71 protein-coding genes, 6 pseudogenes and 2 other annotated features (2 of these 79 cut by a window edge) are annotated in these 55,819 nt (G+C 34.3%); of the genes and pseudogenes, 12 read left to right on the top strand and 65 right to left on the bottom strand.

What is annotated here, in order from left to right:
- The 3 genes from GH754_RS19625 to GH754_RS06755 all read right to left on the bottom strand — a co-directional run.
- On the bottom strand, positions 1-174 hold the 5' portion of the coding sequence (locus GH754_RS19625; protein ID WP_228550170.1) for a hypothetical protein. The gene continues 66 nt to the left of window position 1, outside the view; only the first 174 of its 240 coding nucleotides appear in the window; its start codon is at positions 172-174; its stop codon lies off the left edge, out of view.
- 374 nt (positions 175-548) lie between these two features.
- Entirely contained in the window at positions 549-887 is a 339-nt protein-coding gene (locus GH754_RS06760) for an immunoglobulin-like domain-containing protein (protein ID WP_228550169.1), read from the bottom strand.
- Between the two features lie 213 nt (positions 888-1,100).
- Complete coding sequence (locus tag GH754_RS06755) at positions 1,101-1,655, bottom strand: hypothetical protein (RefSeq protein WP_153727957.1); 555 nt, start codon at positions 1,653-1,655, stop codon at positions 1,101-1,103.
- 184 nt (positions 1,656-1,839) lie between these two features.
- On the opposite strand from GH754_RS06755, the gene GH754_RS06750 reads away from it, so the two are divergent.
- Complete coding sequence (locus GH754_RS06750) at positions 1,840-2,817, top strand: DUF4352 domain-containing protein (RefSeq protein WP_153727956.1); 978 nt, start codon at positions 1,840-1,842, stop codon at positions 2,815-2,817.
- A 102-nt stretch (positions 2,818-2,919) separates the two neighbouring features.
- Here GH754_RS06750 and GH754_RS06745 read toward each other — a convergent pair whose 3' ends face one another.
- The gene (locus GH754_RS06745; protein ID WP_153727955.1) at positions 2,920-3,462 is read right to left on the bottom strand and encodes a hypothetical protein; all 543 of its coding nucleotides are present in this window, start codon (positions 3,460-3,462) and stop codon (positions 2,920-2,922) included.
- Positions 3,463-3,873: 411 nt separating this feature from the next.
- On the opposite strand from GH754_RS06745, the gene GH754_RS06740 reads away from it, so the two are divergent.
- Positions 3,874-4,188, top strand: coding sequence for a hypothetical protein (locus GH754_RS06740; protein WP_153727954.1), 315 nt, complete (start codon positions 3,874-3,876; stop codon positions 4,186-4,188).
- Between the two features lie 29 nt (positions 4,189-4,217).
- Here GH754_RS06740 and GH754_RS06735 read toward each other — a convergent pair whose 3' ends face one another.
- Together GH754_RS06735 and GH754_RS06730 are read right to left on the bottom strand one after the other, a co-directional pair.
- On the bottom strand, positions 4,218-4,721 hold the full coding sequence (locus GH754_RS06735) for a phosphoribosylanthranilate isomerase (RefSeq protein ID WP_153727953.1): 504 nt from the start codon (positions 4,719-4,721) through the stop codon (positions 4,218-4,220).
- Between the two features lie 27 nt (positions 4,722-4,748).
- Positions 4,749-5,363 (bottom strand): HAD family hydrolase, encoded by a 615-nt coding sequence (locus tag GH754_RS06730; RefSeq protein ID WP_153727952.1) that lies wholly within the window; start codon positions 5,361-5,363, stop codon positions 4,749-4,751.
- Between the two features lie 166 nt (positions 5,364-5,529).
- On the opposite strand from GH754_RS06730, the gene GH754_RS19615 reads away from it, so the two are divergent.
- Positions 5,530-5,802: a phospholipase gene (locus tag GH754_RS19615; protein WP_228550168.1), complete on the top strand. Its 273-nt coding sequence runs from the start codon at positions 5,530-5,532 to the stop codon at positions 5,800-5,802.
- A 2-nt stretch (positions 5,803-5,804) separates the two neighbouring features.
- On the opposite strand, the gene GH754_RS06725 is transcribed toward GH754_RS19615, so the two are convergent.
- Positions 5,805-6,212 carry an NUDIX hydrolase gene (locus GH754_RS06725; protein WP_153727951.1) on the bottom strand — a complete coding sequence of 136 codons (408 nt, stop codon included), beginning with the start codon at positions 6,210-6,212 and terminating at the stop codon, positions 5,805-5,807.
- A 296-nt stretch (positions 6,213-6,508) separates the two neighbouring features.
- On the opposite strand from GH754_RS06725, the gene GH754_RS06720 reads away from it, so the two are divergent.
- The 5 genes and pseudogenes from GH754_RS06720 (at position 6,509) to GH754_RS06700 (ending at position 8,305) form a co-directional block, all read left to right on the top strand.
- Positions 6,509-6,808 (top strand): helix-turn-helix domain-containing protein, encoded by a 300-nt coding sequence (locus GH754_RS06720; RefSeq protein ID WP_153727950.1) that lies wholly within the window; start codon positions 6,509-6,511, stop codon positions 6,806-6,808.
- Between the two features lie 116 nt (positions 6,809-6,924).
- Positions 6,925-7,305 (top strand): annotated as a pseudogene (locus GH754_RS06715) (DnaD domain-containing protein); the annotation flags it as partial.
- 295 nt (positions 7,306-7,600) lie between these two features.
- A complete protein-coding gene (locus tag GH754_RS06710; protein ID WP_153727948.1) occupies positions 7,601-7,819 on the top strand; it encodes a DUF1659 domain-containing protein in 219 nt (72 codons plus the stop codon).
- Between the two features lie 37 nt (positions 7,820-7,856).
- Positions 7,857-8,072, top strand: a complete 216-nt coding sequence (locus tag GH754_RS06705) for a DUF2922 domain-containing protein (protein WP_153727947.1) — start codon at positions 7,857-7,859, stop codon at positions 8,070-8,072.
- Between the two features lie 95 nt (positions 8,073-8,167).
- The gene (locus GH754_RS06700; RefSeq protein WP_153727946.1) at positions 8,168-8,305 is read left to right on the top strand and encodes a YvrJ family protein; all 138 of its coding nucleotides are present in this window, start codon (positions 8,168-8,170) and stop codon (positions 8,303-8,305) included.
- 53 nt (positions 8,306-8,358) lie between these two features.
- Here GH754_RS06700 and GH754_RS06695 read toward each other — a convergent pair whose 3' ends face one another.
- The 6 genes and pseudogenes from GH754_RS06695 to GH754_RS19945 form a co-directional block, all read right to left on the bottom strand.
- Complete coding sequence (locus tag GH754_RS06695) at positions 8,359-9,804, bottom strand: flavin monoamine oxidase family protein (protein ID WP_153728094.1); 1,446 nt, start codon at positions 9,802-9,804, stop codon at positions 8,359-8,361.
- Between the two features lie 292 nt (positions 9,805-10,096).
- On the bottom strand, positions 10,097-10,483 hold the full coding sequence (locus GH754_RS06690) for an NUDIX hydrolase (RefSeq protein WP_323741886.1): 387 nt from the start codon (positions 10,481-10,483) through the stop codon (positions 10,097-10,099).
- A 121-nt stretch (positions 10,484-10,604) separates the two neighbouring features.
- Positions 10,605-11,024: a GNAT family N-acetyltransferase gene (locus GH754_RS06685; protein WP_153727945.1), complete on the bottom strand. Its 420-nt coding sequence runs from the start codon at positions 11,022-11,024 to the stop codon at positions 10,605-10,607.
- A gap of 47 nt (positions 11,025-11,071) precedes the next feature.
- On the bottom strand, positions 11,072-11,692 hold the full coding sequence (locus GH754_RS06680; RefSeq protein WP_153727944.1) for a TetR/AcrR family transcriptional regulator: 621 nt from the start codon (positions 11,690-11,692) through the stop codon (positions 11,072-11,074).
- Positions 11,646-12,875 carry an MFS transporter gene (locus GH754_RS06675; RefSeq protein WP_228550186.1) on the bottom strand — a complete coding sequence of 410 codons (1,230 nt, stop codon included), beginning with the start codon at positions 12,873-12,875 and terminating at the stop codon, positions 11,646-11,648. The genes GH754_RS06680 and GH754_RS06675 overlap by 47 nt, the downstream gene beginning before the upstream one ends.
- Before the next feature lie 313 nt (positions 12,876-13,188).
- Positions 13,189-13,506 (bottom strand): annotated as a pseudogene (locus tag GH754_RS19945) (GNAT family N-acetyltransferase); the annotation flags it as partial.
- Positions 13,507-13,920: 414 nt separating this feature from the next.
- Here GH754_RS19945 and GH754_RS06665 point away from each other — a divergent pair.
- On the top strand, positions 13,921-14,784 hold the full coding sequence (locus GH754_RS06665; protein ID WP_323741885.1) for an AraC family transcriptional regulator: 864 nt from the start codon (positions 13,921-13,923) through the stop codon (positions 14,782-14,784).
- Positions 14,785-14,848: 64 nt separating this feature from the next.
- Here GH754_RS06665 and GH754_RS06660 read toward each other — a convergent pair whose 3' ends face one another.
- The 32 genes and pseudogenes from GH754_RS06660 to GH754_RS06510 all read right to left on the bottom strand — a co-directional run.
- A complete protein-coding gene (locus tag GH754_RS06660) occupies positions 14,849-15,190 on the bottom strand; it encodes a MazG nucleotide pyrophosphohydrolase domain-containing protein (RefSeq protein WP_153727941.1) in 342 nt (113 codons plus the stop codon).
- 18 nt (positions 15,191-15,208) lie between these two features.
- The gene (locus GH754_RS06655) at positions 15,209-15,619 is read right to left on the bottom strand and encodes an NUDIX hydrolase (protein ID WP_153727940.1); all 411 of its coding nucleotides are present in this window, start codon (positions 15,617-15,619) and stop codon (positions 15,209-15,211) included.
- Between the two features lie 12 nt (positions 15,620-15,631).
- A pseudogene (locus tag GH754_RS06650) lies at positions 15,632-16,042 on the bottom strand (GNAT family N-acetyltransferase); the annotation flags it as partial.
- A 94-nt stretch (positions 16,043-16,136) separates the two neighbouring features.
- Positions 16,137-16,628, bottom strand: a complete 492-nt coding sequence (locus GH754_RS06645) for a GNAT family N-acetyltransferase (protein WP_153727939.1) — start codon at positions 16,626-16,628, stop codon at positions 16,137-16,139.
- Positions 16,629-16,758: 130 nt separating this feature from the next.
- The gene (locus GH754_RS06640) at positions 16,759-17,184 is read right to left on the bottom strand and encodes a hypothetical protein (protein WP_153727938.1); all 426 of its coding nucleotides are present in this window, start codon (positions 17,182-17,184) and stop codon (positions 16,759-16,761) included.
- Between the two features lie 201 nt (positions 17,185-17,385).
- Positions 17,386-17,559: a hypothetical protein gene (locus GH754_RS19610; protein ID WP_228550166.1), complete on the bottom strand. Its 174-nt coding sequence runs from the start codon at positions 17,557-17,559 to the stop codon at positions 17,386-17,388.
- A 13-nt stretch (positions 17,560-17,572) separates the two neighbouring features.
- Complete coding sequence (locus tag GH754_RS19605) at positions 17,573-17,713, bottom strand: hypothetical protein (protein ID WP_228550165.1); 141 nt, start codon at positions 17,711-17,713, stop codon at positions 17,573-17,575.
- Positions 17,714-17,773: 60 nt separating this feature from the next.
- A complete protein-coding gene (locus GH754_RS06630) occupies positions 17,774-18,295 on the bottom strand; it encodes a hypothetical protein (protein ID WP_153727937.1) in 522 nt (173 codons plus the stop codon).
- A gap of 149 nt (positions 18,296-18,444) precedes the next feature.
- Positions 18,445-19,422 carry an HD domain-containing protein gene (locus GH754_RS06625; RefSeq protein WP_153727936.1) on the bottom strand — a complete coding sequence of 326 codons (978 nt, stop codon included), beginning with the start codon at positions 19,420-19,422 and terminating at the stop codon, positions 18,445-18,447.
- A gap of 578 nt (positions 19,423-20,000) precedes the next feature.
- On the bottom strand, positions 20,001-20,459 hold the full coding sequence (locus GH754_RS06620; protein ID WP_153727935.1) for a lipoprotein: 459 nt from the start codon (positions 20,457-20,459) through the stop codon (positions 20,001-20,003).
- 168 nt (positions 20,460-20,627) lie between these two features.
- Positions 20,628-21,098 carry a GNAT family N-acetyltransferase gene (locus tag GH754_RS06615; protein WP_153727934.1) on the bottom strand — a complete coding sequence of 157 codons (471 nt, stop codon included), beginning with the start codon at positions 21,096-21,098 and terminating at the stop codon, positions 20,628-20,630.
- A 321-nt stretch (positions 21,099-21,419) separates the two neighbouring features.
- Positions 21,420-21,677, bottom strand: a complete 258-nt coding sequence (locus GH754_RS06610; RefSeq protein WP_153727933.1) for a hypothetical protein — start codon at positions 21,675-21,677, stop codon at positions 21,420-21,422.
- Positions 21,678-21,867: 190 nt separating this feature from the next.
- Entirely contained in the window at positions 21,868-22,035 is a 168-nt protein-coding gene (locus GH754_RS06605; protein ID WP_153727932.1) for a hypothetical protein, read from the bottom strand.
- Between the two features lie 134 nt (positions 22,036-22,169).
- Positions 22,170-22,718, bottom strand: a complete 549-nt coding sequence (locus tag GH754_RS06600) for a GNAT family N-acetyltransferase (protein ID WP_323741898.1) — start codon at positions 22,716-22,718, stop codon at positions 22,170-22,172.
- A gap of 67 nt (positions 22,719-22,785) precedes the next feature.
- A pseudogene (locus GH754_RS06595) lies at positions 22,786-23,330 on the bottom strand (N-acetyltransferase family protein).
- A gap of 117 nt (positions 23,331-23,447) precedes the next feature.
- Positions 23,448-23,942, bottom strand: coding sequence for a hypothetical protein (locus tag GH754_RS06590; protein ID WP_153727931.1), 495 nt, complete (start codon positions 23,940-23,942; stop codon positions 23,448-23,450).
- 451 nt (positions 23,943-24,393) lie between these two features.
- Positions 24,394-24,843, bottom strand: coding sequence for a DUF4871 domain-containing protein (locus GH754_RS06585; RefSeq protein ID WP_153727930.1), 450 nt, complete (start codon positions 24,841-24,843; stop codon positions 24,394-24,396).
- Positions 24,844-25,014: 171 nt separating this feature from the next.
- On the bottom strand, positions 25,015-25,572 hold the full coding sequence (locus GH754_RS06580) for a 2'-5' RNA ligase family protein (protein WP_153727929.1): 558 nt from the start codon (positions 25,570-25,572) through the stop codon (positions 25,015-25,017).
- 134 nt (positions 25,573-25,706) lie between these two features.
- On the bottom strand, positions 25,707-26,168 hold the full coding sequence (locus GH754_RS06575) for a GNAT family N-acetyltransferase (RefSeq protein ID WP_153727928.1): 462 nt from the start codon (positions 26,166-26,168) through the stop codon (positions 25,707-25,709).
- A 67-nt stretch (positions 26,169-26,235) separates the two neighbouring features.
- Entirely contained in the window at positions 26,236-26,547 is a 312-nt protein-coding gene (locus tag GH754_RS06570) for a hypothetical protein (protein WP_228550163.1), read from the bottom strand.
- Between the two features lie 225 nt (positions 26,548-26,772).
- Positions 26,773-27,249, bottom strand: a complete 477-nt coding sequence (locus tag GH754_RS06565) for a GNAT family N-acetyltransferase (protein WP_153727927.1) — start codon at positions 27,247-27,249, stop codon at positions 26,773-26,775.
- 272 nt (positions 27,250-27,521) lie between these two features.
- Positions 27,522-27,623 (bottom strand): hypothetical protein, encoded by a 102-nt coding sequence (locus tag GH754_RS20090; protein ID WP_407690658.1) that lies wholly within the window; start codon positions 27,621-27,623, stop codon positions 27,522-27,524.
- Positions 27,614-27,793 (bottom strand): heme-degrading domain-containing protein, encoded by a 180-nt coding sequence (locus GH754_RS06555; protein ID WP_153727926.1) that lies wholly within the window; start codon positions 27,791-27,793, stop codon positions 27,614-27,616. The genes GH754_RS20090 and GH754_RS06555 overlap by 10 nt, the downstream gene beginning before the upstream one ends.
- Positions 27,794-28,001: 208 nt before the next feature.
- Entirely contained in the window at positions 28,002-28,553 is a 552-nt protein-coding gene (locus tag GH754_RS06550) for an alpha/beta hydrolase (RefSeq protein WP_153727925.1), read from the bottom strand.
- A gap of 99 nt (positions 28,554-28,652) precedes the next feature.
- The gene (locus GH754_RS06545) at positions 28,653-29,261 is read right to left on the bottom strand and encodes a class I SAM-dependent methyltransferase (RefSeq protein ID WP_153727924.1); all 609 of its coding nucleotides are present in this window, start codon (positions 29,259-29,261) and stop codon (positions 28,653-28,655) included.
- A 452-nt stretch (positions 29,262-29,713) separates the two neighbouring features.
- Positions 29,714-30,043: a 6-aminohexanoate hydrolase gene (locus GH754_RS06540; protein ID WP_153727923.1), complete on the bottom strand. Its 330-nt coding sequence runs from the start codon at positions 30,041-30,043 to the stop codon at positions 29,714-29,716.
- Entirely contained in the window at positions 30,040-30,273 is a 234-nt protein-coding gene (locus tag GH754_RS06535) for a helix-turn-helix transcriptional regulator (protein ID WP_323741883.1), read from the bottom strand. The genes GH754_RS06540 and GH754_RS06535 overlap by 4 nt, the downstream gene beginning before the upstream one ends.
- Before the next feature lie 535 nt (positions 30,274-30,808).
- Entirely contained in the window at positions 30,809-31,135 is a 327-nt protein-coding gene (locus GH754_RS06530; protein WP_153727921.1) for a hypothetical protein, read from the bottom strand.
- A gap of 222 nt (positions 31,136-31,357) precedes the next feature.
- Positions 31,358-31,747, bottom strand: a complete 390-nt coding sequence (locus GH754_RS06525; RefSeq protein ID WP_153727920.1) for a hypothetical protein — start codon at positions 31,745-31,747, stop codon at positions 31,358-31,360.
- A 625-nt stretch (positions 31,748-32,372) separates the two neighbouring features.
- Positions 32,373-32,672: an outer membrane protein assembly factor BamD gene (locus tag GH754_RS06520; RefSeq protein WP_153727919.1), complete on the bottom strand. Its 300-nt coding sequence runs from the start codon at positions 32,670-32,672 to the stop codon at positions 32,373-32,375.
- 543 nt (positions 32,673-33,215) lie between these two features.
- Positions 33,216-33,926, bottom strand: coding sequence for an aminoglycoside phosphotransferase family protein (locus GH754_RS06515; RefSeq protein ID WP_228550162.1), 711 nt, complete (start codon positions 33,924-33,926; stop codon positions 33,216-33,218).
- Between the two features lie 31 nt (positions 33,927-33,957).
- A pseudogene (locus GH754_RS06510) lies at positions 33,958-34,080 on the bottom strand (tRNA ligase subunit PheS family protein); the annotation flags it as partial.
- Between the two features lie 22 nt (positions 34,081-34,102).
- On the opposite strand from GH754_RS06510, the gene GH754_RS06505 reads away from it, so the two are divergent.
- Positions 34,103-34,255, top strand: coding sequence for a hypothetical protein (locus tag GH754_RS06505; protein WP_153727917.1), 153 nt, complete (start codon positions 34,103-34,105; stop codon positions 34,253-34,255).
- Here the strand turns inward: GH754_RS06505 and GH754_RS06500 are convergent.
- From GH754_RS06500 to GH754_RS06465, 8 genes and pseudogenes are all read right to left on the bottom strand, one after another.
- Positions 34,238-34,509 (bottom strand): annotated as a pseudogene (locus tag GH754_RS06500) (tRNA ligase subunit PheS family protein); the annotation flags it as partial. The gene GH754_RS06505 and the pseudogene GH754_RS06500 sit on opposite strands and share 18 nt — an antisense overlap.
- A 44-nt stretch (positions 34,510-34,553) precedes the next feature.
- Positions 34,554-34,783: a binding site (T-box leader), on the bottom strand.
- A 726-nt stretch (positions 34,784-35,509) separates the two neighbouring features.
- Entirely contained in the window at positions 35,510-36,121 is a 612-nt protein-coding gene (locus tag GH754_RS06495; RefSeq protein ID WP_153727916.1) for a hypothetical protein, read from the bottom strand.
- Positions 36,114-36,635: an RNA polymerase sigma factor gene (locus tag GH754_RS06490; RefSeq protein WP_153727915.1), complete on the bottom strand. Its 522-nt coding sequence runs from the start codon at positions 36,633-36,635 to the stop codon at positions 36,114-36,116. The genes GH754_RS06495 and GH754_RS06490 overlap by 8 nt, the downstream gene beginning before the upstream one ends.
- Positions 36,636-36,897: 262 nt before the next feature.
- Positions 36,898-37,815: an alpha/beta fold hydrolase gene (locus GH754_RS06485; RefSeq protein ID WP_153727914.1), complete on the bottom strand. Its 918-nt coding sequence runs from the start codon at positions 37,813-37,815 to the stop codon at positions 36,898-36,900.
- Between the two features lie 445 nt (positions 37,816-38,260).
- Entirely contained in the window at positions 38,261-39,349 is a 1,089-nt protein-coding gene (locus GH754_RS06480) for an NAD(P)/FAD-dependent oxidoreductase (RefSeq protein ID WP_153727913.1), read from the bottom strand.
- Positions 39,350-39,435: 86 nt separating this feature from the next.
- Positions 39,436-41,070, bottom strand: a complete 1,635-nt coding sequence (metG, locus tag GH754_RS06475) for a methionine--tRNA ligase (RefSeq protein ID WP_153727912.1) — start codon at positions 41,068-41,070, stop codon at positions 39,436-39,438.
- A gap of 59 nt (positions 41,071-41,129) precedes the next feature.
- Positions 41,130-41,395 (bottom strand) — a binding site (T-box leader).
- A 64-nt stretch (positions 41,396-41,459) separates the two neighbouring features.
- Entirely contained in the window at positions 41,460-42,266 is an 807-nt protein-coding gene (locus GH754_RS06470; RefSeq protein ID WP_323741882.1) for a LysM peptidoglycan-binding domain-containing protein, read from the bottom strand.
- Between the two features lie 253 nt (positions 42,267-42,519).
- Complete coding sequence (locus GH754_RS06465; protein WP_153727910.1) at positions 42,520-42,684, bottom strand: SRPBCC family protein; 165 nt, start codon at positions 42,682-42,684, stop codon at positions 42,520-42,522.
- Between the two features lie 954 nt (positions 42,685-43,638).
- On the opposite strand from GH754_RS06465, the gene GH754_RS06460 reads away from it, so the two are divergent.
- Positions 43,639-44,316 carry a type 1 glutamine amidotransferase domain-containing protein gene (locus tag GH754_RS06460; RefSeq protein ID WP_153727909.1) on the top strand — a complete coding sequence of 226 codons (678 nt, stop codon included), beginning with the start codon at positions 43,639-43,641 and terminating at the stop codon, positions 44,314-44,316.
- A gap of 68 nt (positions 44,317-44,384) precedes the next feature.
- Positions 44,385-44,927 (top strand): NAD(P)H-dependent oxidoreductase, encoded by a 543-nt coding sequence (locus GH754_RS06455; RefSeq protein WP_153727908.1) that lies wholly within the window; start codon positions 44,385-44,387, stop codon positions 44,925-44,927.
- Positions 44,928-45,054: 127 nt separating this feature from the next.
- On the opposite strand, the gene GH754_RS06450 is transcribed toward GH754_RS06455, so the two are convergent.
- From GH754_RS06450 to GH754_RS06395, 12 genes are all read right to left on the bottom strand, one after another.
- A complete protein-coding gene (locus GH754_RS06450; RefSeq protein WP_153727907.1) occupies positions 45,055-45,477 on the bottom strand; it encodes a hypothetical protein in 423 nt (140 codons plus the stop codon).
- A complete protein-coding gene (locus tag GH754_RS06445; RefSeq protein ID WP_153727906.1) occupies positions 45,474-46,343 on the bottom strand; it encodes a permease prefix domain 1-containing protein in 870 nt (289 codons plus the stop codon). Before GH754_RS06445 ends, GH754_RS06450 begins: the two co-directional genes overlap by 4 nt.
- Positions 46,321-46,668, bottom strand: coding sequence for a PadR family transcriptional regulator (locus tag GH754_RS06440; RefSeq protein WP_153727905.1), 348 nt, complete (start codon positions 46,666-46,668; stop codon positions 46,321-46,323). The genes GH754_RS06445 and GH754_RS06440 overlap by 23 nt, the downstream gene beginning before the upstream one ends.
- 424 nt (positions 46,669-47,092) lie before the next feature.
- Complete coding sequence (locus GH754_RS06435) at positions 47,093-47,374, bottom strand: hypothetical protein (protein ID WP_153727904.1); 282 nt, start codon at positions 47,372-47,374, stop codon at positions 47,093-47,095.
- Between the two features lie 44 nt (positions 47,375-47,418).
- A complete protein-coding gene (locus GH754_RS06430) occupies positions 47,419-47,871 on the bottom strand; it encodes a nucleoside deaminase (protein WP_153727903.1) in 453 nt (150 codons plus the stop codon).
- Between the two features lie 48 nt (positions 47,872-47,919).
- Positions 47,920-48,243: a nucleoside triphosphate pyrophosphohydrolase gene (locus GH754_RS06425; protein ID WP_153727902.1), complete on the bottom strand. Its 324-nt coding sequence runs from the start codon at positions 48,241-48,243 to the stop codon at positions 47,920-47,922.
- Between the two features lie 9 nt (positions 48,244-48,252).
- Positions 48,253-49,071, bottom strand: a complete 819-nt coding sequence (locus GH754_RS06420; RefSeq protein WP_228550161.1) for a nuclease-related domain-containing protein — start codon at positions 49,069-49,071, stop codon at positions 48,253-48,255.
- Positions 49,072-49,258: 187 nt separating this feature from the next.
- Entirely contained in the window at positions 49,259-50,086 is an 828-nt protein-coding gene (locus GH754_RS06415) for a glycerophosphodiester phosphodiesterase (RefSeq protein ID WP_153728093.1), read from the bottom strand.
- A gap of 211 nt (positions 50,087-50,297) precedes the next feature.
- Positions 50,298-51,293, bottom strand: a complete 996-nt coding sequence (locus GH754_RS06410; protein ID WP_153727900.1) for an HNH endonuclease domain-containing protein — start codon at positions 51,291-51,293, stop codon at positions 50,298-50,300.
- A 79-nt stretch (positions 51,294-51,372) separates the two neighbouring features.
- Positions 51,373-53,925, bottom strand: a complete 2,553-nt coding sequence (locus tag GH754_RS06405; RefSeq protein WP_153727899.1) for an SNF2-related protein — start codon at positions 53,923-53,925, stop codon at positions 51,373-51,375.
- Positions 53,918-55,129, bottom strand: coding sequence for a ParB N-terminal domain-containing protein (locus tag GH754_RS06400; protein ID WP_153727898.1), 1,212 nt, complete (start codon positions 55,127-55,129; stop codon positions 53,918-53,920). The genes GH754_RS06405 and GH754_RS06400 overlap by 8 nt, the downstream gene beginning before the upstream one ends.
- A protein-coding gene (locus GH754_RS06395) for a hypothetical protein (protein ID WP_153727897.1) crosses the window boundary here: on the bottom strand, positions 55,129-55,819 show its final stretch. The gene runs 1,712 nt beyond the window's last position; the window shows 691 of its 2,403 coding nt (coding positions 1,713-2,403); its start codon lies beyond the right edge, outside the window — the gene reads right to left on this strand; the stop codon is at positions 55,129-55,131. Before GH754_RS06395 ends, GH754_RS06400 begins: the two co-directional genes overlap by 1 nt.

Below are 55,819 nucleotides of genomic sequence, written 5' to 3'. Positions count from 1 at the left end.
GACTAATTCTAAGTCAGGGAGTGAGATTTCAAGCTCTTTTAAAAAATTTATTTCATTCTTTTTCTGAATATCAGGGGAACTTTCATTTTGTTCTGTAAGTGCTTCAATATATTTTTTCACGCCATCAATATCGGCTTTCTGTTCAGAAATACGTTCTGGATGGTTTTCCTTCATTTGTGTCAATGTTGTTTGACTTGAAACTATATTACAATCTTTAAATACTTGGGTACCTCTAATATGATCGCCATGGAAATGACTATTAATTACCCAAGAGACAGGTTGATTCGTAATGTTTTCTGCTATATTTCTTAGATCTTCAGCTGCTTGTTATGTGTTAAAAGTATCAAAAACAAGTGTTTTTCCACCTAAGTCTACGAAACCAGCATTCCCAATTGATCCACCACCGTCTTTTGCGATTGCTGAAAAAAACCCTCACTTACTTTTTCTAGTTTAAAATGTTTGGAAAATAATTCAGTCATTATACTTTCCTCCCTTTTTTAGTCATGAATAATTTCTTTTACCCCTTAATATTTAACAAAAATGTCAGGTTAATTAATTGTAAAATCCGCTGTCAAATAGTACTTATCATAGTCCCCAGCTTTTCTAAAATCAAGTATATCTTTTACAATCCGGTATTCACCCGGATCCAGACTTCCATAGAGCCAATCCCAATCAACTGTCCATTCCTTTACATCTGATGGATCCAAGTTATAGCCAATACTATTAAATCCATAGTTACCATCTAAAGCTATAGGAACTTGATACCAATTTCCCTTGATTTTCTTTTCCAACCAAAACTCTTCACCATAGACGCATTGCTTGTCGGAGTTATTCTCGAAAATGACAGTTAAGCCAGTAGAGGAGACTGCTCCTTCCTTCACAATCATCGTTACTCCATCAAGGTTGTTTACAGTTTCATATTTTGTGTGCTTCCAGTCTGTTGTATCTACGGATTGATTTGATATGCAGCCTGATAAAAGTATCAAACAGAATAGTGAACATAAATATATTATCTTAATGTAATCACCCCGTTAATTTAACTTGAAGAATAGGATTCGCTAACACAAATGAAAACAAACTGATTAAACAAGCCTTCTAATTTACTTGATTAGTATCTGAATCTCATCTTCATTTTCTTCTAGTAAGTTATCCAACAACTTATTGGCTTTTTCGGTATATCCTTCACCAATATCCTTTGGTTTACCTAGCATCTCTTCAATGTAGGCTGTAACGTAAACACTCGTTTCCTGAGTTTTTTCGTAATGTTTTTCAAAATATTCTTCTGGATCCAATCCAAGTTTAGCAGACTGAGCATCTGCAAATTCGCGAGCTGCATTTGCATATTCAGAATCATCGTCCTCAGCAGGATAAGTACCCACTATACTTTTCGTTTCTTGTATTTCTTGCAGCTCTTGTGACACATCAAGATTTAAGTTTTTCACTTCTTGCTCGGCTAATTTTGCCTTAATCGTACCATCTAGAAATTCAAATAATTTATCATCAGGATATAAAAAACGTAAATCACCAACCGTTATTTCTTCTCCTCTTACGATGGCCGCAACATCAGTGTCATCATAATCTGATATCTCACTATCATTACATCCGAGTATAAAAAACATAGAAACTAGAAATATAAAAACAAGCACTCTCTTCATTTTTATCCCCCTATTAAACCATCTGGTCCTTTTGCTTTACTTCAACCAAAAAGAGCATTAACCCTTCTTCCAAAAAAGCACTCATTGCTAAAATAAAAAAAGGAAAACTAGTACTAATTTACAAAATCCTACAAATGTACCCCATGATTTTTGATAGGATAAGTATTAGAAAGGAGTGAACCAGGTGTATCGAAAAATTGTAGCCTTTATGTTTACAATAAGTGCTTTGGCAATCGGATATCTCATTTTTTCCATCGTATCGGATGCAAAAGTAATTCAAGAAATAAGACAAAAGGAAGCAATAGAAAACAAGGTATATCAACCCCAACCTATTCCTGAAGTAACGAATAAAGAATCGACTACCTTTCATTCGATTCCATCCGAAGAACAATTTCAAAAGATGCTACATGAGATTTCACATCAGAAAGTTTCTGCTGCCGATAAACAAGGACATTTCCACTTGCCTATTTCAGATAAAGTAGTGGACCAATTAACATACATTTTAGATAACAAGAAAAATTTTGAACACCATGACACATATCGAAAAATAGTTGCCGACATGAAATGGGAAGTGGATAAAAATTGGGTTGACTATCACAATTCTCTTAATGAATGGCTTGGATATCCAGATGATAACGCAACAGGAATAATGACAGACTCAGAGCAAAATGCTTATATAAACGAGTTTGTAAACGACAATTCATATGGAACAAAAGAAGAAACCACAAACAAGAAATTTAAAGGGAATTTTACGAATGCGGAATCTCAAGTGTTATCCATTGGCGATACAGTTCAATTTGAGGAAATGAAAGTGAAATTACGAACTGTTTCTTATGTAAATGGCAATGAGTTTACCCGGCCACAACATGATGATTTTGTTACTCTACTCGTAACGATCAAAAACACAAGCAACAAAGTCATCAACATCCATCCTGTAGCACAGATGGATTTATTCGATAGTGAATCCTACAAGCAACCGCACACCTATATGTTGAAAGGTAACGATAGTTTGCACCAAGTTTTAAAACCAGAACAAAAGATTTACGGAAAAGTGATATTTGATGCTCATGATTCCGAGTTTTATCAATTTGTGATGGAAGATGTGATTCACCGTACACAAGCAGTCTGGCATATACCGAATGATGAGATATATCCAAAATAATCATTCGGTATATTTTTATGTCTAAAATGATTCAATCAGTTAAATGATGCAGAAGTTGAGCACAACACATATTAATTATTCTAATCATTAATAAACTAATATTTAGTTCATACTTTCTATAAGTTCTTCCATAAAATCAAAAGCATACTCTTGTCGAAATTCTTTGTCTTTATTCATTTCAAAAGCCAAACCATAGACAACCTCATCAGATGGGATATATACATTTAACCGATGAAATTGGGCAAATTTATCTTCATAGTAATATATCTTTCTATTTTTGACTTCCTTCGTGTTAAATGTGGGATCATCGAAGTTTATATTAGCTTCATCTGATCGTTCAATGGAGATACCTATCATTCTCTCCCCTTTGTATGGCCCAAAGATAAAATCCTTCTCTATAGCTGTATAAACAGAAGGATCATCAGGGTCAAGTAATTCCTTTTCGCCCTCCACTTTGCTATAAATCAAGCTTGCATTGATCACCTTTCCATCATTTGTGCGGACGTAAAAAGCAGATGTCAATGGGTATGGTTCATAAGGAATGAGTGAAATATCCGCGTTTAATTCTTCGCTGATAGCCTTTTGTAATTCACCAAAAGGACTTTCTTCTGATATTCCACCTGTGTCACTCGAACAACCCAGCAACAATAATACCCCTATTAAAACAAAGGCTAACTTTTTAATGATAAGAGCCCCCCTTTATCGGACATTTTTGCCAACATTTTCACAACTTAATTTTAACATAATATTCCATGTAGCTCACAAAAAAATAGACCATCAGCGATGATCTTCTTGTCCAAATCTCCTCTTCCTTTTAATGGCTATACACACTCATCTTCATTTTCCTCTCCCCACTTGATACCAGACTTACCCATATAAAATAAGACACCGGCAGTTGCTAAAACATACGCTATTGTTAAAATAGATCCCAAAATTAACCTCCTGATGACTTCATCTTTTTATGAGAAAAGAGTTGAGCCCATTTTAAAATAGACATGTAACTATTTCCTTCTATATTCATACCATTATATGGAATGCTATAAAGGAGGAAATCGAATGCATCAACATGAAATAATAAAAAGAAGAGATTTCTATTTGAAAAAAATGCAGGAAGCACAAGCTCACTATAATCATTGTTACCATTCATTTATGTACTTTAATCAATTGGCGTCTCAACCATATTTACAATTCAACCCTTATACTCAAGTCAATCCTCACCTAGAGGTAAACCCGCAAACCCAGATTAATCCGAACTTAGAAGTAAATCCGCAAACTCAAGTTAATCCAAATGTTGAAGTAAGTCCAGAGACAAGTGCATATTTTAACTTTGACCCAGATTTCAACTTAAATGTCGGTAATAACTGGAAATAAACCTTATGAGCCAACAAAATGTGTTGGCTCTATTCATTAATCATCATTTCCTCCAAAAAGGTTATTTTTTTAAAATCCTTATTATTGTTTTGGTCCGCTCGATATCTATCTTTAGATGAAGACTTGTAAACTCTTAAATATTGCTCCGGATTTAGTAAATAATATTTTACATCTCCCCATTGATGCATTTCTAAATCCTCTAATTGTACACCAGCGAAATCTGGTAAAGTGTCAATAATTCCAAACTCAACGGATAACCCGTCCTTACAAAACTCGTGTTCATGCAAATCGATTAACCTATATTCCATCGAATTCATAATTTGCACGATATCTTCCCAATTATATATGGATAATTCAGGCGGTACTTCCCATCCTCTGTGATCACCAGGTACATGAATATCTAAATCTTGAGCATCCCAATCTTTTCCTGTAATAATTTCTAAACCAACTGATCCCATTAACAAAGGTATGATTTCGTTGTCATTTAACTTTTTAGCTATTTTAATAAATTCATCAAATTTGTCCTTATTCATTTATTTCTCCTTTATAGGTAGTGACTTCTAAAACATATCAACTAACTCTTCCACTTTTTCAATATAATAATCATATTTCTCGACCTCGCCAAAGCCATACTTGGCATACACAAACGGAATTCCTGCATAGTGAGCTGCCTTTTGATCACCGTCCGTATCCCCCACATAAACCGGGGTCTTTAATTCATTTCGTTCCATTACAAGTTTAATATTTTCTCCTTTTGACAAACCTGTTCTTCCTGGGTTTTCAAAATCGACAAAGTATCGACCTAATTGGTGATACGTAAAGAACGCTTCAATGTACCCTGCCTGACAATTACTCACGATAAAGAGCTTATAATCTCTTGATAATTTCTCTAACACTTTATTAAGGTTTTCGTATAACTGACCACCTCTTTTTTCTATGTATTGAATTTCAACTTCAAAGCATTTTTGTAAAACCGCTTTTCCATCCTCCTCACTGATGTTAGGAAACAGTTTGCGACTTATATCATCAGCTTGTAGCCCCATTGTTGCTTTTAAATCCTCAACCGTTATTTCCTCAAGCTCCTCATATTGCTTAATAACTTGGTTGCAAGCCTTCACTACTGCTTCTCTTGAGTCCCATAATGTTCCATCTAAATCAAAGATTATACTATCCATCTATTTCTCTCCTCAAATCTTAATATAGTCTTGATGCTCCATCTCCAACAAGTCTACCAAAATAGTACAAATCCACCAATTATGCTTGGACTAGGTAAGTAAACATTCCTTTTTCTAACTGGTTTCATATATAGATATTACAAATAATGTTAGGAGATGCATTCAAATGAAGGAAATGTACGTCTGTGTTTTTCCAGGTTACAGGTGGTGCGGACCAGGCTGTAGCGGTCCCGGTGCACCAATCAATGATGTAGACGCTTGCTGCAAGAGGCACGATTTTTGTTTAAAACGAGGGAGAAGCTTTTGTGAATGTGACCGTGAAATGATGAAATGCCTACGTAACAAAAAGAGCCTATCAACAAAAAAAGGTAGAGTTGCTGCATTGATGTATATCTATTTTATTTTACAATCACTGATTACTTGCTCTGTAACAAGGTAGAATTAAAATTCTTCAAAAAAAGGATGTAGATTCGCATTTAAGCAATACTCTATTCTTTGTCTAAAGTTTTTCCAAGTAACCATCTCTAGGGCGTCCTTTATAGGAAAAAAGCCTACTTCTAAACTTTCAGTACTCGTAGTAGGTTTTCCGTCAATCGGGATTGCTAAAAACAAAGTATTGCAGATTGAACCACTTACATTTTGGAAAATACCACAAAACTTTTGAATCTCTACATCTATACCTGTTTCTTCCTTTGTTTCTCTAATTGCAGCTTCCCTTAATGATTCCCCAACCTCAACTTGTCCACCTGGCATTTCCCAGCCCCTACGAGGACCTTTAATCAGTAAAATTTCACCTTTATCGTTAAGGACAATCGTGGCTGCTGAAACAATGTGCTTTGGTACCGTCATGATTTATAACTCCTTATTTATAACTCCTTATTTATAAATATATCTCACTAATATAATTTCAACACTTGAATCGACAATCCTTATTTGACCTAACATTGACCAAAATAAAGCTAAACTTCCAATGAAACACCCCGTATACTAAGTTTGAGGGCTGAAACTTCATTTTTCGTCGGTCAAACGTGAAGTATGCTCTAGCAAATTTCAAATTTACTACCATGCTATTTTCCACATCTTTCATTATGATAGACCTAACGTCGTTAAGTGACGAAATAACCCTGTCGGAAGGAAGTAAATCGATGAATTATATTAAAGAAATCAAAGCCTTTTACACGCAAATCCAAACGAACCCAATATCCCACAATGCGAACAGCCTTTGGCATGCACTCATGCATGTGAACAATCTTACCGGGTGGAAACCACAATTTACGGTAGCTCAATCTGTTTTACAATCCAATTCTGGGTTAAGTAAAACTTCATTTAAACGGGCTAGAAATGAATTAGTCGAAAAAGGCTATATTCACTATCGAACTCGGGGCGGAAATCGAGCTCCTGAAATATCAAATGGTCAGTTTGTTGTCCATTATGGACTACAATAAGACCCACAATCCGGACCCATTATTAAACATAAACAAAACAGAAACAAAACAATCATACAGCTATACGCACGCCGGGAATTCATTTTTCAAAGTAAAATTTTCATGAAACCACCCCCTACCTGTTGGACGAGCTCAAAAACTGGATTTCTGAATTTGGCGATGAGTTAGTGATTGAAGCGATGAAAAAAGCACTCGAGCGGAACAAAATAAGCTGGGGTTATGTAAAAGGCATCTTACAAAGCTGGGCGAATAAAGGTGTGACAAGTGTGGAGAGGGCCAAAGCAGAGGTCCTTTCATTTCAAAAACAGAATCCAAAGCGCTCACGAAGCCATCCCTATAAACAAGAAGTATTAACAGGCTGGTTTGATCAAGAGGATAGGAAGAAGCCTAAAGTAGATGCGCCCCAACATGATTATGAGCATGAGAAACAAGAGCTTGCTGGAATCTTGGATAAATATAAAAAGACCTCCCTTGTCCCCGTTCAATTGGGGGTATAGGAATTTAGATTGTGTGGGGCTGAAAACAAGAATTGCACCTTTATCCATCGCATTGATTAGATCTTTATCTTATTCTTTTTGTTAATTGTTAACTAGATTACGTGAATTGAACCTGAAATAAAGTGAATTGCTCATTTGAATACTGGATTGTCATTTAAAATAAACTAGTGTATCCGAAATTTGTAGATTAACCAATAAAATTAACCGCATGTCATTCGGTAGTATAAAAATTCATTTTCATAGACACCTCTTCCCCACTTCTCACGATTATAGAAGTGAAAGGAGGTGATCGACCATGGCAATGGCGCAACCACTTCGATCCTCATTAAAGCTGATTTTCGAAACAGGTGTTGGGGATGATGGAAACATGGAGTACAAGAGTAAGAGCTTCAACAATGTCAAAACAGATGCCACTCCAGATCAGTTAATGGCAATCACAAATGCCGTGACACCACTGCAACAGTTGGCTCTATATGAGGTCCAACGTAACGATTCAGCTATTATCTTAGAGTAGTGAGTGGCACGATTTCAAATGGAAAGGAGGTTAGAACATGGCCAAAACACTAGAATTAAAGTTTACAAACCAGGAAAATAAAACCGTTACGTATTCTTTTGACAACCCAGTAGAACCTGCTGACCCAGCTGTCATTAATGCAGCTATGGACGAGATTATTGCCCAGAATGCTTTTGCATCATCTGGCGGTGACTTAGTCGGGAAAAAGAGTGCACGTATTGTAGAGCGAAATGTAACGGAAATTGAGCTGTAATAGACTTGGGGAGCGAAATCATTATCGCTCCCCTTTTTTCAAACAAACGTTTGATTGAAAAATGTCGAAAAATAATAATCTAGGAGGTGAAATACATGGAAGAGTGGATCAACTGGGTTCCACAGGTTGGATTTCCAGTAGTGGTAACCTTTTATTTATTACATCGAATTGAGGGAAAGCTCGACCTTCTCAACGATTCAATCTTGGCATTGCCAAATAAGATGAAGGAATAAGCAAAGGGAGCTTTGAGTATGCACAAGGCATGTCAAAGCTCCATCAAATACATTTATGAACTAAAATATGTTCGAGGTAAATGATTTACTTCGTTTGCAACACGAATTCCTGATTCAATTGCACCTTGGATCCATGCGTGAGTAGTTGAGGTATGCTCTCCTGCAAAATGAACCCTTCCTTCTGGTGAGGATATATGAGGGGTTAACTCGGTTACTTGACCAGGCTTAAACATGGTAAAAGCCCCAGCAGTGTATGGATATCTGATCCAACTGTGACTTACTCCTCCTTGAAAATCCTGATACACTTGATCTCCATGAATAGTCGCTAAATTTCTTAATACATATTCAAAGCGTCTATCATCCTCCAAGCTATCCCAAGGAACAGCATCATCCTCCCAAGTATAACTTCCTAAGATAACACCTGAAGAGTCTGAACCGATATCATGGCTTGGGTACTGAACATATTTGATAGGGAGATCTGTTACGGTTTGCCCCCCTATAAGCCCTTGCTTTTCCCAGAATCTATTTTTAAATTGTATTCCAGTCTTTGTAGAACCGGCATAGTTTGTCTCCCTAATCGCCTTCCATTTGTTCTCTGAAAACGAGTCTCGAGGTTCAATTTCAACAAATTGTAATACTGAAAATGGGATGGTTACAATGACAAGGTCACCCGTAATCTGAGTCGGCTCTAAGACTTTATGGACAGCATGAACTGTTACATGGTTATCGTGCTGTACAATTTTCTTTACATACTGACTAAAATAAATGTCATCCTGTAATTGATCCATAAATGCTCTAGGAAGCTTGTCGTTACCACCTGTGATTTCATAAAACGTAATGTCAGGTTTGAATAAAATCAACAGTTCACGTAATTGCTCTAAAAACGATAGCTCAATTAACCCCTCAAGTGTAAGGAGTACTTTAATCATCTCAATTGCACCTGGTGATAACGCAACGCCATATGGATTATATCTCAAATAAAAATCCATCGAATACTTATCAAATTCACTGATAATCCAAGGCCAGTATTTCTTTGGGTCTTGTTCAATTAATTCGGTAATGGGCTTAATGGCCGATTGTAGTAATTCAGCAGCCGTTTTTCCTCTTTCATGGGGGTAAACGGGAAAATTCAAAATATCTGGGTTCTGTTCATATGTCTTTCTCAGAACTTTTTTCCCTTTCACATAGATGATATCGTTTGGAGTCGTATTAATAAACTCATGCGTGGGGAGCTTGAACTTTTTTATGTATTCCATAGTCAGGGAATGAGAATCGGGAATTCGCATGGCACCAGCCTCAAAGTATTGATCCTCCTTAAAGTTACCCCTTATCGTATAAATTCGTCCCCCTACCCGATCAGCTGCTTCAAGAATGGTAACATCGTGTCCTGCTTGCTTGAGCAGGGATGCTGATACTAGTCCTGCCATTCCTGCACCCAAAACAATGATTTTCTTAGGTACTTCCGTTTTTACAAGCCCATTTCGTATTATGGAGAGCATTTTTTCTTCGGGAATCTGAGGAAATACGTAATTCACATAGTTTCCCCCTTACTGAATGGATGAATTCTATTAAACATATTCAGTAAGCAGGTTGTACTATGAAAAAACAATCGACACAACTAAAATAACGTGTAAAACAATTTTAATCTCTGAACGATTCTTTTCATATCTTGTGCAAATTCTACCTCTCCTTTTCTTTTAATCTGTTATATCAAGTAATTCTCTTATTATATACCTTTTTCCTTCCAATTTATTCAAAAAGGAGCTTATCCTTCTTGTAGATAAGCCCCTTTTATCCTATAACAGGAAATCGTTTTTTCGATAATAAGTCATCTATAAGCATCTTGTGTTCACTAAATATATTCTCCGGAAGTTCACTAAGCGAATAAAATCTAATCTGAAGAGACTCCTCGTTACTTTCCACTAACTTCCCCGTATACTGTTTGCAAATAAATGATATTAAAACAGGTGATACTTGGTCGCCGTTTGGAAATGTCTTATCATATTGAGGGCCCGAATAAATCCCAAATAACTCAAGTTCATCTAATGTAAGTCCCGTCTCTTCGTAAACTTCTCTTCTAGCTGCATCGTGTACGCTTTCTCCTAATTCCATAAAACCGCCAGGTAATCCCCACTTACCATTATCTGAACGTTTTTGCAACAGCACTCGATTTTTCATTATCAAAGACGAATGCTACGGCAACAACCATAATAACTTTCTCGTTTCCTACCATAGACCTTAAATGCTGTATGTAATCCATTTCATCTATCTTCTCATATTAGCAATCTTCTACAAGACCTTACTCCTGAAAGGTTTTCCTGAATCCATAAAAGGCACGAAAACCCATTCCTTCATAAAATGACCGCGAAGTACGATTAGCAAGTAATTCAATCCTTGTGTTCGGATATTTATTATGTACGTAGTGAAGAATTTCTTTTCCTGCCCCTAATCCCCTATACTTTCTATCAATTAATAATTCACAAATAAATAGACTTATACGAGTATCAGTAATTCCTCTTACATAGCCAATGACACCATGTCCCTCGACTTCAGCAACATAGGCTACATTTGAATGTTCCCACGCTTTCTTTGTATTGAAGTAATTCTCTACTAAAGTAGTCCATCCCTCTGCTTTGTTTAAATCTTGTATTTTATTAAAGTCTTTTTCTTCATATGGTCGAATAAGTATTCTTTCCGTAGCTTTCAAATTTATTTCCATAAAAAAATTCCTTTCTTGAAATTACTCGGAAACAACTCTAACATTTTTTATATTTCCTGTACTTCCAATGCCATCTTCAAATACTCCACAAATAGTTTTGACTGCTTTTCAATCTGCACCTCATCCTCAGGCAAAATGGCATCATCAAGTGCCAGTCCATCGATGAATGTGATGATTGATTTGGCGAGCAATTCATGGTCATGCCGATCACTGAATTCACCTGCATCCTGGCCAGCTTTAATAACATCCGCATAAAGACGGACCCCGAGCTTATAGCGTTTCTGTCCATAAGCCCGTCGTCTGTCATCATTCCTGCCTGTAATAAAGAATTCTAGCTTACTCGCGGCAAGCGGATCCATTTTGGCATCGGGATTTCGACTCTTGCCGAACATCATTTCCATTAGCAACCCCCAGTGGGAATCAGACGATTTCATTAATTGCTCAATATTCGTTGCTTCCTCATGAAGACCCTCTTCCAACAAAGCTTCAAAAAGGTCTTCTTTATTGGCAAAATACTGGTAAAGCCCGCCACGGCTAACACCAGCCGCTTCCATTATGTGCTTCATTGTGGTATTTTCATAGCCTTTTTCCATAAAAACATTTGTCGCAGCGTTCAGAATATCAGCCCGTCGTCGCTGCAGATGTTCTTCGCTCACCCGTGGTGCCATGCTTATTCCCCCGATTCACTTTTTTCTTGGTAAATACTCCAATTATAGATACTAGCACCAGCAGCCCTGACGTGATTGTGAAGGTTGGGATAATCCCAATGACCGTAGCCAGCCAACCACCGAGTAAGGGACCGATGATGGTTGCAGTTGTCATGACACTATTAATTACACCAAATACACGCCCCGTCATATTCACGGATGTTTCCACCTGTGCCGTCGCCTGGAATGGAACAAAAATTAGACTGGCTGAAAAACCGCCTGTAAATCCCAATGCCGGTCCCCATATGATCGAATAGCCAATATCATAATGGGTTAACACTCCCATCAAACCAAAACTTAGCCCAATCCCACAGACACCAAATAACATAACCGGATACGCACGATAGTCAGTTTTTTTGGCAAGTAGAAGACCCGCGAAAAACATACCTAGGCCAGAACCAGTGACAAGATAACCGAACAAATCAGGCGATGCGTTGGTCAGTTCACGCAGCAAAACGATGATCTGTGAGTCAGCCAGCTGTAGGATTAGTAGACTTATCCCGGTAAGTAGTAGTCCAATCACCATGAAGCGGCTTGATTTAATATGTGATAGCCCCTCGACGAACTCTCTTTTGAAAGATTCCTTCTCTCCGCTCGTTTCTTTCTCCACAGCCTCTACTTTTACAGCGTTAGGCAGGAAAAACAATAGAAAGGCAGATATCACAAATGTAGCTGAATCGATGAAAAATACCTTTTGTGCGCCGAAAGCAGCCACTAGGACCCCACTAATCAGTGGACCAAGAATTTTCGTCGAGGAATCAATCATCGAGGTGATGGACATTGCACCCTTCATATCATCTTCAGAAACAACTTCCTTTAATTTTCCGTTTTTAGCTGGAATAAACACAGCTGAAAACAGTCCAACCGTGAACAACGTGACATACACCATCCAGATTTCAGTGGCGACTGTCAAAAAAAGAATTAACCCTGCCCGCACAACGTCCGAGATTATCATGATCGTTTTCCGACTGAAACGATCCGCCACAATGCCGGCAACCGGACCAAGTAAAGCCATTGGCACTGCCAGACAAAGAATAATGAACGAAACCTCCATAGGTGAGGCATTCCATTTCAGTCCTACAAGTGTAATAATCGCCACAATACTGAGCCAGTCACCAATACTTGAGATTGCCTGCGCACTCATCAGTGTCACATACCCTTTGTTCTTCGCCAGCCTTTTCATACCGATCTCCTCTTTTCTAAAACGACACCATTGTCGTTTATGGTAATTTCATTATACCGACACCGGTGTCGTTTTACAACTGTTTTTTTATTATTTTTAAAGTTGGGCTTGTGTTGAGGTGAAAATCGTGGTTTGAGATCAGTACTAGGGTTAGACGGCACCACACTCCAAATAATTATTGTTTCTTAAACTATTCTCTCCATATAGTTAAAGGAACCGCTGTATTGACAATCCCCTAGTTGAGTTAAAGTACCCTTTTGTTGAAAAAATGACTTCATATCTTCCTAGAATATCTTAATTTAATATATGATGGATCCTCTTCTGGAACTTTTTCATATTGAAATTTGAAACCTTTAGCTTCATAAAAAGGAATTCCTTTCATATTTCCTTTTTGAACAGACACCCATTGCTCTTTAGCTCCATATTCATCTTTCTGTTGTTTCGTAACAGCATCCAACAATTTTGTGCCAATCCCTTCATTTCTTCTTGTAGGGTCAATGTATATAATGAATAATTCTCCTACCTCTTCATCTATCATTCCTCCGCCTGCTGCACCAACTACTTTTCCGTTCTCAACTGCTACAAAATACCCACCCCAATCACGATTAAATTCTGTTACTTCCCTTTATATTCTCTAGTGATTATAAAAATCTTGTATCACTTTTTCAATCCACTCTTTTGAGTGACTTTCCCCATATGTCGCCCAATATCCCCTAATACATACACTTGAAATTCCTTCAACGTGGCTTTCATTAGCCTTCAAAATTTTTACCATATTTTCTCCTTTTTCCCTTTTTAATTTATCTTTAAATGCTCAATATTTTCTAAAATAGATTTTAACATAATATTCCAAATAATTATAGATGACCAAAATGTAGATCGCTTTGTTAAACTTTACCACCCGTTTGTTTAACTAAGATATAACAATACGATATTTTTTTATTACAAATGTCGAGTACTTTTATATTTGCTTTGCTATTATGTATTCATGGAAGGAGGGGATATAGTGTTAAAAGAACTAAACCAAGTAATTGACTATATTGAAGTTCATTTAACCAATGACCTGACTCTTGAAAACATTTCTGAATATGCGGGAGTTTCGGACTATCATTTTAGAACCGTATTTTATCATCTTTCGGGTTTGACGCTACATGAGTATGTTAAAAACAGGAAACTATCTGAAGCAAATAAGGATTTATTGAGTGGAGAAACGGTTACGGATGTTGCTTTTAAATATGGCTATCAGTCAGTCGACGGTTTTACACGGGCATTTAAAAAGTGGTGTGGTTTTTTACCCTCAGACGTAATAAAAAAAGGGCTAAGCAAATCTTATCCTAAACTTTCATTCGTCATTACTGTTAAAGGAGGAATTTCTATGGAATTTAGAATTGAGGACAAACCAGCGTTTAATCTAGTTGGTGTTAGTAAACGTGTTCCAATGCAATTTGAAGGTGTAAATAACGAGATTGTAATACTTGCAAAAAGCATAACGGAAGAACAAAGAGAAGAAATGCACTCTCTTCAAAATATAGAACCCTATGAAATTGTTAATGCTTCTTATAATGCTGACGAAAATTTCCTAAAGGAAGAAGGAGATTTAACTCACTTGATCGGTGTTTTAACGACAGAAACTCAAGTAAGTGATCGATTAGATAAAGTACCAGTCGAAGCATGCACTTGGGCAATATTTCCAAACGAAGGACCATTTCCATCAACGTTACAAGAAACAATGGCAAAAACATATTCTGAATGGCTTCCTTCTTCCAATTATGAAATAATCAATGCTCCTTCTTTTTCATTTACTAAAATGGATCATCATAAAAATAACTATGCCTATAGTGAAATTTGGATTCCTGTTCGGAGTAAGTAATAACACATGTAAGAAGAGCAACGCTGATAATTGGGCGTTGCTTTTTATATTTACCTCGTTAGCTTTAATTTCTGTGAATATCTTTATTTTGTATTTCTATAAATTCCTCTAAATTTGGAGATTGATTATATTTGATTGCTGCTTGCCTATCCTTTTTAATAATGGCCTTTGATAAATCAATGTTATTTATGCTCGCGATGGCCACAGCATAGTGTATAACATCAACTAATTCTTTTTCTAAGGAAGTATCTCCTGTATTTTCCTTTCTCCCTTCTAATTGGTTTAGTACCTCTGCTACTTCGCCAATTTCTTCTACTAGTTTCAAAAACAAAGCAGAAGATGTGCTTCCTTCTTTGTATTGTAATGCTAGATAGCGCTGTAACTCATGAATTGATAATTGCTTCATAATGGGACCCCTCTTTTATTACAATAAATGATCTTTAACATAGTTCACTTGCTCTATCATATGCCCAATATTTCCTTCGCCTGCATAGGAAGACATATCAAAAAAGTTATTATCTAAATCTGACCAATACAGAATGTTTTCATCACCAGAAACCGATACTTCTCGCTTTAATCTACCAACATATACTTCAACGTAACAGTCCTGAAGATAGTATGTAAAATCCATTAAATGATGAAGTTTTATATCTTCTTTGGAAATGTTAGTTTCTTCAAGAAGTTCTCTATAAGCAGCTTCAATACCTGTTTCTCCATTTTCGATTTTCCCACCAACTAAATTACTTAATCCCTTATATGGGTTCTTCAACCTTTCACACATCAACAACTTGTCCTTATCTTTGTTATAAACCATTAACACATTATTACCTTGCATTACATCACCTCCTTATTTGAGAAGCTTAGATTTAATCACTACCATAGCTTCCCACTCTTTTCTCAATATCCCCATCTTTATTGCATCAAAATATTCACCATTAACCATTCTAGCTTCTCTTATTCTCGCTTCTTCTTTCATTCCCAATTTGTCTGCAACTTTTGTCATTCTTGCGTTTCCTGACCATGTTGACATACCTAATCTATGGATATCAGTGGAGGTGAAAAGGAAATCAATCTACATTTTATATGCTTCTGTACCGAAGCCACCGTTCCAAAAATTACTGTCATAAATCACAATTCCTGTTTCAAGCCAGTTTGTGTTTTGAACTACCCAATAGGACCCAACGTATCCGATTGTTTTTCCTTCGCATTTTATAACAAGAGAAGAAGGGATGTCTGGAAAAATTTCATTATCCCAATCTTTTCTATAGCTTAATATCTTTATTATAAAATTTAACATAACATTCAAACTATCGTCTGGTTTAACTCTTGCACCCGTTTGTTGAAATAAGTATTTAAAGTTCTTTATGTAAAATAAATAATTCTCCTTTTCGTCCCATAACTCTTACACCCTTATCTACAAAGCCGCCTTTTTTATATACGTGTTGTGCAATTTTATTTTTATGATTAACTGCTAATATAATCTCGCTTTTACTTGGGAATTCTCTTTTTACAAAAGAGTCTAATACTATCAGTGATTCTTTAGCAATCCCTTTACCTTGAAACTTTGAATTAACAGAATATCCTCTTAATAAAATTGCATCTTTGTTATCACTATATGCCTTTACTCCTTCCCAACCATGTAAAATAAAAAAGCCTGCTGGCACCCCATTATATAGGATTACAACAGGGTATCTTGTACCGTCTTCTTCACATTGTAAAAGCGCTTTTAAAGGTACGGGGGCATATCTGCTTTGCTCTTCGGATAAATGATAGTCACTTAAATTTGATTTATACTCCTCTTTGTAAAAATCGAGAGTAACAGAAATTGTACTATTGGTAGACATTAATCATACTCCTATCGACTTATCGAATAATTTTTGTTTAAATTATATTTTCGTTACTATCTTCTTCAAAAATAGAATGGATGTAATTCAAAACCAATCTCATCCCACTTTTGTTATTTTGTTGAAAAGTTTATTGAACATCAATTATGCTTTTTAGCATTTTTGTAGCTTCTGAAGAAACAGTAAATCCATTCTTCTCGTCTCCAATATACATAAATATAGTTTCTTCCCCTTCGTTTCCAAGCACGAGATGTAATCCGTGTGTATCCCCATTTTCATAACGGACTAATATATCGTAGTCTGGATTATCGTTATTCACATCAACATCCCCGTTTACTCCTTTTGCGTTTTTTAAGATACCCTCAATAGTCGATATATCTTCTTCTTGGTTAATGGAAACGAAATAATTTTCATTTAATCCCCCATAACCATTAGATTTGGATATTGAAATATCAGACACACTATCTAATAATGTCATCTCTTCCATCTGAGATTGACATGCAATTAAGGTAAAACTACAAAAGCCTAAAAGAAATACCAATAAAAATTTCTTCACAACAAATTTCCTCCCACTAAACTTTTTTACAATATAAAACCAGTTCTTTATTAAACTCTAATGCCCTTTAGCTCAATATCTCCTAAACTAATGTTAACATAATATACCAATTGTTTTTCGATTTAAATAAAGACGACCAAAATGTTAATCGCCTTGTTCAACAATTGTGCCTTCCCTTTAAGTGTATTTGTTTACAAGATATTAGAAATTATTTATTAATTTCTTTTCTAAAAAGTTTTCTTCGTTTATCTCCTGTTTCTCACTAACTAATAAAGATTGAAATGCACTGAACAATTCTTGTATTTCTTTCTCTTTGTTAATTAAATCAATACTTTTTTGGTATTCTTCCTCATCCCTATATTTTGAAATTTCCATCCATTTCGTACTATCATCCTTGCTCCTTGCTTTGAAGATAAATAGTTTTAAAATCCAAATGCCTTCCATAAATCTCTGAAGCTTTTTCTTGAATACTTAAATACTCATCCACTTTATCCTTTTGAATATGATATTGATAAACTTTTACAAACATTCTTATCCTCCAACTTTAGAAACTTTATTTAACATTACTGCTCTTTACTTTAATAAGCAATTACCACTCAACTAAAACATCATTATGGTCATCTAAGATTTTGTAATGAAGTCTCTTGGTATGATCATAAATATCTTCAGGCAATTTTTGGTACACACTATTTTTTTCGGATATTTCTATACTTGATGTATATATAACATCTCCGTTTTCATCCTCTAAAGAATAATTTACAGTTTCAGCGTTGGGAAGAAAAACAGTTCCCCATAATGCACCAAAAGAATTATTCCCAACGGATGTAACTCGAATTTTCTCAAATATTTTCGATGTATCTATATCAGAGCTATGTTCACCAGAACCTGAATTATATTTATATCCAGAGTCATCTACTGAAAAAGTATTTATACTTAACATTGGTTGTCCCGTGTAATCTTCACTCAAGAAAATGACAACATTATCATTGTTATCTTCAAACAAAATCTCAGTATGTTCTCTACCACTTTCCTCTATGGCATCAAGAAGTGTCGCTGGTGAACATCCCCCTAAAAATATAAACAATATAAGTAGTGAGGAAAATAACCTCATCTAATCTCTCCCTTGCGATCTAAACGGTTTGACTACCTTCTTCAACTCTTCCGCTCGTTTCTTTAAAAAACAAAACGACCATCGCTGACAATGGTCGAAAGTCTTATTGTGAATTTCCACCATTTAGTTTAACAATATCTAATTCTAACTTAGTTAGAGAGTATTCTTACATACATCCCTCTTGTTGCTTTCTCATATGCTGTATTCCTCATAATCCTTATTTTTTCTGATAGTTCTGATACTGGTGTTAATTTTCCATCATTTAAAACAGAAGGGTCTATTACTCGAAGTTTGTTTTTTCGATGTAGATGGTAGTTCTCTCTATCCTCTCTCACTTGTACATTTGGATTGAGTTTTCTTAACAAACCAAGTAATTCCTTATCTTTTGATGATTTTATTTTCATTAACAGTTCGTCATCTTTACCAAGAAAATCTTTAGGGTTTAATATATTTTTTTCTAGTGACAGTTTCAAAATCTTAGCTAATATATCATAGCCATAGATATTTAAGGGATCCATAAAGAAGTCAATTACTTCTTTGTAATACGTTTTGACAAACCATTCAGCTATTTCAATATTTTGAGGATACATTTTCCCTTCGACAACGGTTAAGTTCTGCAAAAAACGATTTACTTCGTCTAACGAGATATTTCCATACACATACATATCACGTAGAGTATAATCTACTCTATCTGCGCATAATTCTGGTGCTGGCTGTTCCAACAATGTCCACTTAGTATCATCAAACAAAATATCCTCATACTTGTAATCATATTTGGCTAAAATTGTTGGAATTTCAGAGTTTTCAACAACTGAACTGTACATTTTTTCATGATAGTCTTCCTCTTTATTTTCAAATACGAAATCAATTACATGAGAAAATGCTGTGTGGGAAACATCATGCAATAACCCTGCAATCTGCTCTTCGACTGTTCCACCAAGTTTTCTTATTAATAACATGACACCTATTGAGTGGTCAAAACGAGTAACATTCCACTTTTCATTAACTAAGTAACTTGCCCCACCTTGATGAATTCCCTTTAACCTTTGAATTGGCTCACTTAAAATTAATTCTTCTAATACACTATCTACTTCAAATTTACCGTAAATTTTATCAAATATAATCATTTCTCTCCCCCTTAAATTCAAAGAATAGAGCAAAAATTCATTATTTCTTCTTAAAGTATTCTGCTCTTTTATTTTAATAAGCGATCACTCAAGAAATTACAACATTATCATTGTTATCTTTAAAAAAATCTCAGTATGTTCTCCACCACTTTCCTCTATGGCATCAAGAAGTGTCGCTGGTGAACATCCCCCTAAAAATATAATCAATATTATCATTATAAGTAGTGAGTAAATCAACCTCATTTAAGCTCTCCCTTGCAATCTAAATGGTCTGATTACCTTCTTCAACTTCCGCTCGTTTCTTTAATAAAAACAAAACGACCCGCTCCGTCACTGGTCGAAAATCTTGTTGTATATTCTCACCCTTTAGCTTAATAACATATGCTATTCAATTTTGATTGTCTTGTAAAGAATTTTTTAAATTTAGTTTTATACTTTTACTGCTTGTATCTTGTAGTCAGGGGGGGTTAATTAAATCCCCCCTACAAAACTTCTACTTAAGCAACCTTGCGTCTTTAGTAATAGAACGATTACCTTGTCCGCAAGCGCCCCTGTTAATTGAATAATAAATGTCCCACCTAAAAATGTATCTCTAACAGCATTTTCATTTGGTTCAATAAATCTTTATGTTTATCTGTTGTAATAAGGGGAGTACCTGGATTATCATCTTTATCGTAATTGAAAAGAATAGTTCCATCTTCTAAAAAATTAAAAGCATATTTGCCTTTTTCAGTATTCGTTCCATCCCCTTTTAAAAAACCAAACATGTAAGAACTTTGTGACATCAATTTTTCCATAAATTTATCTGTATTGATTTTCTCTACCTTTAGACCTTCTACCATCGATAGTATTTCATTTATTTTTTCTTTATCTGTAACCATTTTCCTCATTTCTTCAGAGGAAGAATTGTTCTCTGCTTTTTGAATAAATAGTGTATTAGCAAAACTCTTATCTTCAAAATTTATAGTCTCTTCATTACCCGAACAAGCACTTAACATTAAGGTTATAAAAGCAAGGAGTATAATAATTTTTTTCATAATTTCCTCCAATTATTGTTCCACTAACCTGCCTAGTTAGCTCAATATCTCCTAAACTAATGTTAACATAATATTCCAACTATTTATCGGATAAAATAAAGACGACCAAAATGTTGACCGCCTTGTACAACTATTGCACCCTTTACTTTAAGTGTATAAATTCACAAATTATATACTTTTAACAAATAACACTCGTTCGTTTCCTTTACCGTCATAGTTTGTATGCACTGGTATTTCATCGACCAATTTATCACCTTCAACAATACTAAAACCTATATTAGTGTGATAATCAATTGAGTTCTTGTTTACAGGTGATGTAATGCAACGAACTCTTTTTACTTTAGACTTTTTAACAGTAGTGAAGAATTGGTTATACAAAGTGCTTCCTACACCTTCTCTTCGATTTTTTGGATTAACTCCTACTAAGTGAATGTATGCTTCTTCTTTATTACTTTGAGATAAGAACCCAATTAAAAAACCAATTATATTATCATCTTTTTCTATTACAAAACTTGTATCATAAAAATTATCGAATAAGAACCGAGGTAATAGATGTGTCATTTCTCTACCACCCCACCAGTCATTCATAATTGGTAATATTCGCTGGCAATCCTCAACTTTTAACTGTCTAATTTTCATTTTGTCCTCCAAAATGCCTTGAAATATAATTAAGACTTGAACAATTCTGCCCGGTTGTATATTATGCGTTCCTGTTATTGCGGTAACGCCACCCGATAGCCAAATTCCAAAAATCTAATTTTTATTGTTCTTAGTCAATTCATCACGTATTCTTTTTAGTTCTTCATACTGTTCTTGAATATTATTGGGTTAATTTCCTTACTTCATCATCTATGGGGAAAATATCAAAAAAGATTAAAACTAAAAAAAATACATCCATTTATTTTTCCTTTTTTAGTTAATTATCGCTTTTATGAATACACCTGTTACGTAGTAAAAAAATTAACCTTTCTTTTGAATAGCTTTTAATGCTTTTGCTTCATCTTCTTTTTTTACGTAAAATTTATATTCATTTCCAAAATCACTATAAACGCCACCTGGCATTGAGGAAGAGTTGGCTATCGTTACAATCCTATATTTTATAGAATTTGATTTAAGAAGTGATAAAACTTTGTAGTAATCCTTTTGGTTGAGAGTTGTATAAACCAATGTCTTTTTACTTGAAAAACAATATTCAATTAAATTTGCTAAAAAGTGCATTTTCTCCCCTCCCTATACACAAATATTACCATAAAAAATCATTATCGCTTGTTAAACATCACTGCTCTTTAGCTTAAGATTTTCTAATCTAATGTTAACATAATATTCCAATAATTTTTCGGACAAAATCAAAAAGACGATCAAAATATTGATCGCCTTGTTCAACTATTGTACCATTTAGTTGAACAATCTAAGAGAAGAGTTTTACCCTTTCCTTAACGACAGGTTTCAATTGCAAACCAAGCCATAACATCAAAGCAGGAACAATTGAGAAAATAAATGGATAATCAAAATTAGCAGGAATACCTGTTATATTTGAGAATGGTTGAATAGTTACAAAATATAAGATATTTTTCATCTTTACACCTCCCATAGCTAAAAACAATAACCCATTTTATTAAATTAACCTTACATAAACAAAATAGGAGCTGTAATATCGACAACTCCTTGTTCAACTCTCGTCCCCGTTAACTTAATATGGTTTTTGTTATATTACTTTTTCCATTCGTGTTCTAAGACACTGTATAGTGATGAATCTCGCCATCCATCTTTAATTAATAAATCTTCACGAATTATACCTTCTTTGGTCATTCCAACTTTCTCCAAAACTTTTGACGAACCTATGTTTCTTGGGTCACAAGTTGCATATATACGATGTAATTTAAGTTCCCCAAACCCAAAATCAATTAACAGAGTTGAAACTTCTGTTGCTATCCCTTTTCCCCAATAGTCTGGATTAACTATATATGAAACTTCTCCAACCTTATGAGTAAAATTCCTTATGTTAAATTCTCCAGCACCAATCATAATTTCATTATATATAATTGCGAAAACAAATCTTGTTCTTGGTTTTTGTTTAGAGTCTTTTATCACTTGATTCACAAAATCTTTTGAGTCTTTTTCTGTATTTGGTCCCCAAGGTTGAAATTGACAAACGATATCTTGTGAAGCATATTTATGTACACCAATCCAATCACTCTTAGTAAATTCCCTTAAAAATAACCTTTCACTTGAAAGACTATTATTAGTGTATTCGATTATAATCACCTCCCCATAGCTTTTTTTCCACTAAATTACCCGTTTGTTGAATAGTGAGAACCAGTTGGCATTATTCATTAAACCTTCCCATTATAACGGTATTATAATAATTTCCATCTGATAGTAACTTATCTTTCTTTAATACTCCTTCTTCTTCAAACCAAAATGTTTATAGAGCATAATGGCTTTTACATTGGTTTCAAGTACATTCAGAGTTATTTTCTTAATTTCGTTTGAATCAGCCCATTTTATTGTTTCTTTTAACAAGTTTGTACCAATGCCATATCCCCAGAAATCTTTTAGTACACAAACACCAAACTCAACTTTATGAGACATTCTTCTCAACAGATTGCCCTCACATCTTGAAAAACCAACAATCCTTCCGTTTAATTCGCAAACTAAAAAAAGATTATGTGCAGTTTCATCATCCTCTTTGATTAGTTGTTTAAAACCTAATTCATCTATGTATGCTTCGCCTTTTTCTCTATTCATATTTTCTGTTTCGCCATCTATTATCACTCTTATTTCAGATAAGATTTTCGCATCATTCTCGTTAGCTGCCCTTATGATATAACGTAAATCACGAACATAAAATTCCTTTTCATTAACCTTCATTACAAACTCCTTTTATCATATATTTTATTAAACATAACTGCCTCAATAAGCAAATGAGCATTTCCGTTGTTACTGGAACCCCCCTCCCCGTTAGCACAATAAATTTAAGTTTCAAAATTAACCTTCTTCGGCAATTAACTTACCATCTATTGAAATTGCTTCATAGTGGTATGGAACGCAGTCGTCGTCATCATTAAACAAACTCTCTAAATAGTAACGTCTATTGTTTGCTTCTTCTAATTGAATTTCATTATAAGGTCCACCTTCAACTGACAACCTAACTTTATCAACCTGTTGATTCGAAATCATTCCATAGTAATAGCATGCTTGCGGATTTGAGGTACCTGTAACACCAAATTCTATCCCGTCTCGATAATGTTCGCCACTCTGTTGTGCTGTTTCTACAATGCCTTTTATCTTCCAAGAACCTAATACATTCTGTTCAAGAAAACCCAGATTAATCTTTTGACTTTGATTATAATATAAGAAAGACCATTCTCCAGCTATTTTCTCAATGGTTAAAACTGTAATTGATTCTGCCCGTTCACTGTTTAGTATATCTTTCACTTCTGGTGGCTGATTTCGTTGGTAAAAGACGTATAATGTAGACAATAAAAGAATGATAACCACAGATATTATGATTTTCTTAATAAGAACCCCTCCCCTAAAGTAATCTTAAACAAACCTGCTTTGTTAGTTCAAGATCTCCTAAACTAACGTTAACATAATATTCCAATTATTTATCAGATAAAATAAAGACGACCAAAATGTTGATCGCCTTGTTCAACTATTGTCCCCGTTTGTTAAATAACATCATTTTCACCTTTTAATCTCTTTACTTCCTTTTCTAAGTAATCTAACCGTCTATGAATTCGATAAATAATTGGAAGATATACAATTACAACAATGATTACCCAGCCCATTTATGGCAACCCTTCTTATAGAATTACTAAAAATAAAATTCATTACCTTATTCCTGCTTCGTTATCACAATAAGAGCTGCCAAACAACATCCCCTGTTCTGCAGTTAGCCCGCTTGATTATTAAACCAATTTCTGTTTAATCATTGTTGAGTAATATCGACGATAATATCACCAAATAATTCCCCGTCAATAAACACCTGTAACTTCCATAATCCAGAAGATGGAAACAATACCGATGAACGTGCGTGTCCATTTACCATATCACCACGAGGAGATAATTGTTTATCTTTAAATTGTATCGGATTGACTGCTTCAACTTCACCTTGCTTGAACGCCTTTACTTCCCACTCTTTATTAGATAGATCTTCAGTACCCCAAAAGTGCCACATCCACTTTTGCCCATTTTTTGTAATAGTTTTAGAACCAATTATTCCAATACTACCTTCTTTTCCAAACATTTCACCGTATTCAGTAGCAAAAGTTGGACTATTATCTGCCCATTTCTCTTTTATAATTGTTTCTTCTGATTTGCAGGCTGCTGTAACGAAAACAAACCAAAGCAAAATGAACATCAGGGAAATTTTCCTCAAATAAATCCCACCTTAATTTAGATAAACAGAGGCTTTTAGATTTCTTTGTTCAACTAAACTGCCAGTTAGCTCAAGATCCTTGCCCACAATTTAACATAATATCCCAACTATTTATCGGATAAAATATAGACGACCAAAATGTTGACCGCCTTGCTCAACTATTGCTAACCATTAGCTTAATAAAGTAGCATCATGTTTTAATTCTATTGAATGAATTATAGGGGCTTTGTGCTTTTCAGATACATCAATTAAAGCCACATTAACTATCTTACCAAGTATAGTGCTGTATCTTGTTGAACAATAATTAAATACTTCATTTAGTTTATCTTCAGACAACCTATTTGCAATCGTACAATGTGGTATCCAATTATCAGGTAAGTACAATGAATTTGGATTATCATTAAAACGCTCAAAATCCTTATGATGGTTTGAATGAATTTCAATTAAATCTTTTGTAACAGTTGGGGAAAAGAACAATGCACCAGAATTGAGAAAAGAGCCAATTATATTAAATTTAATATCTATAACTGTCTGATTTTTATATGTTATATCCATTTGTTCGATAAATTCTTTTTTGTTTAAACTGTTATAACTTGCTAATGTAATATGTGGCTTTCTATCTTCCACTTCATAAGCATAAGTCGATATAGATTTTTCTTTTAATTCCTTCCAAATATTTTTTATCAATTCCTCTGTTCTTTCATCAAATATAGCGATTAGTCCATACATCGAAAGACCACCTTATAATCATTTTAATCTTCCTCACCTACTGTCATTTAGCGTAATGGTTCCAACCTTCATTCAAGATAAGCTATCATTTAGTGGTAGAAGACTCTCGCATATTCACCAACTTTACGGGAAATCTATTGTAACTTCTTTAGGAGTTTTACATATTCACCATATTCATCTTCGCCAATATATAATACGGTTGTAAAACCCTTCTTTTCATATAGATGTCTTGCGTTTGTGTTATCTGTATCTACACCAAGTGTTATTTCCTCATATCCAAGTTGTTCACCATAATCAACCAAATAATCAACAATAATGCCACCTATTCCACGATTTTGATATTCTTCTTTAACAATCATACGAGATAGATAAATTCGTTTATCTGGAATAGTATAGTCTGGGTCATTGTTTTGAAAAACTAACGAACCTTCTCCAATGAACTCATTATTCTCTGTATAAATAAAAGTAATTCTGTTTCCGCTTACTAATTCGTCATAAAACATCTTAGCCATTTTAGGTTTCTTTTCCATATCCCAAATATTACTGCACTTATTATAGTCTTCGGGTTTTAATTTCTTTATTTGATACGAATCCATAACCTCTCCCTTTCCTTTTTATGAAAACATTATTTCGAGATATTTCACCATCAGTTCTTATTGAGTATTAACTTCCATCGGCTTTATACGATTGTTCTCTGACTACTACAGTTTCAGGTACAAATCGAATAAAGACATTATTAGGATCTTGATTTTTAAATCTAGAATCCCAGATACTCTCTGTTGAACCTAAATACTTTGTGAATAAGCGTTTAGCTAAGTTAATATCAAATGGTTCTACAGTTGCTTTTCCTCTAAAGCCAGCGTGCATTACTTTCTCTGTTCTAGAATCAAAGTCTACAATACCGATAGCGCAACTAGGATGTTCCTTAATCCGTAATAAAAAGTATCTCCAGGTGTTCCGATAATCCAGAGACATTTATCCTCCCATAGAAACCATACTGGTGAATTCCTTGGACCTTCGGATGAAGACGTTGATAGATGTGCAAACAAGGGTTTCTTTAAGAATTTATCCAATTCAAAACTGCGTTTACCCTTTATAATCTCCATTTGTCATACTCCTCTCTATCACAATATCTAAAATAATAAATATGACACCAACAAACAATGCACTAACATGAAAGATTTTGTTTAAAAAGTTTAGCTATTCAATTATTATTTTTTCGAACATAACCATATCCAAAGCTCTAATTCCATTTTCAAAAATAGGCTCAGGATACCCTTTAAAAAAGTCCTTTTTAATTTCAACCATTCTAAAACCCACTTTTTGATAGAATGCTAAATTCCCAATACTGGAGTTTGCTGTTCCAACTATTACTTTACTTATACCTTTTCTTTTATATATTTTAAATGCCTCATTAATAATAACTTTCCCCAACCCTCTACCACGGTATTTAGGATCTAATGCAATGTTTTTCAATTCAACTACTTGTTGTGAATGATAAGTAAATAAGACTGCACCAACTATTTCTTGTTTATAATAAACAGAATACATATCGCCGTGATTTATGTATTTATTAACTACTAATTCACTTTCATCAGCTAAGAGAAGGTAATCAAAATACTGCAATCTGTCACTTTGTTCAACAAACTTTAATTGAATTTGATTTAAACTTACCATAAGATATTTCCTTTCTTTTATTACCCTTCATCAAATTGATTTGTTGTGAAACATTCCTGCTTACATAGTAAAATTAGCGTTCCTACTTGCTTCCAGAAACGCACCCCTTTAGTTTAATAAGAATTATAAAAGAGAATTGTTACTAAAAGATTATCTTTTGTAGGGGCTGGACAAGGACTCCCAATATATAGAAAGATTTTTCCTTAAACTCTAACCACGAAAAATAACTAAAAACTATAATTATCTTAATAAGTGAGTGTTAACAGTTATTTTTACATATTGGATATTACATTTTCCAATGCAGATTCGAGAACCTCTACGTCTTCATCTCCACTTCCACCAATTGCTCCTATAACCTTTTCATTTAATAGTATAGGTATTCCACCTTTTGAGGGGTAAATTTCCCTTGAGTTACAGTTGTTATTGCATTAACAAACATAGGTAAATTCTCAACCCTTTTGGCAACATCATCACTTGAAGCTTTAAAAGCAACTGAGGTGTAGGCTTTACCAATGGCAACATCCACAACTAATAAATTCCACATCATCCATTCGATGAAGCGCTATTAAATGTCCACCAAGATCAACAACTGCGAAAGTCATTTTTAATTGTTTCTCTTAGCTATTAATTCAGCATTTTCTATTATATTTTTTGCTAATAACAGATTGATTTCCGTTTCCAATAAATATAACCCCTAAGTAAATAATGTCCTAACCTTGCTCAGATAATATAAAAAGGGTTAACAGAATAAATTATAAGCTCTCTATATCATTCACCAATATAGGTAATCCATTGTGAAATAAATGTTGTCTGCCTTCAATTTCCCGTAAGGTTGCTTGTGGAAATTTTTCTGCATAGGATTTATGGTGTTTAAACGGCACGATATCTTCGTCACGACTATGATAAAGGAACAAATTAGGTATTACAGGTAGATTTCCTTCAAAACTACTTTGTAAAGTGAAATCTTTCGACTGCCAATCTTCATCTAAGCCCCAGTATGGTGCTGCGATGATAAACAAACCACGGAAAGTTATGTTACATGATTCTTCAGAAAGGTACTTTAATAAGACAGAACCCCCCAACGAATGACCAACTAAAATCACCTCTCCATTAATCATATTCAATTCTTTTTCAAGCTGATTTTTCCAAAGTACATACTCTGGATTTTCTGGATTAGGCATCTTAGGCATAACAAATTGAAATTTATCCCTAAGTTCTTTTTCTAAATATGCTGAAAGATTACTACTTCCTTTCTTCCTTTCCTGTGGACCCGCACTATGAATAAATAAAATAGTCTTTTTCATCTTAGTATCTCCTCACTTACCTATTAAAACAATTATCTGTTTATTCAACTTCCTTAATTGTGCTATAGCACTCCGTTACTGCAATAGAAAGAAACTTCTTTATATGTTAACTCCAAGAACACATACTGTTGCTACCGGCTTCATATGCTTTATTTCCATTTTAATATCTGAATACCCTGCTTCTTTCAGGTGATTAATAATTTTGGTGCCTAATTGTTTTGTTGTTTCTTCCGTTGCTCCCTTCATAAAGGGTTGCACTGTAATAGCGATCATACCATTTTCTTTCATTAATTCACGGATTCCCTTTAAAGTTTCAACTGGTTTCTCCCAAAAAATAATGGAGTTGATTGAAAAAACCTTATCAAAACGCAAATTAAATGAAGGAAGATTTTGAACATCGGTAAGTATTAATTCCACTTGCCCTTTTTGAATCGCATCTTTATTCCTTTTCTGAGCCTGTTGCAACATTTTTTCTGAGTAATCAATTCCAAAAATTTTACCATCTTGAATAACTTTGGAAGTCAGCTCGATTCCGATCCCCGGTCCGAACCCAATTTCTAATACGTTATCATCTTTTCTAACATTTAATAATGAAATAGTCCACCTGTTCTTTTCAGTACCGACAGTTGACATTAACATTCCAGCTATAATCCCTAAAAATCCTTCTGGCTTTTCAAACTGTTGAGCAAATTTCTTTATTATCCTCATTGATTAACCCCTTTCTTTAACGAAAATAACTTCTTCAACTAACGTGCTCTGTTAGTTCATTAGCTCCTAAACAAATGTTAACATAATATTTAGACTATTTATCGGATAAAATAAAAACGACCAAAATGTTGATCGCCTTGTTCAACTATTGCTCTCGTTAGCACAATAAGAAGTTTAGATTTCAACTTAAAGCGTTCCGTTTTGAGGTGCATTTTTAAAAATATCCATATAAATTACACCTAAATTGGTAAATGAAATGACACACTAAATGTCATCAAAAAAATGAGGATCGTCTTAAATCATAAGACGATTCTTTTGAATTAAACACCCGTTACTTTAAGTACAATTCTTCACAATGGCATTATCCGAAAGCTACATAAGAAAATGCTGTCTTATGACAGCATTGTTTACCCGATAGTGAAAATAAGTAACTTTATGTCTCTTGTGTAAGATTAGCTAAAATCTTTTCTATATAGTCTAAAAGCATAGATTGCACCGATTAAAAATACAATCCCTTGAAATAGAATAAAGAACTGACGGAAGTATTCGATATTACGATCAACTAATGAAATAAAAATGGCATTCATAATGAGTTGTGTAGTAAACATACAAGAAATGATTTTGAGATAAATATTATTTGTTCTTTCATCAGGTTTACCAAATTTATTGCCAATATACCATAGCACTAATAGTGATCCTGCATATAAAACTATCGTTAATCCCACAATAACATTGAAGTTTTTTGAGCTTTCTAACATCCAATTATTTAGTACACCGATCATTTGATATCATCCTTTCTCACGTATGAAAATATTTCATTAATATCTACTTCAAAATAGTTAGCTATTCTAAACGCTAATACAAGAGAAGGGGAATAATTATTCTTTTCCATTACAAATATAGTTTGCTTAGAAACTCCAACAGCATCAGCCAACTCCTTTTGTGACATTCTCCTTAACACCCTGTGTTCATACACTTTATTTTCAATAGAATCTCCAAAGTCTTCTTTCACAGCTAACACCATCCTTTTTACTTATACATACTTACTTACATACATAATATACTTTTGTTTTACAAAAGTAAAGTAAACTTATATAAAATAAATGTATTATTTTCCTTATGTAATGTTTTTATTTATTATTCATCATCAATAGATAAAAAGGGTTAGTTTCTAAACATTTAGAAACTAACCCTTTTGAAGATGTTTTTAATCTACAACGTTATTTTAAATCCTTCCTAAACTAAACTGCTCTTAGTTCAATAAGCATTTATACAATTATATCAAGTAATTGGGATTGTATGGAACTAAATCCATTTAACTGACATTCCTAATGACACTGAATTTGACGTGTTATTTATTGTGTACAATACATATTGTCCTGTGAAAAACAACTGTCATTTTATATGTCATTTAGTATCAAAATAATCGAATATCCCGGAAATAAAAAGAAAACGACGCGACCAATTTTCGTGTCATATGCCATTTAAGCTAAATGCACCTCAAAACAGAACCCTTTAATTTCAGCTTGCACCTTTTTATCAATTGTCTATTCCCCGTCCTTATAACTTGCTTCATAGGTAGGTATAACACCATCAACTGGTGCCTTTATTGCAGACACCTTAATTGTTGCGCTGTTACCTTCATAATGTTCAACCTCAACATCAATAGTCATCCCGTCAAAAACCCTCACTAATGTTTCCTTTTCATTAACGCTTTCATATTTAAACTTATCTTCATCATCTTTTACTTCTTCAAAAACATATACTTCTTCATACTTTTCATCAAGCTTTGTAAGAACCCATTCTTTCGTGGTTACATCCAACTCAGAAAAACTATCTTCTGTTATCGCTAAAAATGAGGGTTGGAGTTCCAATTGCTTGCATCGCTAATAGTTGATACATATAATTCACCTAATTTACTATTTGATGGGGGATGGATTTCTGTGGGATACAACCAATTAATGGTAAAAACAAAACAGCCAAAACACAAAATATTTTGACCTTCAACAATCTTCCCCCCTCAATTATTTTCCTATTTGACGAAACAATTTAATGTATCCTTCATAGTGAATAATCTTCTCAACTAATCTGCCTCATTAATTCAATATAATTATTTCAGATGCCTTTAGCCCTTCCCTGCTTTCCTTGTCTGGATTTATGTCTTTTTCCTCAATAAGAATGACTTTTGCCTCTTTGCGTTTATTTAATCTGTTAGCTTCCCATTTCTTTAATTCGTCGACACTTAAAACATCTCCATCCTCAGTTTTTATTGTAGTATTTTCAGTAACTTCCACAATACAACTATATCCTTCTTCCGTAGTTGTATTAAGGTTTCTTTTAGCTGTTTTCGAACAATCAAATTGTAACTCGTTATTTGTATTAACTGAACCAAAATAACCCTCAAATGAACTAATTGGGTCATGATGACTACAAGCACCAATAACAGAAAAAATTAGTGCAAACAATAATAACTTACTTTTAACCATCTTAAATACTTCCTCCTTTTAATGGAAGTCCGCATATTTTTATATTGACCTTATCTTCAATAAGAATAAGCTATCCTCCATCTTGAAGAATAGCCACATTTATATTAATAAGAATTTTTTATTGACATATTCTTACGTAACATTTTAGCGGAGCATAGCAACACTATAGTAGATGCAATATCAAGTATCCTAATTTGATCGTACTGGATAATTGAATAAATAAAAGAAATTATATACAGTACTGAAAAAACTACTAAAATATAATAAAGACTTTTTTTCATAGTATGAACCTCTCCCTTTTTTCACTAACTTACCATTCCCTCAACCAAAATGTTGACCGCCTTGTACACCTATTGCACCCTTATGTTGAATAATATTTATTTCTTCTTCACTAAATCAATAAGGTGATGAATTTGTGAAATTAGATATGATAGAAGAAAAACGATAGCTGCACCAACAGATAAAATTTTTGTTTCTAGATGGTTACCACCATCAAAAACTCCATTACCTATCAAAAGATAATAATGCTAATAACTAATAGCCGAAAAAGAATATAATATATTTTCCTTTTAAATATCTCCTTTTAAAACCTTATTAAATTCCGATAGTTTAAGAAACAAAAAGTCTATTGAGGTTTTTCGGTTTCAGAATAATGCATTTTAGTAATTACAATTGGGTCATCTAAATTTACGTTAGGAATTTGTTGAGGTTCACTTTTACTTGGCATAGATTGAACATTTTTAGCCTCTGGTGGTAATGATTCATCAACTGAATCCATTATAATGATTTTCTGTTCGTATTGTCCTTTAACTGCAAGTGATTTCCCTTCAGTTTGTGCTTTATCTTGTGATTCTTGTACTTTGTTACAACCAAACAAAACAAAACTTAATGTTAAAGTTAAGAATATGATAGGTAATTTCTTCATTCAAAACGCCTCCTTAGCTTATTTTATGATATAGATGATTTTGTACCAACAATTGTTTCATTAATGCAAAATAATAACGACCAAAATGCTGATCACCTTGTTCAACTATTGTCCCCGTTAGCTTAAGTATGTTTTTTCTCATATCTTATGCTTTAATGTAATTCTCCAGTTATGTTCAATATTTTCTGAAGAAAGAAATAATAACGTAAAAGATAGAAGCAATAAATCCGATGATTAAAATAATTTGTAATAAAAACCATCCAAAATCTCTAATTGTCTCCATATATTCCTCCTAATTCTTCCAAATAAGCACCCGATACTTCAACATCAAAAAAAACTAATTTTTATTGTACTTAGTCAACCTCACGTATTCTTTTTAGTTCTTCATTCTGTTCTTGGATATTATTGTTAACTTTCCTTATTGCATCGTATATGGCAAAAATACCAAAAAAGATTAAAACTAAAATAAGTAAATCCATTTATTTTTCCTTCTTTCGTTAATTCTCTCTCTTTTATTAATGCTCCCGTTAATTGAATAGTGGATTAAAAAAATTCATATAAACCTTCATCGAAATAATGAAACTCTTTTTTCGAAACTTTGTAACGTTTATACCCCTCGTAAAAAGCTTTTTTATACTCTTCATCATTAACAAAACTCCTAATAGCCAGAGATTCATCATATCGAGGGTCCCCAATAGTCATGCCTGCTACATCAATAAATAAACAAGCTTCTCCATTTATAACTAAAACATTGTCAGTTGTACAATCTCCATGAATTACAGTCTGTTCCACTGGTAAAGGTTTATTTGCCTTTAGATTCTCTAGAAGTTGGGAACTCCCTTCAGTTTGTCCATGTTTTACATAAAATTCAGCTTTAATTAATTGACTTTCCAGCCAGTCAACATTTTGATTTAGTAAATCCATTTCACTGATTGCATGTAGTTGTTTAAGAAAATGACCAAAACTCCTAATTAATGATTTCTTCTCTGATTGACTTTTTGCTTGTTCTAAAGCAGAAGTCAAAATAATTCCGTCTTCAAATGACATTAAAAGATGACTACTAAGCTTTTCCTCAAAAAAGCCATAATACTTAGGAACTGCTATCTGTCTTTGACTGTTTAGTTTTTTTAGTACCTGAGCTTCAGCCTTTAACCATTCTGTGTACTTTTCTTCAAAAGAACTTTTAAGTAAATAACAACCCTTCCTTGTTATGATTTTATGTACTTCCGATGTACACCCTTGTTCTGCCAACATATAAAGTTTATCTATTTTTCCAATTATCCCTTCGATATTTTTCCATTGTTCTCGCTTGAACAGGAGATGTTTGAGTTCGTAATAAGACTTCATTAGTAATGTAAAATGAATCTTGCATATCACGAGCTGGATGTTCTTTTGGAAGGTTTAAGGCTGTAACAGAAGTCCTTCGAGGAATGGGCAAATTATCAGCAGAAGAGCGTCCTAAAGTCGGTCAAATTGCAAATGAAGCTCGTGAAGAAATAGCAAAACAAATTGAAGAAAGACAAAAATACTTAGAAAAAATCGAGATTCAGAAAAAACTTGCTGATAAAATTATAATAATCTAATTCCACTTCAGGACCTTCTTCAATTGAGTATCCCATTCCTATAAATAAATCTTCAATGTCTTCAATTACTGCTGTTAAAGGATGATGGTTTCCTTGTTTGATAGGTCTTCCTGGTAAAGTCACATCAATTGCTTCTTTATTGGTCCCTTTTTACCTAAGTAAGCTACACGAATTTCGTTTAATCCCTTTAAATCTTCTGTAATTTTGATTTTTGCAATTGCCTCTTGTTGGAGTGTTTTAAGTTGCTCTTGCATTGCTATTGCCTCCTTTATTTAAATTATAAAAAACCTCGCCCCAATCAAGGGACGAGGTTTTTCTCGCAGTACCACCCAAGTTAACAATAAAAAATTGTTCGCCTTCATTAAGATAACGGATATTCCGATACACCTTTTCACTAAAAAGAAGTGGTCCAAGTGACAACTCAAGAGGTGAAATTTACATACTTCACTATAGGAATGCTTTCAGTCTTTGACATTCCTTCCCTTTAATGGCGGACGGTAAGCTACTTTTCTCTGTCATTGTTTTTAGCCTATAAAGTTTTTTTAGTATATATAAATTATATTATATAATTATTTCCATAAATTCCACTTTTATGGGTGATTTTTCAAAAAAATAGCTTTCGCCTAACTGAACTAAACTGCCAATTACTTGAACAACAAATTTCAATAATACTATTTTAACACTATTTCCCTTTTTTGGTGTATAAATAAAAAACGTTTCTTTGTTATTGAAGAAACGCACCCTTTAGTGAAAGAAGCGATACATCTTAATCTCGATATTAAAGCAACTCATATAATGCGAAAATTCCAATAATGATGAAAAAAATAATCGAAATAGAAATAACCCCATTTCCCTCTAGGGGTGGCTGTTTTAAAAAGATCTATTAAATAGTTAACAACTAATATAAATATTACTAATAAACTAAGAATGATGAGTCCCATTGAAATAAAATAAACATACTCATTAACAAAGAAGGAGTTTGCAGCACCAATTATCCCTACGAACAGCAATAAAATCGCTATGCCAGTAATTAAAAATTTCCTTTTCAAATTCAAAAAAGCATCACCTCATTTAATTAAATTTACTAATTTATTGAAGTATTCTGCCTCGTTAGCACAAGATCCTCTTAATACAGTTTTAACATAAAACCCCAATAACTCTTTAAAAAAATAAGAGACCACTCTTTGATAATCTCTTATGTCGTTCTAGCCCCCAATAGTTAAATTACTCGCCGAATTTAAAAGGTATTTCGTTTTAGTAAGCGTTTGTATATTTATCAATTAATTCCTTACTTTCATCTTCATTGTTAATTTGGATGTCTCCACCAACAGGTATTACAGTATGCCAATTTTCCTCTTTTAAATACCTTGTTGCAAATAAATAGGTTTCTCCTTCTACAAGAAGTTTATCATCTTCCATTAAGAATAAATGATCTCCTTCGTAGCCACCTTGTTGATTAACTGTTATAGTCCCTTCTAATTCTCCCTTGATATTATCAAGAACCTCAACTTCAAATTGTGTTTCTGGATAACTGTTTAGAGATTTTGTGCCCACTTGTTTTATGACCTTACCTACAAAAACATTATCTGAAAAACCCACAACTTCCCTCGGGTTAGATATATCAATAACAGTATTCGTTTCCATCGTTTGTATAGTTGGATTTTCTGGCGGATTATCTGTAAAATAGTTTGGTCCAAATATTCCTAGAGCCAGTGCAGCTGCTATTACAGGTCCTACGATATAAGACCATTTACGTTTTGATTTTCCCATCTCTAATTTCGCTTTTGAAATACCCATTTTACTTCTTTCACTTAATTCCTTTGGAATTTTAATATTACTCATTTCTTGTTTAATCTTATTACTCATAGAAACCATCTCCTTTCAGCTTATTACGGAGCTTGTTTAAAGCTCGATAAAGAAAAGTTTTCACTGTACCCAAAGGCATATCGAGTGTTTCTGATACCTCTTTGAATGTTAATTCTTCGTAAAACCTTAAAATAACAACACTTTTCTCTTCTTCATTTAAACGTTCAATTAAATCACGAACTGTTACTTCTAATTCAATATCTTCATTTATATCAACCGATAAATTTTCCTCAATTTCGGGCTTTAATTGAACTATTTTCTTTTGCTTTCGAAGTAAATCAAGCGAACAGTTAATCGCTATTCTCATTAACCAAGTTTTCAAATGTTTAGGTTCCTTTAGATTTTTGATCGTTTTGAATGAACGATATGCTGTTTCTTGGACTACATCAAGTGCATCGTTTTGATTTTTCACATATACCAAAGCCATTCGATAAATATCTTGTTCGTATTCCTGAAATAATGTTAAAAATGCTTTATCATTTCCTTTTTGGGCTTTCCTTACTAACTCTAACAATCAATAGCCACCCCCTTAATTTCTTTCACTTATTAGACGTGAAAATTACTCGTTTGGCTTTAATTAATTTTCTATTAATAAAATAATCGCCCTTTAAAGGACGATACATTTGACGTTTACTAAATTATATTTTTTTTCATCTTACTGCCTGTGTCGGGGAGCAATTTTCTCTTCTTCAACTATCGCACCCTTTAGTTTAATAAGTTACCCTTTTGAAGAGTTTCAGATTTAGCAATATCAGCTATCATTGAATTAACCATATTCATTTGTTCTCAACATCTTTTAAAAAAGTATTTACGTGTTCTAAAAACCGTAATTCTTCTTCGATATGTGAATAATGAGAGGAATTCTGTAATTCGACGTGTTTACTATTCATGATACCAGCTTCAAACAACGATGCTTGCCCAACCGAAATACCATCGTACTTGCCACTCAAAATAAGTGTTGGACACTTTATTTCGTTTAACCTGTCACAGATATCATAAGTTGCCATCTCTTTATTATTTTCTGGATTCCAAATGAGTTGATTTGTTCCTACATCTTTATCTTCTATTGATTTTAATAAATATTCAGGGTACTCGGCTCTACAATAAAATAGTCTGTTAAATAGTCTGTTAAATTCACTTGAAAATCTTTTCATTTCTTTTGCTGAAGGTTTAAAACCTTCACTTACTGTTTTAATAATCTGTTTTAATTCATCAGGAAAATGTTCCTTTTCAAACTTCCTTCTTTCCTTAAGACACTTTTTCCAATTAGCAATACCGCTATGTAAAATGAGGCTCTGTGTTTTTTCTGGATATTCTAAAGCAATATTTACTCCTAAAATTGTTCCCCAAGAATGACCAAGAAGATGGAATTTGTTTATATCTAATTCTGTAACAACAATATTAAATTGTTCCATAAAATCTTTTATATTTAATGAACTGAAATTTCCAGACCTAGTTGATTTTCCGCTACCTAATTGGTCATAGGCAATGACTTGTCTTCCCTTTGCTAAATTAAATAAGGGAGTTAATGTTGTATATGAGAGTCCTGGTCCACCAGCCAAAAGTATAATTGGAGTTGAATCATTGATGTTATTAAATGGAGTATGAATCTCGTAGTATGTTTTGTAGCTTTTACTTTCTATAAGACCCTCTTTCTTTTCGACTAAAGCATTAGCTCTGATTTTACTACTCAATATAATCCCCCCCTTATCAGTCGTATTAGGTACTAAAACCTAGTAAAAACTACAAAGTTAAAATTTTCCTTTTTTATTGAACATTACTGCGCCTTTAGTTCAAGATTAGTGTTTTACAATCTTACAGTTCTTCACATCAATATTTTCCACAAATATGGAAATAATTCCTCTAAACATTTAAGCTTATTTGAGGGATTAAGCTGTATAACTAACTCAAACGTAGAAAGGATACAAAGTCGTGAAGTGAATTAAAAGATTATCACCTCATACCTTTAATGCTGACTGCCAGCGAACCTCTTAGTCCGTCACTTCCAAAAACAAAAAATAAGTGGTAGTCTCGTTCAAGACTTCCACTTAATTCATACACGTTAATTATGAGATTGTAACTAGTTAGCTAGTTGAGAGAACCCTTTCCTTTTTCTCTTTTTTATCCCCCTACCGAATATTAATCTTTATATAGCTTGCTATAACGTGTATCAATCCATTTCTTTAAATACCAAGCCAGTCGTCCAGTAATCAAATGTTTCTTATAGTTTAGAAAACCTCCTTTATCTCCTAATGACATAATGGACAAATCATTTTTCTGTGGAGTGTAAAGTTCCCCTTCTCCTGTCTCAAAAAAACCTTTTAAGTTTTTGAAAAGGACGGCTCCTTGTTTAACGGCATTCACTCCTGCCTTATCGATATTTGGATATTTCATGAATGATACACAATCTCCAGCTCCAAACATAAAGGGATATTTTTTCACTTGAAGTGTATCCTCAACCTTTAAATAACCTTGATCGTCTACAGGTAAATTTGATGTGCTAAATAATCCTGGGGGGTTGGGGCCTGCTAACCAAAGCAATTTATCAAAATAGATCTCGTTATGTAACGATGTAATAATTTTATTATGCTTTACACTAGTTATTTCTTCATTTTTGATAAAATTGATTCCTTTCTGAAAAACGATTTCCTCAATTTTATCTGATATCTTTTTTCTCTTTTCCTGTAGTAACCTGTCTGGGCTTACGAGTGTTACGGGTGTGGTAACATGATTCTTTTTTCGCCAAGACTGTAATGACAAGCTGATTTCAATAGCCGCGGCACCACCCCCGACGATGACTACTTTATCTGATTTATGAACTTCGCTTATAGTATCGACAAAATGATAATTAGGTTTAATTCTGTAAGCATATTCAACTACTCCTGGAATATCGGTATCAGCTGTTAGCGAGCCTATATTAAAGGAAATCGCATCAAAAGAATGAATATCTCCATTTGATGTTAAGACCATTTTCTGCTGAGAATCAATGGAAGTAACGGCTCCCTGCAGCCAATTAATTTTACTGTTTTTGGCTAATGTTTCTAAATCGATTCGAATTTGACTTTTATCATACAGCCCTTCCGTATAAGCGCCAAACATATCGGAGTAGTACTGAAACTGCGAGGGTGAAATTAAGGTTACCTCTACATCAGTAATGGGATTATCTTTTAGTTTTTGAATGACGTGCAAATGTGTGTGTCCGCCACCAACGAGCAATAATTTTTTCATATCTGCGTCCTCTTTTAATCGTTATAATCATATATTGACTGTCATCTCTTATCATAACATTGGTGACAAAAAAACCGAATCCGTTACTAGGAAATCCCCGCGTTTAACTTCTCAACTTCCTCATCAATTCTAGACACATCAATACGTTCAAATAGTGGCTCTAAACCTGTTAATGCAAGTGATCCTACCTGAACCTCTCCCCACCTCAGCTCCTCCAAGCCTAAAATATTCTTCACCTTATCACTAGAAAAAGGCAAGAACGGCTGCAGTAGCTGTGCTAGATTCACAATGATATATACACAATTGGCGATGGTTTCTTCACAAGCTGAGGACTCCTCTTTGATTTGCTTCCACGGCTTTTGTTCATCAAAATATTTATTAGCATAGCGCACAAATTTAAAGATTTCTTCCAAGGCCTGCTTAAAGTGTGTACCCGATATGAGCGAGCCAACTTGTTTATAAAGCTTAATTACTTTGGCCTTAAGACTTTCATCAATCTTTCTAGCAGGTGTTTTGCCATCATAATTCTTTTCGACGAATTTTAAGGTACGGTTGACAAAATTGCCATAAGCCCCCAGTAATTCGCCGTTATGACTATACACAAACTCTCGCCAGGAAAAATCAGCATCACGATTCTCAGGTGCATTAATCGTTAAGAAATATCGAATCGAATCAGGGTTATATCGTTTTAATAGATCCGGAATCCATACGGCCCAATTACGGCTGGTTGATAGCTTCTTTTGCTCAATCGTTAAATACTCGTTCGAAACGATATGCGTTGGCAGCGCTCGTTTTTGAATGCCCAACAAAATAGATGGCCAGATAATACTATGAAACGGAATATTGTCCTTACCGTGGACATAATAGGATCTCGTTTCTTCATTCCAAAACGCCGATTCGTCTTGACCTGTTTGTTCCGCCCACTTTTTGCTCGCAGAAAAGTAGCCCGACACCGCTTCAATCCAGACATAGACTTTCTTATCTTCATAGCCTTTAACGGGTACAGGGACTCCATTTGGAAGATCCCTTGACACCGCACGATCGTGTAACCCTTCTTTCAGATAGCTCTCAGAAAAACGAATGGCATTATTGCGCCATAAATGATTCTTTTTCGCATGGGATACATAGGATTCCAGTTCTTCTTGGAAAGAACTTAATTTAAAATAAAAATGCTCGGTATGCTTAGTAGTTGGGGTATCTCCACAGGTTTTACACGTTTTATTGATTAGCTCTAACGGATCTAAAATACTGGAACAATGATCACATTGATCGCCTCTTGCAGGCTTGTGACAGTGTGGGCAGGCTCCTTCCACAAAACGATCAGGTAAAAACTGCTCACACGTATTGCAATAGCACTGTTCCACTTCCTTTTTGTAAATTTTATCGTTCTCAAGTAGTTGTAGAAAAATCTGTTGGACTACCTCATGATGCAATTCCGTATCCGTTCGGGTGTAACAGTCGTAAGAAAATCCTAATCTCTCAAAATCACGTTGAAACTCCTCATGATAGCGATCCGCAATCTCTTGAGTCGTTACCCCCTCCTGCTTAGCTTTAATCGCAATGGGTGTGCCGTTACAATCACTTCCGGACACATAGAGAACTTTCTCCCCTTTCAACCGAAAATACCTTGCTAAAATATCACCAGGTAATAAACTCACAACATGCCCCAAATGAAGGGAACCATTCGCATAGGGCCACGCCCCACCAATTAATACTGACATGTAAAACTCCTCCTTTTTAAAAATCAAATAAAAAACCTCGCCCCAAGACAATAGAATTGTCTAAGGACGAGGTATATCTCGTGTTACCACCTTAATTTACTGATCACTCACATGACCAGCCTCAGTAAGTACGGAGCTCATTCGAACCCTTATACTCTGACATTTGTAACGAATGCCAAATCTCGTCAAAGTCTATTTCTATTTAGAAAGTCGACCTTGCAGCTCTGAGGCCATTTTCAATCAAGGATTTTCTGCTTCTTCTCAGCAACCGAAGCTCTCTGTCTAGAAAATGTGGTTGATTTACTTTCCTCTTCATCGCCTTTAAAAGTGAAATTTTATTTATTATGACATAGTTAGAGTTTATTGAAAAGTATTATTATTTTTTCGAGCTAAAATTTAACAAATAATCTAACCAAATCCTGAATACTTCCATCACGCGGGCTTCTTGTGTAGACCCATAACTCCCCTGTTTGACTCGTTGGCTGCTGTTCAAATGCAATCGATGTGGAAAATGCCCCGTATTGAGGTGCACCTGCACTGGTTTGAATAGGTGCTTCTGCTGTTACGATTTGACCGTTTTGATCGACTAGACGGTAGAGAATCACTCCCTCAAACGCACGGGCAAAACCCTCAAGATTTTGTTCTTCTTCAATCATGGTTCCTGGAAGTGGGTTGAACACAACGATGTTATTGGAAGTTGGAATCGGGATAATGAGCTGGTATCCTGGGAGGATGACATCAGGTGAGAAACCCGGTCGCTGACGATTCGCTTCTATTATTGTAGATAAGGGAAGTCCAAAGCGTTGAGCGATTTGGTTTAGTGTATCCCCTTGTTCAACTAGATAGATAAAAGCAGTAACGTGAAGAACTTGATTTGGATTAATGAGGTCAGGATTTGTAAATTGAGGATTTATGCCTTGGAGTAAATCTACGCTCGTTGAATACCGTCCCGCAATTTGATTTAGTGTATCCTCAGAACTGATAATATGGTTCACTTGTCTGTTCCCAGGTGTCGAGATGACTAATACTTGACCTGGAAAGATGAGATAGGGATCGGTAAACGGAGGATAAATCGCATTGGCTTCCACTAGGAGAGGAACTGTACCTCCAATTCGCGATGCGATGGAATACAAGGTGTCCCCCTGTTTAACTGTATAAATAAATGATTTACCGTCAACAATTGGCAATCCTATCACTCCTAGGTACTTGGTTTACCTAATTATGATATTCGCCTCCATAAAAGTTTGTGACTTAACCACTGTTAATCTATCATTTCTCCAAATAGTTTTTTAATTCATCCATATCCTTGGCACATGCTTTTTTAAAGGTCCCAACCATCATTTTCCAAATAATTTGGTTAAGCCAGTAAGCTCCTTAATTTCCCCATTCAAAGTAACTTCTGTATGCTGATCAGATGAAGCAATATGGTATGTATAAACAAATTCCCCTTTACCTGTTGTTCCTTTCGAGCTCACAGTATAATACAATCTTTTTCGGTTCTTGTAATTCCTTCACCTCAAAATATTCGGAAGCCTCTTTTCCAAACATTTTTCTCGTTTCTTTCCATTCACTTCCTACTTTTATTGGACCATCATCCAATCGCTCCATCGCCACTAAGCCATTCATCCATTTTCAAGGTGATGCCGATTCAATGGAATTCTTTTGAAGTCCCTTTCCGCATTTCTCACATTCCCCCCTCATTTCTAATTCCTACCACTTACCCGAACCTATGTTCCTATTATACATGAGTTACTTGAAAAATGAAACATTTCCACTATAACCACCATTTACTATAATAAAAAGGGACTTCTCCTTTTTTAAGGAACGCCCCCGTTCGTAATTAAAGTTCATAACCTCTTGTTAATTAAAACTGCATCGTAGTTTGAGTGTATAGTTCACAATGTCCTCTTATTATCTTGACGTACAATTCAGATTTTCCTACCTTTTGTAAATGATATCTTTCCAATTATATATCCTGTCAGCAACACCAATTCTTTGTGCTGGCGTTTCCTCAACTCCATTTGAATTAAAAGGCTGACAGAAGTTGTAATAGGTCCTCAATATCATGATTGCCATTTGCGCATATTTAGGATTGAAATTGCTGTATATATATGATTTTCCGTCACCTCTAGAAGTTACCAACGGTCTTTAAAATACTGAAAGGCTACGTCTTATTTCCTGCAAAAAAGCGTTTACCGCATTTATTGTTAGCCCTTACAATCAGTTTTGCTAAATACTCATCTGACAAATCCGAAGTATCCGTTATCACATCAATATAACGAAAGGATTACAGGGGTCTGCTGAGCACGAAATAGCTGTTGAATTTGTAAAGCGAATTCTAGAAAAGCACAAGTTTTACGAAACAAAAATTGCACCTGATGGGACTCCTTATAACGTTCATAAATCAAATGAAATAGAACACCCAATTGCAATGTCTGACAGAGGTAATTAAAATCATTAAAAAGATACGGCCTAACTTAAAAAATTTTTACTAATTTAATTTGTACCTTGCCGGGAACACTAAAAAATGCTAAAAAATTCGACTGTCAATTTAATGGAGGTTTGAAAATGGCAAAAGTACTTGCAGTTTTATCAAGTGGTTATAAGGATGAAGAAAACAGCTATGAAACAGGTTGGTGGGGAGAAGAATTATTTGCTCCACTTGAAGCTCTGGAAAATGCTGGTCATATAGTTGATCTTGCATCACCTTTAGGTGGAAAGCCTACTGTGGATCAAACTAGTTTTCTACCTGAATATGACCCAAAAGGAACTTATAAGGCATTGTATGAGTCTGGAAGAGCGGATGAAACACAAAAGCTTTCTGATGTGAATGCTCAGGACTATGATGTAATATTAGTAGTTGGTGGACACGGTGCAATGTATGATCTTGCCAAGGATAAGGACCTACATCATATTATCAATTCAATTTATGATCATGGTGGTATTGTCGCTGCAGAATGTCATGGACCAGCTCCTCTTATTTGGACAATTCGACCTGATGGTAAAAGCATTATTTCCGGAAAAAAGGTTACAGGTTATCCAGATGAAATCGAACCTGAAGGCTTACTTGATATTCTTCCCTTTAGCCTAGAACAAGAAATGACAAAGATTGCCCAATATGATAAAGGCGATTTAAATCAAAAGGCTTACGCTGTTTGGGCAGATGACCAAATTGTCACAAGTCGTGACCCGTTTTCTTCTGAGCTGATGGGGGAAGAACTAGTTAAGGCACTCAATAAGAAATAATTTACACATAATGATTCACAAGATGAAAGAAGATATAATGTACAAATTTGAAAGGAGTAGAAATAGGTATGAAAATTTATGTTCTACACGGTAGTATGTTTGGACATACAGAAGTACTAGGTAATGCAATAGCAGATGGTGCTAAACAGGTGGATGGAAGTGAAGTTATTTACAAATCAGTTGAAGAAATTGAACCTGATGATTTAAAAGATGCATCAGGCATTATTTGGGGTTCATCAGGTATCTTTGGAGAGGCAAACCCAAAGATGGCCACTTTCTTTTCTAAACTAGGACAACTATGGTTTACGGGGGCTCTTCAAGGAAAAGTTGGAGGAGTTTTCGCAACGACTTCAACCCAGCATGGTGGAGTAGAAAATGTATGTCGAGCATTGCAAACACCCATGCAACATCATGGTATGGTAATCGTCTCTAATGCTGGACCCATAAATGAGGACCGAGCGCATTATGGTAATCCATATGGAGCAACTGCCGTAATTCCAGTAGAAACATCTAAAGATGCCCCAATGAATAAACCAAATGATACAGAAATGCAAATAGCAAGGGAATACGGAAAATTAGTAGCCGAAACCGCCAAAAAACTACATCATTAATATGGGTCAGAGGGACAGGTCCCCTGTCCCAGTAACTTTGGTGTTTTTCCTCCTTTGTTAGCAGGAGAAGCTGAAATGACAAATGGAGCTTTGAGTATTTTCAAAGCTCCATTAATCCAAGAACTATTTACTGTTCCAATGCATTCGTATTAGTAAAACCAAACGGAGGAGATACTTCCTTTTCTAATTTAAGAATAAAAGGAGTAAATGTACCATGTGTACCTTCTATTACAATAGCTTCTCCATTGGTCTCTTTAGGCTGAAGACTATATTTCACATCATAGCTCCCCATCGGTGCATCTTGACCAACAAATTCAACAGCAACTTGTTGATCCGGTTCAGTTAAAATAAACGCGTAAGTATGGCCTTTGTGTGAAAACATTCCCGTCCCACCTGGACCCATGAGGTTAAAATCCTCCTTATACTCTTCAGGTAAACGCTCATAGCTGACCATTTCATAAGCGATCTCGTTGTTGCCAGAATCGATAAAAAACAATGCAATAATGGTAATTAGCAGGAATGATATGGCACTTGTTTTCATTTGGTTCAATATTCCCCCTCCCCTATTTTTGCAACCCATCGATTAATGGCATCTTTCCATTGCATGAATTGTTGGCTGGATATAAGTTGTTGCAAAAAAGCATACAAGAGAATAACATTCATAGAAATAACGGACCACTCAGCACTAGATTGAAACCTAGCAAAAACTAAAGCGATGAAAAGCATCGCCCAGTAGTGAAACGTAGCATTACACATTCGCTTCCAAACAGATAAGTAGCTATTGTTCCTGCACAATTGCGTCAACAAAATGATATACCAGAACATATGTAGTGTAGGGAATTCAAAGAGTCCGTTAAGCCCTGCTAAACGATTCCAATCTAAGCTGAAGATTTCACTGAGGTAAAGCTCTAATGTTAAAGGTGTTCCGTACATCTGAGCTATAAACTGTAGGAAAATGATGTAAATAGGAATGAATCCGATAATGGAAAACAGCCAATAGGTTTGTTTTTTTATAATAAAACGATAAATAACATAAGCCGCAACTAGAGCTTGGATAGGTGCAAATATAAAGTACGGTTGAAAATAAGCTCCAATCAGGAGTCCGGGTCCAATAACACTCGCAATTATGCAGATCATTCCGATGAGTACCTCTTTAAACACATGATTTTTCATAGAGCTAGGATAAGTCTCATTAACTTCTTTCTGCAACATCTCAACTGGACCAAATTGATCGATTACAGCTTGTATGGCTTCTTTTTCATCTACATTCTCCAAGCGAAGGGAGTGATAATGATCATAAAGATGCTGCCTCCATTCTTCTTCAAGCTCTTTCTTTTCAATTTCATCTAATTGTAATTCCTTGGTAATGTTCTTAATGTAGATATCGAACTCTCTAATCGATACTTGTTTTGACATTTACATCACCCACAATCCGATGCATGACTTTTTGAAACAGACCCCACTCCTGCTTTTGATCTGATAGTGACTTTTTTCCTGCAGTAGTAATTTTGTAATATTTCCTGCGAGGTCCATCACTTGATTTCAGCCAATAGCTCTCTACCAAACCTGCTATCTCTAACCGTTTTAAAGCTGGATATAAAGTTCCCTCCTTATAACTCAAATATCCTTCACTTACTTGGTGAACTCTCTCAGTAATTTCATAGCCGTACATATCTTTTTCAGAAAGTAACGATAACAGAATCATACTCGTACTCCCTTTCAACAATTCAGTTTTTCTCATTCGGTGTACCCTCCTCAACTATATCGTTATACTACTTACTCTATATCGTAATACAACATAGTGGAATAATCAACAATTTTGTGGGACGGAGGAACAGGTCCCTTGTCCCAGAACGTTGGGATAACTCTTATCCTCTGAAATAGCAATAACAGAAGAAGAAGAAAAATGGAGCATTGAGTATCCTCAATGCTCCACCAATCTCAATAAAAACGATTTTGGTATTCCTTCACCTAAATAATGCTTTTAATTGCTTTCGGTACCATACAACTCCAACCTCCAGACAAAACTAATTAGCTTTTCCCTTAAATAAATAAAATCTGCAACTTTTCGTTCTTGTTAATCTAAATAATTAATGCGTACCTTTTTTGTCCTTTCCTTATATAATAAAACAAGCGCGAATCTTCCTATTGAAGAACCGCCATCATTAGCTCATCATGCTCCCAACAAATAAAATAAACCCCAAGAATACAGATAAACTTAGTGTTAAGACTATTGTGGTAACACTTCTAGCCATACCTTTCCAGTCTTTCACGCCCAAAAATCCATATACACCTAAAAGAAATGTAGATAACGTGAAAATCAAAACAATGGTTAAAGAGTGAATACCCATTATGGAATTGGCAAACCAACCTGAGAGCGGTATTAGAAACAATACTATGCAAATGATTGAAAGAATAAATGACCAAAAGTTAACTTTTTCTTGCATCCCATTCCTCCGAGTAATACCTTTATTTGTGATAAATTGTTTACCTAAACTCTATCTTTCCATAGCTTTACTGGGTCCTCTTGACCTTCATCCAATGGCATCTGTTTCATAGAAAGCTTTCGTTCCCTGTTCGGCACTTTTAAATCCTCATAAATCATCTTTGAAGTCCCAAGTCCAGCATCAACAGCATCTTCAACAGATGCACAGTAATAAACATCACGAATCCCAGCAAAATACATAGCCGTAAAGCACATCGGGCAAGGCTCCCCGCTGGCATACATGGTATATCCTGATAAATCATTTGTATGCAGCTGTTCTTGTGCGCGTCGAATCGCTAATAATTCTGCATGTCCACTTACATCAAACTTCTTGTGCAGCTCATTTACACCTTCAGCTATCATTTCGTCATTTTTCACAAGTACGGCACCAAAAGGCTGTCCGCCTTCACGTACATTTTCCGCAGCTAATTCAACTGCTCGATTCATGAATTTATTCATTATTAGACCACAACTTTCTCTGTAATTCCTAATTCTATTGAGATCAAATTACTCCTCTACCTCTATTAAATAAACCTTTTCATCAAAACCTCCACGCTGTTCAGCTTTGTGTTTTCTAATATGTTCAACTTCATCAATGGTTGACCCGTGAACCTTGGCCAAGGCATGGATCAATTCCAACATATCAGCCAACTCTTCAATTGAATCAGCATCACTTTTAGCATTCAAATATTCTGTAAGTTCTTCCTTTGTTTTCTTTTGTAGAGCTGTTTTATAATCTTCATCGGACAAAATTTTAGTTTTTGGTGTTTTACCAGTCATTTCGATGATTTGTGGTATATGATCACGAATTAATTTGTTGTATGTCGGCATAAATATTCCTCACTTTACTGTCTTTTGATGGTCAAAGCAATAGATCTTTCCATTAAAACGTTTGTTAGTTAGACAATATGTTTTAACCTTTTCTGATACTCTCTTATGACAAACTACACATTCACTGGAACTTGATTCACCTTGAGAATTAGATTTTATTTGATTAACATGGTATTTTCTTTTACTAAGATCTGTTATGTTAATCTCACTTAGTGTTCGGTAAATATTATCGATATCTTCTTGTGTAAATAAAGGCTTCTTATATATTCTATCCTGACTTCTAATTTTTCGAGTAATAAACTCAGAAAGCTCCAGATCATAAATAATTAAATCATTAGAAGTAACTTTTCTCAAGTCAAGTTCAACTTTAAATGTAGACCTCTTTGTAAATGAAACCATAGAAATAAAATAATCATGAAATTGTTTATCCACATAAGACTTAAGGGCTTGAATATGTCCATAATTTTGATTGAATGGATTCATCATTTTAAACTTCCCATTAACTGACCATGTCTTTCTTTGTCTCCCACCATAAATTGTTCCCTGATAGTTTTTCGTCTCAACAACAAAAATCCCATATGGTGTCAAAATCACATGGTCAATTTGGGAATAGCCAGATTTTGAGCTTTTATTTTCTATCATGATGTCACTTATGTATTTACATTCCTTTGGGAGCTGATCTAGTTCAATGTTAATTTTATACTCTCCAAGCTCCCCTTTTCTTGTGGCTATTTTTTCGTTCTTTTGCTTTTTTTGATTTATTGTATTTTTAGTTTTTATATTCTTTTGTTCAGCTTTTTTTGATTTAAATATATTTAAGAACGACATCATTTTCCCCTTTATTGAATTTTTTACATATACTTATTCATTTCGACAATTGATTGTTAATACCTCCCATAAGAAAATTCGACTTAAATTGTATCTTAACTATACTACATAAGAAAGAGCACTTCCCTAAAAGAGGAAAGCGCCCTTTTCTAGCATAATTCATAAAACTACCAAAATAATAAATGCTTTATTCGTTTAGTCCGGAAAAATCATATACATATTCTGGAAAGTCTGTAATAATACCGTCCACACCCGCTTCAAATAATTGATCTGCATGTTCTTGCGCTCTTACGGTGTAGGCATACACTTCCATACCTGAACGATGAACACGATCCACTAGTTCTTCGTCAACCATATTTCGATTCGGGTTAAAGTAATCCGCGTAGGTTGCAAATTCCAAAAGCTGTTCGTCTGTGACATCAGCCCAACTCATTCCTGCAAGTACACCATGTGGAATATTCGGAAGCAATTCCTTTGATCTTTGGACCGATTCATGGTTGAACGATTGAATGATCACCTTATTGTTATTCGGAAGATGCATGTTACGCTCCATTAATATATTCGCAACTTTTTCTTCAATCCCAGGATATAGCTCGGGGGATTTCAATTCAATTAATATCCCAATTTTTCCGCGGAAGGCATCCACGATTTCCTCAAATGTTGGAATCTTTTCACCTGCAAACTCTTCATCAAACCAGCTTCCTGCATCCAATTGCTGAATTTCTTCCAATGTAAAATCACCGACAAAACCCGTACCATTTGTTGTCCGGTCTACTGTAGTATCATGAATGGCAACAACTTCTCCATCCCTGGTCATTTGTACATCAATTTCAATATAATCCGATTTCATTTGAAAAGCTTTTTCAAAGGCAGCCATTGTATTTTCGGGAGCATGCCCGGAAGCACCTCTGTGGGCAACATTCACAATCTTTTGCTGCTGTTGTGTTGTTGCTGTTTCCCCAGTTGCTGCAAATACTGGGACATTAAATAAAGAGATGAAAACAACAGACATCATAATGATTGAACTAATTTTTCTTTTCTTCAAAAGAATCTCTCCTCTCCTCTATTTGTCTATTAGTATAAAAAGAGACTGTTAAACTCGTTTAAATAGGAGAATAAGAGACTGTAAAAAAATGTGGGTCAATTGCAGCAATGCAAAAGACCCTTGGTGTGTTGACTTGAACATAAGCATATTTCAGAAAAAAAGAGCATTTGATATCTATTGTTTAGTTATATGATTTTGGAACCCAAATCTTATCAAACCCATTTTTTATCGAATAATCATATAGCATGATAATCTTTTTGTCTCGATAATTTTCCATCAATCGTGTACGCTTATCCTCAAACTTCATAACTAACTTCTGATTGCGGTTAATAATGGTATCCAGGAAGCTTCGTTTTGGAACTTTATCATTTTTGGATACATTACAGGTACTGCAGGATAATACCAAATTCCAAATTTGATCAGATTGAACAAACGACCATGGAATGAAATGATCAACATGGGTACTTCCTTTTCGATTAGATAATGGTTTGCCACAATAGAAGCATTCATTTTCAAAATGACTAAGGAGTATCTGTTCAAATGGTTTCAATGAATTCCTCTTGGCAATACTCTCTACTTTACTTAGTAAGTAGTTAATACTTGGCAACTCGTTCAATTCTTCAATCATAACCGCCATATGGTAGTTAGTTAGGTTTACAATAAGTCTTTGATATTTCATCATGAATTTTTGAACACTTGGGCTCAACCTTAAGTATTCACGCTTGTGGTCAAAGGCATAGAAACGATGTCGGGTATCGCCATAAAGAGCGCCGAACACATTCCGTTTCATTACGCCTTTGACTTGAGATACTAAATTAAATTGAAGAGAGTCCCTAATTTTATCAAAACTTATTTCAGAAGGTATAATGTTTTGTTGCTGAAATTCTTTAATTATAGTAACAACTCTAGCGTTTGCTCCAGTGTTGTGTTTTTCTAACTTATGTTGGACTACCAAATTCCAATAAACCTTCGCAAAAGAATACGCAAGCTGGTCATACGTTAGCTCAAAGCTATCATTGACCTGATACAAATTTTCAATCAGTGATTTTATAAGTGCATACTTATATGTGGCAGACTTAGCGGATTTATTAGATAAAACAATTGTCAAGATTCGCCATATCTCTTCATCAGTTAAATATTCCTCTTTTAGTTCTCCCACTTTAAGGTTATGACTCATATTGCACCTCTAATTTTAGTCCTCTACTATTATTTGGCTTTAAAAACTAAAATTTAAGCTATTCACATCAAATCCTTACTTATAATTCAAACAATTTCAATATTTCATCCATATCATCAGATGGTTCAGGCGTTAATACATCCCCTTCAATCGCATCCAACATTTGTTTTTCTTTTTCTTTAAGCCGTATATAAATCTTTTCATCGATTGTGTTTCTCTGTTCTTCACTTTTGTTTTCTAACATAAAATAATAATATTGTGTGTATTGTCCATCAGGCAAACCAAGTCTGTGTATTCGATCTCTTGATTGAAGCATATGTGTAAGATTAAAGGAGTACTCAAGATAAATGGCATCATGACAAGTTTTATGAAGAGAAACAGATTCTGCCAAAGTATGTGGATTAGTAATTAATACTTCGATTTGTTCTCTCTTAAATAGCTCAATAATATTATCTCGGTCCTGCTGGGGAGTGCTCCCATAAATCACAGCAGCTTTAATTCCCTTAGAACTTAAATCACGGTACACTTTATCAATTGTATTGACAAACATACACCATATAATTGATTGCTTGTTCTCTCCATGTAACTTTTCTGCCAATTGTAAGGTTTTTTTGAATTTTGAAGTTTCAGACACTCTTCGTATAATGTTTATTTCTTCCTCGCTAAATGTAACATTATCAGTCTGCAGTTCATTATCCCAGTCTTTTACTAATTCTTCCCCATACATCTCAATGAAATCTATTGATTTTAATAACAACTCCGGATTTGTTGATGCCTGAATTAAGCGAATATATAAATGAAACGCAGAATTGCCATACTTACGATATAACAAATTAATAATTTCCTGTTCATCATAGTTCATGGGACACTTTATAATCATATCTTCGTTAGCTTTAGGAACTTCAAGTTGTTTTTTATTCGTACGCCAAAAAAATGGATAGAGTTTTTCATTGATTTCATTAATTTCAGTTAGTCCAGGATTTTTTAGTTCATTTAACTGAAAATTGAAGAACATTTTATATTCTTCCTTGTAAAGAATGTTCAAAAAGTTAAATATATCCTGGTATGAATTTGGTATTGGAGTCCCTGTTAGTACAAATTTATAAACGGGCTTTTCAGCAATTCTTTTGGCAACTTGTGCTCGAACACTCTGCACACCCTTAATTTTATGAACTTCATCAAACACAAGAACAGTCTTACTATCAATAATATCTGATAAAGCCGATTCATATTTTCCTAATGACTCATAATTAATAAGAATTAAATTTTTATTTGCTCCATTAAGTCTTAACTGTACATCTGCGGCCTCCTCTTCATGAATGTCTAGTACCTTGAGTTCCTTTCTGTTACCAAAATTCTCTTTGAATTCAAGTTTCCACGAAAGAAAAGAATTTTTTGGACCAATCATTACAATTTTATCGGCCTTCTGTACCTCTGTGGAGTTAAGATATGCAAAGGCTCCGTAAACCATAGACGTTTTACCAGCACCTGGAACGGAGAAATTGGCCGCTTTTTTCATTTGAGTCATGTAGAATGCACTCCACATTTGTTGTTCCCTTAATATACGTTCCAATTCTCCGGATACAATTGACGTAAACTTTTTATAATCAGTAATAACTCGAGAATCACGATTTTTTATTAATACACCATATTTAGAACGTTCTTCAATCCAATATGAATGCTGATCAATATACTCTAGAAGTTTTTTACTTACTACAAAATTAAATCGTTTTTTGTTAGCATATTTCTCCAGTATTTTAATTATTTTTTGCATATCTATGTAAGTTAAATCTGTTCTAAAAGTAGGATAGCCACCATCATAATATCGTTTAAGCTTCCGTGCTAAAGCAAAGTCGTTGGGGTTAATTTGATAAGAGTCTAAATTATCTTGAATGACTAGATGGTTATCCTCTATGGTTAAAATCAATGCGTCTTCAGTTAGCATATCTACATCCACAATAATTCTCCCCTTATCATAGGTCATAATTTTATTCTTTACGACTTCATTTATTTCTTTTATAAAAATATTTTTTTCTTTTACATTGTCATTCCATAGTAAATCAAACTCTTTTTCAGCTTTTTCTAATTTTTGCAAATCAAATTCAGAGGCTAACCAAGAAGCAGTAATATCGAACCCTTCATAATTATGTGTTATTGCGGCGTATGTCTCATTATTAGAACCCGTAAAATAAATTACATTTCCACCTTTATCAGTACATAAACCAAACTTAGAATGAAACAAACCATTCTTTTTAAATCCTATCTTTATATCTACAATTCCTTGAGCTATGAGATGGGCAAGATTATAGAAGTTTACCTCTTCTTCTAGAGTTAAAGGCTCCTCTAATTTACCTATTAATCCATTTGTAATTTCCTTTCTTAGAGCATAGCCTTGTTTAATTAAATTAAAATCTTCTTCACTAATATCCTGTGAAATAATTAATCGAAATCGGCCACCGTTTTTATATAATCCACTAAGACCCTTGGCATATGAAGCAAGAGCCTTAGAACTAAAATAACCACTTACCCGGTCATATTTAACTGCATTTGATAATACAGGATTATAAAAAGCATCAACTGTATCTCCATCAGTTGTGTAATAACTTGGCCTTAACGCTAATTCCTTAAACATCGAGCTTTTCTCCTAAAAGTTCGACTGTTGATTGAATTTTATGAAGTAATTCTTTGAAGTTTTCTTTGTTATCATCTCCCATTCTAGAAACAGCGGTTGTATCAATGGAATCCAATGCTTGAAAGGATCTCTCCAATAAATCTACTGGTTTATTTCGAGCTTGATCAATTCTGTTTGTTTCAATTTTCTTTTCAATGAGTTGATTACTTTCTTCTTTCAAGTCTTTCTTAGCAGCAATTTTTTGGTTAATCGTTGAGATATCAACTACATCTTCTTCTTGTAAAGAATCATATACCTCTTCAACAACCTCTTCATATTCTTCTAGGAATTCTTCAGAATTTTTCGTGTTAATAATATCTCTACCTATTTCACGAATATGCCTTGTTAGATCACCTTTGTTTGATGTTAACAAGGATGTAAAGAGTGCACTTTTTACGTCTTCTTGCTGATCTTCACTTGTACGATTTAAAATTATCATGACTTCTTGTAATGGTCCATCCAGATTCAAATCTCGAGCAATATAATACTTACCTTTGGCGTTAATAAATTCAAGAAATTCTACCATTAAAATAGATTTTTTCTTTAATTTTTCAACTTCTTTTTCCTTGGTATTCGTGTTAAGTGCATATTCTTTTACAGTAAAAGTTTCATTTTCAACTAAATCTTTGTACACATCGACTAAGTTATCAATAGGATTGTAATCTACTGGTCTTTCTTCACCATGCTGTAAATTCAACTCAAGTCTTTTAATGTCTTTTGAGGAAATTCCCTGTTCTGTATCTAAGATTACCGCCTCAAAGTAATAATCTTTTCCTTCCTCCTCGTGTAAATCACGAAGACAAGTGAATCTTCGATTACCATCAATAATTCGTCCATTTTGTAGAACAACACCTGGAACTCGTTGCCCAAACAATTTGATATTATTTTTAGTCTTGTTTAAAGCATTTTTATTGGACTCTTCAATAAAATCATGAATTATACTGTTATAGTTATCTATATCATCCATATTTAATTTACCATGCTCATCCTCATGTTTACTGATATAAGTAGCAATTCGTCCATTTTGATCATTATAGAATAAGTATTCCAGCGGAATGCGGTAAACTTTATAGTTTTCTGTTTTCCCTTTGATAGAAAGCTTGCGGGTTCCTGTTGTTATAGTTATATCCTTACCAATTAGCTCTATTAAATTTTTCTCTTTCATTATTCATATACCTCCTCATAAAAATCTTCCTTATCAATATAAAATTTAAACATTTCCTCAGAATAAAATACATCTGTTTGTTTAAGTGAATATATCACCTTTGTAGTATCTAAAAAAATACCATAAATGTCTTTTATTTCATCTATTAAGCCCTCTAATTTAACTACACGTCTTTCCGAAACATAATCATATAGGAATTCGCGTAAAGAGAGTATACCATCAGTCTTTTTCAAGATATAACCAGTAGATGTCTGTACAGCTCTGAATTCTTCAAAAGCCCAAATCAATCGTTCATAAAACGTATTAGGGAACCCTAAATCATCTAAAGGATGTTCAAAACCTTCCTCCCTAATCGATAACAGTGTGAAATATTTGTTTTCATCCTCTTCAATAAACTCTAATAATGCGCGTTTATAATCCATTATATCATCTAAAGATATACCCGCATGTGATAATTTCTTAAAAGTTATATAAATATCTGTTTCAATTTTGAAAATTTCAAAGTTCTTTTCTAGATTATAGATTACAACTTTGAAAGATTGTGTTTGATATACAGGAAGGTGTTCATTTACAAAGTAATCTTGTGACAAAATCATATTGCGAAAATACTCATCTACGCTATTAAAGATATTACTTAAAACAAAATTACTCCTAATTTGATAGCCCACTTTAGATAAAGTCATATTATTA

This window comes from Salinibacillus xinjiangensis (genome assembly GCF_009649735.1).
Taxonomy (GTDB): domain Bacteria; phylum Bacillota; class Bacilli; order Bacillales; family Alkalibacillaceae; genus Salinibacillus; species Salinibacillus xinjiangensis.
The sequence above is the reverse complement of the archived record's forward strand: the minus strand, read 5'-3'. Positions and strand labels throughout refer to the sequence as shown.

Excerpts from the sequence above, each read along its gene's own strand:
- GH754_RS06725 (WP_153727951.1), bottom strand. The coding sequence starts at position 6,212 with ATGACGGTACCAAAGCACATTGTTTCAGCAGCCACGATTGTCCTTAAC.
- GH754_RS06720 (WP_153727950.1), top strand. The coding sequence starts at position 6,509 with ATGAATTATATTAAAGAAATCAAAGCCTTTTACACGCAAATCCAAACG.
- GH754_RS06520 (WP_153727919.1), bottom strand. The coding sequence starts at position 32,672 with ATGAAGAAATTACCTATCATATTCTTAACTTTAACATTAAGTTTTGTT.
- GH754_RS06505 (WP_153727917.1), top strand. The coding sequence starts at position 34,103 with ATGGGCAAATTATCAGCAGAAGAGCGTCCTAAAGTCGGTCAAATTGCA.
- GH754_RS06525 (WP_153727920.1), bottom strand. The coding sequence starts at position 31,747 with ATGGTTAAAAGTAAGTTATTATTGTTTGCACTAATTTTTTCTGTTATT.
- GH754_RS06610 (WP_153727933.1), bottom strand. The coding sequence starts at position 21,677 with ATGCACTTTTTAGCAAATTTAATTGAATATTGTTTTTCAAGTAAAAAG.
- GH754_RS06570 (WP_228550163.1), bottom strand. The coding sequence starts at position 26,547 with ATGTCTCTGGATTATCGGAACACCTGGAGATACTTTTTATTACGGATT.
- GH754_RS06415 (WP_153728093.1), bottom strand. The coding sequence starts at position 50,086 with ATGATGTCTGTTGTTTTCATCTCTTTATTTAATGTCCCAGTATTTGCA.
- GH754_RS06735 (WP_153727953.1), bottom strand. The coding sequence starts at position 4,721 with ATGAATAAGGACAAATTTGATGAATTTATTAAAATAGCTAAAAAGTTA.
- GH754_RS06630 (WP_153727937.1), bottom strand. The coding sequence starts at position 18,295 with ATGAGGTTATTTTCCTCACTACTTATATTGTTTATATTTTTAGGGGGA.
- GH754_RS06645 (WP_153727939.1), bottom strand. The coding sequence starts at position 16,628 with ATGTCTACCAATAGTACAATTTCTGTTACTCTCGATTTTTACAAAGAG.
- GH754_RS06480 (WP_153727913.1), bottom strand. The coding sequence starts at position 39,349 with ATGAAAAAATTATTGCTCGTTGGTGGCGGACACACACATTTGCACGTC.
- GH754_RS06435 (WP_153727904.1), bottom strand. The coding sequence starts at position 47,374 with ATGCAAGAAAAAGTTAACTTTTGGTCATTTATTCTTTCAATCATTTGC.
- GH754_RS06685 (WP_153727945.1), bottom strand. The coding sequence starts at position 11,024 with ATGGAAATAAATTTGAAAGCTACGGAAAGAATACTTATTCGACCATAT.
- GH754_RS06405 (WP_153727899.1), bottom strand. The coding sequence starts at position 53,925 with ATGTTTAAGGAATTAGCGTTAAGGCCAAGTTATTACACAACTGATGGA.
- GH754_RS06410 (WP_153727900.1), bottom strand. The coding sequence starts at position 51,293 with ATGAGTCATAACCTTAAAGTGGGAGAACTAAAAGAGGAATATTTAACT.
- GH754_RS06655 (WP_153727940.1), bottom strand. The coding sequence starts at position 15,619 with ATGCAAGGTAATAATGTGTTAATGGTTTATAACAAAGATAAGGACAAG.
- GH754_RS06425 (WP_153727902.1), bottom strand. The coding sequence starts at position 48,243 with ATGCCGACATACAACAAATTAATTCGTGATCATATACCACAAATCATC.
- GH754_RS06625 (WP_153727936.1), bottom strand. The coding sequence starts at position 19,422 with ATGATTATATTTGATAAAATTTACGGTAAATTTGAAGTAGATAGTGTA.
- GH754_RS06695 (WP_153728094.1), bottom strand. The coding sequence starts at position 9,804 with ATGCTCTCCATAATACGAAATGGGCTTGTAAAAACGGAAGTACCTAAG.
- GH754_RS06515 (WP_228550162.1), bottom strand. The coding sequence starts at position 33,926 with ATGTTGGCAGAACAAGGGTGTACATCGGAAGTACATAAAATCATAACA.
- GH754_RS06440 (WP_153727905.1), bottom strand. The coding sequence starts at position 46,668 with ATGAGAAAAACTGAATTGTTGAAAGGGAGTACGAGTATGATTCTGTTA.
- GH754_RS06455 (WP_153727908.1), top strand. The coding sequence starts at position 44,385 with ATGAAAATTTATGTTCTACACGGTAGTATGTTTGGACATACAGAAGTA.
- GH754_RS06710 (WP_153727948.1), top strand. The coding sequence starts at position 7,601 with ATGGCAATGGCGCAACCACTTCGATCCTCATTAAAGCTGATTTTCGAA.
- GH754_RS06460 (WP_153727909.1), top strand. The coding sequence starts at position 43,639 with ATGGCAAAAGTACTTGCAGTTTTATCAAGTGGTTATAAGGATGAAGAA.
- GH754_RS06605 (WP_153727932.1), bottom strand. The coding sequence starts at position 22,035 with ATGAAAAATATCTTATATTTTGTAACTATTCAACCATTCTCAAATATA.
- GH754_RS06545 (WP_153727924.1), bottom strand. The coding sequence starts at position 29,261 with ATGAGGATAATAAAGAAATTTGCTCAACAGTTTGAAAAGCCAGAAGGA.
- GH754_RS06730 (WP_153727952.1), bottom strand. The coding sequence starts at position 5,363 with ATGGATAGTATAATCTTTGATTTAGATGGAACATTATGGGACTCAAGA.
- GH754_RS06550 (WP_153727925.1), bottom strand. The coding sequence starts at position 28,553 with ATGAAAAAGACTATTTTATTTATTCATAGTGCGGGTCCACAGGAAAGG.
- GH754_RS06495 (WP_153727916.1), bottom strand. The coding sequence starts at position 36,121 with ATGAGTAATAAGATTAAACAAGAAATGAGTAATATTAAAATTCCAAAG.
- GH754_RS19615 (WP_228550168.1), top strand. The coding sequence starts at position 5,530 with ATGAAGGAAATGTACGTCTGTGTTTTTCCAGGTTACAGGTGGTGCGGA.
- GH754_RS06580 (WP_153727929.1), bottom strand. The coding sequence starts at position 25,572 with ATGTATGGACTAATCGCTATATTTGATGAAAGAACAGAGGAATTGATA.
- GH754_RS19605 (WP_228550165.1), bottom strand. The coding sequence starts at position 17,713 with ATGTTTGTAAAAGTTTATCAATATCATATTCAAAAGGATAAAGTGGAT.
- GH754_RS06540 (WP_153727923.1), bottom strand. The coding sequence starts at position 30,043 with ATGATCGGTGTACTAAATAATTGGATGTTAGAAAGCTCAAAAAACTTC.
- GH754_RS06555 (WP_153727926.1), bottom strand. The coding sequence starts at position 27,793 with ATGTGGAATTTATTAGTTGTGGATGTTGCCATTGGTAAAGCCTACACC.
- GH754_RS06755 (WP_153727957.1), bottom strand. The coding sequence starts at position 1,655 with ATGAAGAGAGTGCTTGTTTTTATATTTCTAGTTTCTATGTTTTTTATA.
- GH754_RS19610 (WP_228550166.1), bottom strand. The coding sequence starts at position 17,559 with ATGGAAATTTCAAAATATAGGGATGAGGAAGAATACCAAAAAAGTATT.
- GH754_RS06620 (WP_153727935.1), bottom strand. The coding sequence starts at position 20,459 with ATGAAAAAAATTATTATACTCCTTGCTTTTATAACCTTAATGTTAAGT.
- GH754_RS06445 (WP_153727906.1), bottom strand. The coding sequence starts at position 46,343 with ATGTCAAAACAAGTATCGATTAGAGAGTTCGATATCTACATTAAGAAC.
- GH754_RS06575 (WP_153727928.1), bottom strand. The coding sequence starts at position 26,168 with ATGGATTCGTATCAAATAAAGAAATTAAAACCCGAAGACTATAATAAG.
- GH754_RS06740 (WP_153727954.1), top strand. The coding sequence starts at position 3,874 with ATGCATCAACATGAAATAATAAAAAGAAGAGATTTCTATTTGAAAAAA.
- metG (WP_153727912.1), bottom strand. The coding sequence starts at position 41,070 with ATGTCAGTATTAATTGGTGGGGCGTGGCCCTATGCGAATGGTTCCCTT.
- GH754_RS06680 (WP_153727944.1), bottom strand. The coding sequence starts at position 11,692 with ATGGCACCACGGGTGAGCGAAGAACATCTGCAGCGACGACGGGCTGAT.
- GH754_RS06760 (WP_228550169.1), bottom strand. The coding sequence starts at position 887 with ATGATTGTGAAGGAAGGAGCAGTCTCCTCTACTGGCTTAACTGTCATT.
- GH754_RS06430 (WP_153727903.1), bottom strand. The coding sequence starts at position 47,871 with ATGAATAAATTCATGAATCGAGCAGTTGAATTAGCTGCGGAAAATGTA.
- GH754_RS06675 (WP_228550186.1), bottom strand. The coding sequence starts at position 12,875 with ATGAGTGCGCAGGCAATCTCAAGTATTGGTGACTGGCTCAGTATTGTG.
- GH754_RS06705 (WP_153727947.1), top strand. The coding sequence starts at position 7,857 with ATGGCCAAAACACTAGAATTAAAGTTTACAAACCAGGAAAATAAAACC.
- GH754_RS06565 (WP_153727927.1), bottom strand. The coding sequence starts at position 27,249 with ATGGTAAGTTTAAATCAAATTCAATTAAAGTTTGTTGAACAAAGTGAC.
- GH754_RS06660 (WP_153727941.1), bottom strand. The coding sequence starts at position 15,190 with ATGAAGCAATTATCAATTCATGAGTTACAGCGCTATCTAGCATTACAA.
- GH754_RS06615 (WP_153727934.1), bottom strand. The coding sequence starts at position 21,098 with ATGAAAATTAGACAGTTAAAAGTTGAGGATTGCCAGCGAATATTACCA.
- GH754_RS06690 (WP_323741886.1), bottom strand. The coding sequence starts at position 10,483 with ATGAAAAATCGAGTGCTGTTGCAAAAACGTTCAGATAATGGTAAGTGG.
- GH754_RS06700 (WP_153727946.1), top strand. The coding sequence starts at position 8,168 with ATGGAAGAGTGGATCAACTGGGTTCCACAGGTTGGATTTCCAGTAGTG.
- GH754_RS06400 (WP_153727898.1), bottom strand. The coding sequence starts at position 55,129 with ATGAAAGAGAAAAATTTAATAGAGCTAATTGGTAAGGATATAACTATA.
- GH754_RS06420 (WP_228550161.1), bottom strand. The coding sequence starts at position 49,071 with ATGTCGTTCTTAAATATATTTAAATCAAAAAAAGCTGAACAAAAGAAT.